This is a genomic window from Chitinophaga rupis, from assembly GCF_900109685.1.
Lineage (GTDB): Bacteria > Bacteroidota > Bacteroidia > Chitinophagales > Chitinophagaceae > Chitinophaga > Chitinophaga rupis.
The window spans coordinates 1-57,671 of record NZ_FOBB01000002.1 but is presented as its reverse complement, the minus strand read 5'-3'; the positions used below and the strand labels follow the sequence as shown (position 1 = coordinate 57,671).

Below are 57,671 nucleotides of genomic sequence, written 5' to 3'. Positions count from 1 at the left end.
ACCTGGATCCCCGCGTGCAAGAGATCATTCACCGCATACAGCCTTATGAAACCGTGGCCACAGTGGTGGAACAGGCCCGGCTGATAGGTTACACCTCTATTAACTTTGACCTGATATACGGGTTACCCCTGCAAACCGCTGCCGGCCTGGAAAACACCATCCGCCAGGTAATGCAGCTGCGCCCCGGCCGTATCTCCTTTTACAGCTATGCACATGTGCCCTGGGTAAAAGGCGTGGGCCAGCGCCTGTTCACCACCGCCGACCTGCCGGATGAAAAAACCAAACAGGGTTTATACGAGCTGGGTAAAAAGCTGTTTACCGGTTACGGTTATACGGAAATAGGCATGGATCATTTTGCATTGGAGGATGATGATTTACACCAGGCTTATAAAAAAGGACAGCTGCACCGCAACTTTATGGGCTATACCGTTACCCATACTTCCCTGCTGGTAGGGCTGGGCGCCAGCTCCATTGGCGATGGCTGGTACGCCTATGCGCAGAACGAAAAACATATAGCTACCTACCAGCAATTAGTAGGTAAAGGGCAATGGCCGGTAGTACGCGGGCATCTGCTGGATGAGGAAGACCTGTTACTGCGCCGCCATATCCAGGCGCTGATGTGCCGCTTTGAAACCGCCCGCAGCAAATCAGACCCGCAGAGCGATGCTATTATTGAAAGCCTGGAACGGCTGCAGGAGCTGGAAAAGGATGGGCTGGTAGAGATATTACCCGGGAAGGTGCTGGTTACTCCAAAAGGCAAGCCCTTTATCCGAAATATTTGTATGGCCTTTGACGCACGCCTGTGGCGTAAGCTGCCGGCCACGCAGCTGTTTAGCCAGGCTATTTAACGGGTACTGAAATTAGCACCATTTTAGCGCTTACAGGCTTCCTAACTTTACAACAACCAAATGTAAAGCGTATGGACCTCACGAAAGCACATGTATTGATCACCGGCGGCAGCGAAGGTATTGGGCTTGGATTAGCCGCCCGTTTCCTGGCTGCAGGCAGTAAGGTACTGATCACTGGCAGAAGCGCGGAAAAGGTGGAAAAAGCAGCGCAAGCCTACCCCGGATTACAAACCTGTGTAAATGATATTGGCCAGCCGGCGCAACGCGAAGCCCTGTCCCGGCACATACAGGCCGTTATGCCGGAGCTGAATATCCTGGTTAACAATGCCGGCATACAGCGCCGTATTGCGCTGGCAACAGATCATTCGCCCTGGGCAGAAAGGCAGGCCGAAATTGATATATTGTTCTCTGCCCCTGTACACCTCAATCATTTACTGTTACCCATCATACTGGCGCACAGCCAGCCTTCCCTGCTGGTAAACGTAACTTCCGGCGGCGCGTATATTCCACAGGCGTTTGCACCGGTATACAGCGCCTGTAAAGCAGCTTTACATCATTACACTATTACTTTGCGGCACGCACTGGCCGGCACCACCTGCCGGGTAGCAGAGCTGATACCGCCTGCAGTACAAACCACTCTTGCCGGCGCTGGCCATGGTGCGCCCCTGGATGATTTTTGTGATACCGTATTTCCAAAGCTGTCAGATGATTCCATCACTGAAGTAGGTTACGGGCCTACAGAAAACCTGCAGATCACGCTTAACGGCAAATCACAGGCTGATCTGTTTGCAGCCAGTGCGGTCCGTTTTCCGGTGGTTACTTATACAGCCCGGTAAATTGTTTTCAAATTGTTAATCCGATTGTAATACTAATATTTTTAGCATATTTTTACTAAAATTATTGGTGATTATGAAAGAGACGATAGGAATGCTGGCGCCCGCCAGCCTGATGATCCCATTCATTGATACAAATGCCGCATACCGCGAGCCGGCCTCCAACGATACCGAAAACCTGCTGGATCTTGGACAAATGCTGCAACCCCACCCCGGCAACAGCAGTATGCTGCAGATCAAAGGTGACAGCATGCAGGACGCCAACATGCCGCATGGCAGCTGGGCCGTGGTAGACCGTATCGCAAAACCTGCGTCCGGCTCCATTGTAGTAGCTATGCTGGATAATGAGCTAACCGTAAAACGGCTGGTAAAAGCGGGACGCAACTGGGTGCTGCACCCCGAAAATGCTTTTTATAAACCGGTGATCATCACAGAGGAAATGGATTTCCGGGTGTTAGGGGTCATAACACATGTAATAGTGGATCTGCGGAAATAACCGTCATCCCTCCTGTTTTGCCAGCGACTGCAGCCAGTAAATGTTTTCCTGCTTGCCTGCATTCAACAGGTTCCGGCAATAATCTGTATAAAAAGTATGCGCCTGTAAAAAGCGTAAGGTGCTTTGGTACCAGTATGGGAACTTCCTGCCGGTGCGCAGCTCCATTTCTTTTCTTACCAGCGCATCTGTTTTCTGGAACACCGGTGTGCCCAGGTGGTAGGTATCCGCATCGCAAATAACAGATTCCAGAAAATTGCAGGGATGAGATGGAAAACGGGTAGCCAAAATACAACCGGCTATAAACGGAATAGATGCACCCGGCAGGTGGTGCTGCTGAAAGTAGTCCTGCATCAGCTGCACTCCCCTGACCTCGTGGTCCTGTATGCCGCCCGTAAGGTGGCCTATATCATGGAACCAGGCCGCTGTTCTTATAATAAACAGCTCCTCTTCACCCAGGGCATAGGACTGGGCTATTTCCACCGCATGCTGCACAACGCTTTGAGTATGCAGCAGGTTATGATAAGGAAACTGTTCCTTAGCATGAAATTCAAAAAAACCGGTCACATACTGTCCGATATGAGATTCAGCTTCATTATAGTCCATGATACCAACCCGGGAGAATACAGCTAAATATCTCAAATGATTCTGTAGAGATTTTGGATACCGCTTTTTTGTACATTTTAAGCCGTCGTTATTTAACTGATCAATAACCTGGTACAGGATGCTTTATACACAGCAACCCTGTTAGTGCTCATTAGCCGTTTTAAACCTTTCCAGCCCCTCCTTCTTCCGCTTTTCTTCTTTCTCTTTTATTTCCTTTTCCTGCGCCTCTTTTTTCTTATCATCATCCTTACCGCCAAAGAGCCTTTTAAAGAAGCCTTTCTTTTCATCCTGCGGCACTTCCGATGCGGAGCTGATATCGATCTCATTATCCACACTGGGCAGCAGGGCTTCTATAAAAGCGTTCTTCAATACTTCCCACACCGCGCCCATAATATCCGTGTGTGAATCATGAAAGCGGCCTTCTACATTCACCTTAGTGGCTACCTGCTTTTTCTTCGGGTTCTTCAGCACATGCGCTGCGGCATCTATCACGGTTTCCTTGGCCTTCTGCAAAAAAGGATCGTGTTTGTCTTCCGTACCTTTTACCTGCAGCTCTTTGACGATGGGTTTTACATAACCTTTAAAATTACCGTTATCTGCGGCAAACTCTGAATACAGGGCCAGTGATCCTTTACTCACATCAAACTTACCATAGGCTTTAAAAAAATCATTCAGATCCACCAGGTTGGCGCTGGTCATTTGCGCGGTCAGGTCAAAGGTGGGTTCTTTGGCTAACCCATCCAGCTTCATATCCAGGGAAAGATCACCTCCATAGGCATTTGCCCTGGCTACTAAGCTGGAGGGCAGCTTTTCCTTTTTATCAGAAGTGTTCTTCAGGTTCCGGGCCAGTATATAAGTATTCTTCAGTGAAATGTCCACCTTAGGTGCGGAGGTGCTGTCCACATAATGAATGCTGCCGTTGTGCACTTCAAACCGGTTCACTTTCAGCGGCATAAAATCTTTCAGCACCTTGCGGAAGTCGTTGGTATCTTTAGCCACCTGCCCTATTTCCGCTTTATCTTTTGTAAAAACCAGCTTGGGCGAAAACAGCTCCAGCTCGCCCACAAGAGATCCTTCAAACAAGGCCCGCCATTCTACCGACAGGTCAATGGTTTGCGCTTTGAAAAATTCAGTTTGTTTCCGGGTAGCAGAATCCAGCTTGTTAATGTAAATGTTATTCAGCTGATAGGCGCCGCGGTACAGGGCAATGTCAATATCCTGCACATGCCCGTAATAACCATTCATATTTGCCAGGGTATTATTGGCATACCGCAGTACAATGTAAGGCAGCAATAAACGCAAAATGATCAGCAGCAGGATGATGCTGCCAATGATGATGTATTTCTTCTTTATGGGTCGTGCGCTCATAATAACCCGTTTAAGAAACCTTTACAAAACTCAAACCACTTTTGGTATCTTTATTTACTGCTTATTCTCCTGTCTGCTATAAATCTGCCATCAAACCATGAATGTGCTGAATAACGCTACCCCGGCCCAATTGGAGCAGGCCGTGGCAAATAATCACCGGGAACTGTTTGCCTTAAATGCCGTTGCACAGGGCGGTAAAGTATACGGTCATAATGGTCTTAGCTGGACCTATGCCGGGCCCGCTAACAGTTCTGTGGTGCTTTTCCCTGCTATGGATGCCGCCACTGCCGGTACGCAGCTGGATGAAATGATGGACCACTACCGTGCACAGCCGCCTAAGAACGCCGGTTGCTGGTCACTGGCGCCCGCGCAGCCGCTTAACCTGGGCGTACTGCTGCTGGCACGCGGTTTTCAGCCTGGCTGGCGCCCGCAATGGATGGCGCTTGACCTGGAAGCCATGCAAACGAAACATGCGCGGCCGGCCGGTTTGCAGGTGAAAGCAGATAATGTTACGCCCATCCATGATATTCAGCACCTGCCTTATGCCAATACCAACAGCCTTTCCCATGAGCTTAAACAACAGTACCCGGAGCTTGGGCAGCGTTTTATTGCTACGCTCAATGGGGCGATAGTAGCGCACAGTGAAGTATTTTTTACTACCGGCAGCAATGGCGTGGCCGGCATTTACAGTGTAGGCGTAGTGCCGCATGCAAGGGAAAAAGGCATTGGCAAAGCCGTAGTGCTGGCCGCCTGCTTGTATGCAAAGGAAAAGGGTTACCGTTATGCCGTATTAAACGGCACCGGGCGCCGTATGTATGAGCAGATAGGTTTTAAATGGATAGGCTTCGGAAATACCTGGTGGCTGCAAAACCAGCGCTACCGCACCAACCCGCCTACGCGGCAACAGGTAGCCCTGGCAGAAGCCGTAGGTAACGGTGATGTACCTACGTTAAATGAGCTGGTTAAAAAATTCAATACCGGCGATCTTAACACGCCCCTCAACAACGGCATGACGCTGATGCAGCTGGCCGTACATACCAAACGGATAGCTACTGCAGAATGGTTAATGGAACAGGGCGCAAACTGCACCGTATTAGATGCCTGGGACCTGGGCAAACGGGACCTGGCTGCTGCCATGTTAAAAGAAAAACCCGCCCTCGTAAACAACCAGCTGTACGGCGAGTGGGATGCCACGCTGCTGCATGTAGCAGCTGACCGTAATGATGTACCCCTGGCGCAGCTGGCGCTCAGCGCACACCCTAACCTCGAAATAAAAGATAAAGTATATGACGGTACGCCCCTGGGCTGGGCGGAACACCTGCAAAGAACGCAGATAGCGGAGCTGATCCGGAAAAGTGTAGCCTTTTAATAAAAAAACTGCCGGCAACACAAGGCCACCGGCAGTACCACTAAAAACTTTTCTTTATCCTTTAAATGTGTTTCAGCACTTCTTCGCCAATTGCGGCTGTGCCCAATATTTTATCTGCAGCTGTTTGTGCATCGGCAATATCACGGGTACGGAAGCCGGCTTTCAGCACTTTATCCACCGCGCTGATCACGGTTTCTGATTCTGCTTTCATGCCAAAAGAAATGTCCAGCAGCAGCGCAGCAGATAAGATAGAGGCTAAGGGATTAGCCACACCTTTACCGGTAATATCATGCGCAGAGCCATGAATAGGCTCGTACACACCGGTGCCATCCCCTATGGAAGCGGAGGCCAGCATGCCCATGGAGCCGGCTATCTGCGAGGCTTCATCCGTTAGTATATCTCCAAACAGGTTGGCAGTTACCACCACATCAAAACGGCGCGGATCTTTGATCAGCAGCATAGCGGTAGCGTCTACGAATTGGTGCTCCACTTCAACATCCGGATAGTCCAGCGCTACTTTCTGCACCACTTCACGCCACAGGCGGGAGGTTTCAATTACATTGGCCTTATCTACAGAACATAATTTCTTTCTGCGGGTACGGGCTGCGTCAAAAGCTTTGCGGGCTATGCGCTCTACTTCGTAGCGGCTGTATTCTGCAATATCAAAAGCCGTATCCCCATTATTCTTACGCCCTTTTTCACCAAAGTAAATATCGCCGGTCAGCTCACGGAAGAATAAAATATCCGCACCTTTTAAGATCTCCGGTTTAATGCTGGAAGCGCCCAGCAGCTCATCAAACAGCTTAATAGGCCGCAGGTTAGCGTACAGTCCCAGCTCCTTGCGCATTTTCAGCAAACCCTGTTCCGGCCTTACTTTGGCAGATGGGTCGTTATCATATTTCGGGTGGCCTACTGCGCCAAATAATACCGCATCTGACTTACGCATTTTTTCCAGTGATTCATCCGGTAAGGGATTACCGGTAGCTTCAATGGCTACGTGGCCTATCAGCGCTTCATCGTAGGTAAAGGTATGGCCGTATTTAGCGGCTATCTTGTCCAGTACCTTTTTACCAACGGCCGTAACTTCCTGTCCTATTCCGTCGCCCGGAACAATTAAAATATGCTTGCTTGCCATGCTTTTGTGGATTGTTATGAAGATTATATTAGGTTCAACATTTTTTGTGTTGCCTTAATGGCCGATACCGTTTGATCACTATCGAGCCCCCGGGTTTTAAATTCCTTATTATTATAACGCCAGGTAATAACGGTTTCACATAACGCATCACTTTTACCACCGGGCGGAATGCGCACTGCATAATCTGTTAACTGCGGCAGCTCCTGCTTAAGTTTTTTATATACTTTCTTCAGCGCATTCATGAATGCATCATACTGCCCGTCGCCCTGGGAGTGCTCTTCAAACAGCTCCCCTTTAATAGAGATCTTCAGGGATACAGAGGGATGCAGGTTCTTGGAATGGGTAAGCACATAGTTCTCTATGCGCACCTTTTCCTCAATGGCTTTGCTGTCCAGTATATCGGAAATAATATAAGGCAGGTCGGCCTGGGTTACCACTTCTTTTTTATCGCCCAGCTCAATAATGCGCTGGGTTACTTTTTTCAGATCCGGCTCACTCAGCTGAATGCCCAGCTGCTGCAGGTTGTTCTCTATATTGGCTTTACCGCTGGTTTTACCCAGGGCATAGCGGCGCTGCCGGCCAAAACGCTCCGGCATCAGGTCACTGAAGTAAAGCTTGTTCTTCTTATCTCCATCCGCATGTATGCCGGCTGTTTGGGTGAACACGTTCTCCCCTACTACCGGTTTATTGGCCGGTATACGGAAACCGGAAAAGGTTTCCACCAGCTTGCTTACAGTGTATAATGATTCTTCTTCCACTGCAGTTTTCACCTCCGGCAAAAAATCATGCAGCACAGCTATGGCGCTGGCCAGGGGCGCATTACCGGCCCGCTCGCCCATACCATTAATGGTAAGGTGCACGCCATGTGCGCCGGCTTTTACGCCTTCCAGCACATTCGCTGTACCCAGGTCGTAATCATTATGCATATGCACATCAAAGTGCAGCTTAGGATAGCGCTGCACAATAGCGGAGGTATATTCAAAAACTTCAGACGGGATCAGGATACCCAGGGTATCCGGCAGCATAATACGCTTAACGGGCTGCGTTTGTAAAAAGTCAAGGAACTGGAATACGTAGTCGCGGGAGTGGCGCATACCATTGCTCCAGTCTTCCAGGTATACATTACATTCCAGGCCTTTCTTTTTTGCCAGTGCTATTACCGCCGCTATTTCCGCAAAGTGCTGTTCAGGTTTCTTTTTCAGCTGGTGGGTTAAATGGTTCAGGGAACCTTTGGTAAGCAGGTTCATAACCTTGGCCCCTGCCTGCTGCATCCATTGCACGCTTACATCGCCATCCACAAATGTCAGCACCTCTACCCTGTTCAGAAAGCCGTTGGCCTTGGCCCATTTGGTAATGGCCTTTACGGCCGCAAACTCCCCTTCAGATACGCGGGCAGAAGCAATTTCAATACGGTCTACTTTTACTTCTGTTAACAATAACTGCGCAATAGTTAATTTTTCCGAAGGTGAAAAAGAAACGCCGCTGGTTTGCTCCCCATCCCGCAGGGTGGTATCCATTATTTCTACATAGCGTCCGGCAACTGGCATAATAAGTGGTGGAATGTTTTAGTACATGCTCTTGGCAGCGAAGGTCTCTATCTCGCTCTTCATGGCTTGCAGGTAATCAATATCATCATAACCGTTCTGCAGGTTATGCTTCTTATAGCTGTTAATGTCAAATTTTTCGCTTTCACCGGTAGCTGCAATAGTGATGGTCTGCTCCGGCAGGTTCACTTCCAGTTCCGCTTTGGGATCAGCTTCTATGGCGGTAAAGATCTTATCCAGGAAAACAGCGCTCACCTGTACGGGCAGTATGCCAATGTTCAGGGAGTTGTTCTTAAAAATATCTGCAAAAAAGCTGCTTACCACGCAGCGGAAACCATAATCGTAAATGGCCCATGCAGCGTGCTCACGGCTGCTGCCGCTGCCAAAGTTCTTACCGGCTACCAGTATCTTACCGCTGTAAATGGGATTGTTCAGTACAAAATCTTTCTTAGGCGTATTATCATTCTCATAACGCCAGTCGCGGAACAGGTTATCGCCAAATCCTTTACGCTCCGTAGCTTTCAGGAAACGTGCAGGGATGATCTGGTCAGTATCTACATTTTCAATGGGCATGGGCACCGCTGAACTCCGTAATACAGTGAATTTATCGTAAGCCATTTTTAGGTCGTATCTCTGTTAATTAATGTGTTGTTGATCGTTTATACGCGGGCGTTATTAATCCGCCATTAACACGCGGGGGTCTGTTACCACACCGGTTACCGCTGCTGCAGCTGCTACCAGGGGGCTAGCCAGCAGCGTTCTTGCGCCGGGGCCCTGCCTGCCTTCAAAGTTGCGGTTGCTGGTGCTCACGGCATATTTACCCGCCGGTATCTTATCATCATTCATGGCCAAACAGGCGGAACATCCCGGCTGGCGTAGCTGGAAACCTGCATCTGTTAAAATATCCAGAATGCCTTCTTCCTTGATCTGCTGCTCTACAATGTGTGAGCCGGGCACTATCCAGGCCGTTACATGATCTGCTTTTTTGCGTCCTTTTACAATAGAGGCAAAAGCGCGGAAGTCTTCTATACGGCCGTTGGTACAGCTGCCTATGAATACATAATCCACCTTTTTACCCAGCATGGATTCTTCTTCATGAAAGCCCATATAGTTCAGTGACTTTTCATAGCTGGCCTTGCCGCTGCCGCTGGCTGCGGAGGGGATATGCTGGGTAATACCCAATCCCATACCGGGGTTGGTGCCGTAGGTGATCATGGGCTCAATATCTGCAGCATCAAAGGTGTGCTCCTGGTCAAACGTGGCGCCGGCATCAGTTTTCAGCGTTTTCCAGTAAGCCAGGGCTTTATCCCATGCTTCGCCTTTAGGGGCTTTTTCACGGCCTTTGATATAGGCAAAAGTAGTTTCGTCCGGTGCTATAATACCGCCACGGGCGCCCATTTCAATGCTCATGTTACAAACCGTCATACGGCCTTCCATGCTCATTTGCTCAAACACATCACCTGCGTATTCCACAAAATAACCGGTAGCGCCGGCTGCGGTAAGCTTGGCAATAATATACAGCACCACATCTTTAGGCGTAACTCCTTTACCCAGCTTGCCATTTACGTTAATGCGCATTTTCTTGGGCTTGGGCTGCATAATACACTGGGAAGATAATACCATCTCCACCTCAGAGGTGCCAATACCAAAGGCAATAGCGCCAAATGCGCCGTGGGTAGAGGTATGCGAGTCGCCGCACACTATGGTCATACCCGGCAGGGTAATACCGTTTTCCGGGCCTACCACGTGCACAATGCCGTTCTTGGGATTACCCAGGCCCCAGTGGGAAATGCCGTATTTGGATGAGTTGGTTTCCAGCGCTTTTAACTGGTTGGCAGAAAGCGGGTCCTGCACCGGTAAATGCTGGTTAATAGTAGGTGTATTATGATCGGCGGTAGCAAAGGTTTTTTCGGGGAACATCACTTTCAGCCCCCGGCTCTCTAAACCCAGGAATGCTACCGGGCTGGTTACTTCATGAATAAAGTGGCGGTCAATAAAAAATACGTCCGGACCGTCTTCTATTTTTCTCACAACATGTGAATCCCATACTTTATCAAATACGGTAGTAGGTATTTGGCTCATTTTTTATAATTTAAAAAGTAACTGCAAAATTGTTAAAATATATCCAGATATTCTGCTTTTTAGTCAGATTTTTTCTAACAGGAAACGTTAAAAACCGGGGGCTACAGATGAACAAGGCTTTGACCGTACGGTGACGACCAAAGCCTTATAGTATTGATTATAAATATTTTACAATACAATCACGGCGCCATCCGCTCAGGCGGCGGGCTTACCGCACACCTCAGGCATCCACCGCATCGTACACAATTACCTTTTCCCAAAGGTGGCTACAGTTCTTAATAAATTCCAGGTGAATGGGATCGGTCTGGTAAGCAGCTTGCCCTGCCAGGTCGGCAAAGAACATCAGCTCAGATACGGCCCAGCTGTTATCCACCACATCCCTTTTTTCGGTGCTGGCTACCACCCCTACCCGCAGCTCTTTTACGGTTTTTATCTTAGCCAGGGTTTTAACGCCGGCCACCAGCTTATCACGGTCTTCCGTAGAACCAGGATTTTTAAGCCAGAAGAATACATGGTGTACCACGGGATATTTGGGTGCAGCAGCCTGCAATGGCGATGCTGTGGCGGCCGCCGTACCGGCTAAAATAGTGGCTGCCGTGCCCAGGAATTTACGTCTGTTGGAATTTTTCATGGTTAATCGTTAATCGGGTTGATGCCCTCAAAATAGTAAATATACTGCATAAAAAAAGGCGCCTTCCCGGTGGGAAAGCGCCCATATACATCTTTATTCCATCTTACTTACTGGTTGGCCTGCTGCTGCGCCTTTTTCTTTTTGGCGTGGTCCACAATGGCGCCTGTACCAGCGCCTACACCGGCACCAATTACGGTACCAATGGCAGCGCCTTTCAAGTGATCTTTATTTATAAGAGCGCCCGTGATAGCACCTGCACCAGCGCCTACTACGGCACCTTTAGCGGTATGACTCCACCCCTTTTTCTTAGTAGTGGTGGTGGCTGCCGGAGCGGCTGCAGTAGAATTATCAGCGGAGCTACTGTAGCTGCCGGATGATGCCTGGCTGCTGTGGCTTTTATGTTTTGCTTTTTCAGCTTTTTCAGCGTTTACGGAATCAATTACCTGCTGTTTTGCTACACTTACCGCATTCATTGAATCGATGGTTGCCTGTTTGGCATCCCCTATAGCGGCCGCCTTCTCGTCATTGCTCTGGCAGGATGCAAAGATCAATGCGGATGATGCGATGGCTATAACTAAGTTTCTCATGGCTTTAATTTTTAAACATATTAGGTCTGCCCTTCCAATAACGAAAACTGTGCCATTTGTTACTGCAGGAAATGGCCGGAGGCCATAAAGACCTCCGTACCATTTACTTATAGTTTAACAAATTTTTTCCTTACTATCTTTTTGCCATCCATGAACTCAATAATATAGGTACCGGCTGACAGGTTGCCAAGGTTTAAGGTACCGTTCGCTGACTTCATCTTAGTAACCTGTGAGTTGGCCACATTGATCACGCTTACCATCCCATCATTCTTCAGGCCGCCAATGGTCAGGTTACTGGTTACGGGGTTGGGATATACTTTAAACTGGTCGTTTGTTTCCGGCAGATGGCTTGCCTTGGCGGCCAGCGCTGCGCTGCTAAACTCAACCCAGTTAATGTTCCAGTCGCCGGTAACGGCATAAATACGCAGGGTTTGATCGCCGGCAGCCAGGGTTACCGTGGTGGTAACAGTGGTCCAGGCCTGCCAGCCGCCGGTGGCAGGTACGGTTACTGTAGCCAGGGTAGTTGTGCCGGAGCGCAGCTGTAATTGTTTGCCGCCATCCGGGCTGGCTACGCGTAAGTTTACGGTATAAGTGCCTGCCGTGGTTACTTTTACATTGTAATCCATCCAGTCATCCGTATTTATCCAGCCTACATTTTCACCGCCGCCGGTGTCTGCACAGCCTTCTGTTCCAACGTCCGACTTAGCATCAAAAGCTTCTGCTTCTATTTTACCGGGAATGGTTTTAGCTCCTGTTACCGGGTTTACGGTGATAGCTATTGGAGCGGATGTAGTGGTTAAACCGGCATTGTCCGTGGCTTTGGCCGTAAGGGAATAAGTGCCTGTGGGTGCGCCTATCCAGGTATACTGGTAAGGGCTGGTAGTATCTTCTCCCAGTTTAGTAGCGCCCTGGAAAAATTCCACTTTGCGCACATTGCCATCTGCATCGGCGGCTGTAGCCGCCATATCAATATCCGCATTATTAAAGAAGGTAGCGTTATTGGCCGGGGACGTAAGGCTTACAGTAGGCGCGCTGCCGGTACCTGTGCCGGCAAGGGCAAAGGTTAGGTAGTTAATGTTCAGATCAGCTGCATCCATGGTTACACGTAATACTTTTACGCCGGTGGTCAGGGCCGGTGTGTTCACGCTAATGGTTTGCCATGCCTGGAAACCGCCGGTCTTGGGCACGGCCAGGGTACCGCTGATGTTTACGCCATCCAGCTCTACGTGAAATGCTTTGGCATCGTAAGGCGTGGCTACACGGGCCATTAGAGTATATACGCCGGGTGTGGTTACATTCACGGTATATTCCAGCCACTCGCCGGTAGCTACATAACCTATGTTAAAACCGCCGCCGGTATCTGCACAGCCTTCCAGGTCCACCCCTTCGTTGGGGCGGTATCCGTTACCCTGGTTAGCAACAGAAGCATCGTGGTAGGCAATACCTTCGCCACCGGTATCATAATCCTCTATTTCAATTTTACCGGGTATAGCAGCCGGTACGCCTTTGTAGGGATTTTGTAAAGATGCGCTCACCTTGTAATTAGCCGTATAGGTGGTGTTCACAGCAGGCACGCGCAGGTTTTGCGTAACGGCACCGCCATGCGCCCAGGAAGTAAATTCATAAGCAGTATCGCCCAGGGTTTGCGGGCTAAGGGCCTGTATGGTAAAGTTGGAATTTACCACAAAGGTTTTAGTGGCCGGCGCAGTTACCTGCGAGCCTAATACCAGCTGTAACCCGGGTTTGCTGGAAGTAATGGTGAGGTTTACCTTATTGGGCTGAATATCTACAGAATCCACACCGGTACGGCCCTGCGAGTCGGTAACGGTTAAGAGTATACGGAACCAGATGTTGGGCGATGTTTCCCCGCCGTTATCCGCTGTAAAAGTGCCGGATGTAATGCCTGCCGGGATTACCGGACCGGGATGATAGTGCTCGCTGGTAGGATTGTCCTTATGATAAAAACGTACCTCCCATTTGTAGGCAGATGCGGGTAAGGTACCATCTTCCTGGTCCGTGGCGCTGCCGGAAAAGCTCACCTGGTCTAATACGCTCCAGGTAAGGCTGGCTGTTGGCGTTAAGATGTGCGGTACCGGGCGGGCATTAAACGGCTGTACGGTAAGTACAGCGGCCGTACTGGTATCTGCACCCAGGGTATTGGCCACCAGGCAGCGGTAGCTGCCTGCATCTGCTGCTGTGGTTTGCGCAATCGTATAGGTGTTGGCGGTAGCCCCGCTGATGTTCACCCCATTCTTTTGCCACTGGTAAGTGATGGGCGTAGCGCCGGATACGCTTACCGAGAAGCTCACCGGATCACCTGCTACCACCGTTTGGCTGGCAGGGTTGTTCACCACCTCCGGTTTCTGGTTGCTGTCAAACTCAATACGCCATAAGCTGCCGGTGCTGTTATATTTAATGTAGTAGATATTACCGTCAATGCCTACACTGGTTCCTAAGATGGAGCCAAAACCGCTGGGCGAAAATTCCTGTGCAGCGCCGCTGCCAGGGTTCACCGCATCTACGCTGCGGAACCACTGCGAGCACCAGTCAGAAAAATAAAAACGGTTGCGGTACTGCGTGGGATAGTTGGTGGCCGGCGGGTTAAAGAATACACCGGAGGTAATGGCGCAGCCCCAGTTATCATGCGGGTAGGCAAATACCGGTAATATGGTGCCGGCAGCCTGCTGCGGACCGGAACGGCCGTTCTGATCCCAGCCATAGTTATAATTTTTGGTAGCATCCGGTGCGGTAACATCATTGATCTCCTCATAATCACCGCCCACATTTACTACGAATATTTTACCGGAAAGCGGGTCCAGCGCCATTTTCCAGGGGTTGCGCATCCCAATGGCCCAAATACTCCGCTTCTGGCGGGAAGCCCCAGCCTCGTTATAATACGGGTTGCCCGGCGCAGGCTGTCCATCTTCCGTTAACCGCAGGATCTTACCGCGGTAGGTATCCAGCTTGGTAGCTTCTGCGGGAGAATTGCTTTCGCCAATGGCCACATACAGCAAACCATCTTTAAACAGGATGGCGCCACCGTTATGGAAGCCATTGATGATAGGATCAAACTCCATAATGCGTGTAGTGGAGGTTACCACGTTTGCAGTGTTGATCACCACTGCATCCAGGTAATGCACCGTCATAGCCGGGTTGGTGTAAAAAATGTAAAACTTGCCGTTCGTGGCAAACTGCGGGTGCAGGGTAATACCCAGCAAGCCCTGTTCTGAACCGGTGGTAGTGCTAACGGTATGCACCGTAGATACATTACCGTTCTGGAACACTTTTACATTACCGGAACGTTCTGCAATAAAGATGCGGCCATCCGGTGCGTGCACCATGGCAGTGGCTTCGTTAATGTTATCGCCGGTAAGCTTTTTCTGAATAAATCCTGCAGGCAGCTGGCTATAGCCATTGCCGGCAAAGCCGCCCAGGAACAGGGTAATGCCCAGGCATATTTTCAATAGGCGTGCACGCAAAAATTGCTGCATTTTTGGTAGGTTTCTCATCATGCAAGAGTGGTTTTTTTGAATGGATAAAGATTGTTGTTATGTTAATGGATAATGACGGGCGAAGTTTAACAGGTGATCAATAAGGTGTTCGGGCTATCACGGTAATGATAAATAATGCATACAGGGAATCTCTTTCACAGCGGTTTTAATGACATGGCTTATAACTAAATTATGCGGGGCCAAGTTAATGCTTTTTTTTCTTTAATTGCTTTAACCGCCCGTACTTAAACCAGTACACAGTATATGCTAATAGCGCGGCAATGTTGTACAGTTAAAGGTTTCAGGGAAATGGGTATAAAATGGGTAGAACAGGCGTATACCTGCAAACTATTTGCAAACCAGCTATTTATATGGCGGGAAGATAGCGGGGTGCTAACGTATACCGGCACACATTAGCACCTCGCTGTAACATTACGATTATTTGCCGCGTTTTATGGTTGGTTAACTTTTTACGTAGCAGCTGTTCACATCAAAAAGAGACACATCATCACTTTAATCCTTATCAATCCATTATTAGTATTTGATCATTAATTATACCTGAAATGAAAAAGCATCTTTTGTTATTAACCGTAGCCCTCTCCTGCGGGTTGTTCTCCTATGCACAGGTTTCTTTTGGCGTGAAAGCCGGTTTTAACGCGGCAAGTATGAGCGTCAAGCAAGGTTCCCCTTCTGTTACGGCTGATACTAAAATGGTTCCTGCATTTCACGCAGGTCTTATAGCGGACATTGCCCTGTCTGAAAACTTTTCCCTGCAACCCGGCCTGTTCTACAGCGCCAAAGGGACTAAGCTGGATGTTCCCGGCCCCACAGTTGGCCAGGAGAAAGTAACAGCAACCACTCACCTCAATTACCTGGAACTGCCGGTTAATTTCCTCTACAAGCATGAGCTGGGCCCCGGTAAAATATTTGCCGGTTTTGGACCTTACCTGGCCTATGGCATTAGCGGTAAAATAAAGGTCTCCTCCCAATACTTTGTAAACCGGGAGTATGATGTGAAATTTGAAAATAAACAGCAAAGCCCTGACTCTGCTTCGGTAGCTTATGTAAAACCCTTTGATGCCGGTGCAAACTTTATTGCCGGTTATGAGTTTAAAATGGGTTTAGTGTTCAGCGTAAATTACAGCCTGGGTTTAACCAATACCAGCCCGTATGATAATGAAACTGAAAAGAACCATTACCTGGGTATCAGTGTAGGCTACCTGCTGCATAAACGTAAATAGGAAGGCGGTTCCGTTGGATGCCGGCTGCCATGGATGGCTGAATACCCGCCTCCACGGCCGCCGGCCATTACCGTTGCCGCTAAACCGCCCGGAGCAGGACAGGATGCGGTAACCGGTACCGGCACTTACCGGATGGGTATATGGGTATAGGTTTTTCGGCAAAAACGTATATTTGCGCCCGTTAGCGGAGCTGTAACATTTTCAGCCCCTGCTCCGTTCTATGGAGCTGTAGCTTTTATTAAAACGGGACAAATTATCACTTTACCTATAATTGAATCTTTATCCAAATGAAAAAACATCTTTTATTACTGACCGCAGCCCTCTCCTGCGGATTGTTTTCCTATGCACAGGTCTCTTTTGGCGTAAAAGCCGGTTATAGCTTAGCTGGTATGAGCTCCAAGAACGCCATAACCGACAATACATCTGAGCAGGCTAACACCAAAACACTTTCCGCATTCCATGCAGGTATTATTGCCGACATTACCCTGGCAAAAAACTTTTCACTGCAACCCGGCCTGTTCTATAGCGCCAAAGGGGCTAAGGTGGATCAAACAATTTCGAACGGCCCCGCCGATGGACCGGAGAAAGTGGCCTCTACCGCCCGCCTCAATTACCTGGAGCTGCCGGTTAACTTCCTGTATAAGCGTGCGCTGGGCCCGGGTAAAATATTTGCCGGTTTTGGCCCTTACCTGGCCTATGGCGTTGGCGGTAAAATAAAAACCGACTATGAGCATTACGGACACATGGAAAGTGAGGTAAAATTTGAAAACAAAAAGGACGTTGATGCTAACATAGCTTATGTAAAACCTTTTGATGCCGGCGCCAATTTTATTGCCGGTTATGAGCTTAAAATGGGCCTGCTGTTCAGCGTAAATTACAGCCTGGGTTTAACCAATACCAGCCCATATGATAGTGAAACTGAAAAGAACCATTACCTGGGTATCAGTGTAGGTTACCTGCTGCATAAGCATAAATAAGAAAGGTAGTTTGGCCTTATATCGCTGACAAGACTATTTTAATAGCATTTTAAGCTGGGCGCATGGGGGTAAGATTTAAATTTGGCGTCTAGTACATAAGAAGAGTACCATTTAACCTAACAATATGTATTACATCACCAGGCGGCTGGCTCCATTGGAAACCAGCCGCCATAGATGGCAAAACACCGTCATCATCCCTGCTGCTATTGAACAATACTCCCAGGCGTATCGCCCCTATTTTTTAACACCCGGTATTCCCGGTGCTGTACATGTCTTCTCTTTTTACCAGCAATCGTCATGTAAAATTCTGTGAAATGCACATAGCAATGTCAGAACCTATAACTGTACTAAATCAGGCGCCCGGTGAACCGCATAACGATGTTCACAACCGGTTCGACCTTATTCTTCCGTGCTGTAATCCACCTGGCGCATGGACCTATCAGCTGATCGAAGATTTTCATTTGCTGCAACAACAGCTGCCGGACACCTTCATACAGCTGATACTGGTGAATGACGGTTCTGTAAGGAACTTCACCGCCACGCAGATCCAGGAGCTGAAAGATGCTATTCCGGATATCCGAATCATCAATCACCCGGTGAACCGGGGCAAAGGATATGCCCTGCGGCTGGGAGTAGCCCTGGCAGAAAATCCTTACCAGGTTTGCAGCGACTATGATCTGCCCTTTGGAGTGGAAGCCATTTGCCGCGCATACTATCAGCTGCTGCGTGGGAGCGATGTAGTTGCAGGTGTACGGGGCAGGCAGTATACCAACCTGCTGCCCATTCAGCGCAGGTTCATTACCCGTATTAACCGCCTGCTGAACCGGTATGTGCTGCGCCTGCCGGTAGATGATGCGCAGGCAGGCCTGAAAGCCTTTAACGGCAATGGACGAAGGGAATTTCTCTCCACCCGCATCAACGGATTTTTATATGATAGCGAGTTTGTACACCGCAGCGGTAAGAACCGGCAGCTGGCTATTGCCAAGATCAGCATCCGTTGCAGGAAAGACATCCGCTTTTCCGATTTCAAGCTAAAGACTCTGTTCAGGGAATGCTTAAATTTTGTAACCATCCTGTTGATCGATTAACATGCAGAAAAAGATCCTGATCAGTGTAGATGTAGAGGAATTTGATATTCCGGAGGAATATGGCCAGTCCCTGGAAATGGAGCAAAAGCTAGCAGTATCCCGCAACGGTCTGCTCAAAACACTGGAGCTGTTCGATACCCTGAACATACGCGCCACTTTTTTCGTTACCGCTTACTGGGCGCAGCAACATCCGGCGCTGCTGCAGCAGATCGCTGAAAAACATGAGATCGCGTCGCACGCATTTTATCATGACCGGTTTGAAGAAGCGGATCTGTTGCATTCACGGCTAACACTGGAAGCTATTTGCGGTAAGCCGGTAAAAGGCTTCCGTATGCCGCGCCTGCAGCCGGTAAGCCTGGCCGCATTACACAAAGCCGGGTATATATATGACGCCTCTTTAAACCCCACCTGGCTACCGGGCCGGTATAATAACTTACACCGCCCGCGGCAGGTTTTCCGGGAGGCGCAGTTATGGATTATGCCGGCATCTGTAACACCGGTATTACGCCTGCCTGTTTTCTGGTTAAGTGTTAAGAACCTGCCTTTATGGTTCAGCAAAGCCTGCATACGGCGCATTTTACGGAAAGGGGATCATTGCTCCTTTTACTTTCACCCCTGGGAGCTGGAAGACCTGCATACCTACCAGCTGCCCTGGTATGTGAAACGGGTATGCGGCCGGCAGCTGGAAAATAAGCTGGCCGCGCTTTTCACCTGGCTGCAAAAGGAAGGGGCATTTATTTCACACGCGGATTATTTGCCTGCCCCCACACACGTGGAGGATGCAAGCATGTAAAATATAAAAGAGGAATGCTATACGCTGCATTTCACTTTTAATTTTACTTTTTTACTTTTTACTTTTCTATAGCGTTATTTTGAATACCAGCCGGGAGCCTGTCCGTGATATGGTGAACGGGTGGTCCTCGATCTTAGGATCCGTTATACTGATATAATAGGCTTTACATTTATCGGTGGTCTTCTCTTCCATGGCAGTATAAGATAGTGTAGCACTGCCTGCATTGGCAATATCTATTTTGTATTTGAACGTACCTTCTTTCGTATCTGCAACAGCAAACACCAGCGCCCCATACATGGGTGAACCTGGCTGTTTTACGATCACGCCCCGTTTCAGATCTATTGGTTCCGGGGTAATTGTTATAGCAGCCGTATCAATACTTTTTGCCAAAAGAATATTCTCCCCCGTTTGTGCATCCAGGAATGTTAGCACCACCTGGGTCGGCATCCCTTCATTCAGCACGTCCTTGCAGGGATCAGGTTCTGATGATTTTTTACATCCGGATCCTAAACTTGCAATAAACAGGAACATTAGCGGCAGGTAATAAAATCTCCTGGTAAGGGAATGGGTCAACCATTTTTTTTTCATAAACGATCTTCTTTTTAATACAGTATAGGTTATTGAGTTAGCCTTACAGCAAAAAGCTTCCTGACGAATAAATCTACAAAAAAATTATGGACTAAATAATTACAATAAAAAACCCCCGCTGGTAAAAACCGGCAGGGGTCTCGTTGTCAATCAAAATCTAAAGTCAGTCAATTCTCTCTTCTATCAATCATAACTCCAGGAATAGTTGCGGGACAGGTTTTATATAGGATAGGAATACTTATTTGATCGCAAACTTACGCGTGATCTTATCACTCATCTCCCGCAGGTGGATCCTGGTCATATTATCCAGGGCCGGATTCAGCATATTCTTTTTGAACAGGGCCTGCTGCTTTTGCAGCTCATCCCTGAATATGCCCTGCAGGTCAGAGAACGTTGGGTGAAATGCGCCCATCATAACCGTGTATTGATCGTCCGGGGCAAAAGCCTGCTCCAGCATGCGGTTCAGGTAGGTTTGCTGCAGGTTGCGGCGGTACACATCCACATTCTTACCCTGGTACAGTTCAGTATAAATAGCCTTATCCATATCCGTTAAGAATTCCTGCACGCCATAGGCTTTTTTACCCTCTTCAATTTCTGCGGTCAGCAGGCGGCTTAAGCGGTGACGGCTTACCAGTGTGCTGATACCGGAGATCTGCAGCTCAGATAATTCCTGCGCAAAATTCACCTGGCATCTTTCAATCAGGCTTTTTTCGTTTAGCCACATAGGCGTGGTAAAGAATTCCTTTTTCAGGAATTCCATAGCCTCCAGCTGTTTGGCCCTCGGCACAATTTCCTCTACGGGCCCGGGTTCTGCCCCTACTTTAGGCGTGTGGTACGCGCCGCCAATGTACTTTATTACATGGCCGGTATAAGTTACATACTGGCTCCATACTACGCCTAACATACTCTTTACAGCGTCTGATTCTTCTTCGGGCGCAGTGGTCCATACGGCCAGCTGTGGCAGTATACGTTTCAGGTTCTTAATGCCGTACATGCCGGCTTTCATGGCATTATCGCCCAGGTCTTCGTTCTGGCTGCGCGGGTCTGCTGGTTCCATTTCATTTCCGAAGAATAAACGGTGATTCTTTCGCAGGCTATCGGTTACCATTTTGGTAAATGCCAGCTGCTCTTCCCAGGGCGACTTATATTCCGGGTGCCAGCGGTACCCCCATGCAATGGCCCACTTATCATAGTCGTTAATGCGGGGAAACAAGCCTGCTTCGCCGATGTTATCTTCCGGTTGCGCTACATAGTTAAAGCGGGCATAGTCCATAATGGAAGGCGTGTGGCCATATTTTTCCACCCAGCGTTTATTGCGCAGGCTATCTACCGGTACGGTGGAGGATGCGCCAAAGTTATGGCGCAGACCCAGCGTATGCCCTACTTCGTGGCTTGATACAAAGCGGATCAGCTGTCCCATCAGCTCATCATCAAACTCACGTTTGCGCGCGCGGGGATCCACGGCGGCGCACTGCACCAGGTACCAGTCATGTAATAATTTCATTACGTTGTGGTACCAGAAAATATGACTTTCAATGATCTCGCCGCTGCGTGGGTCAGCCACGCTGGGCCCCATGGCATTCATGATCTGCGAAGGGCGGTATATAATGGCGGAGTGGCTGGCATCGTCCAGGCTCCAGGTGCTGTCTTCCTGTTCTGTTGGGGCCATACGGGCATATACGGCATTCTTAAAACCAGCGCCTTCAAATGCGCTTTGCCAGTCGTTCACACCCTGTATCAGGTAAGGCACCCATTTTTTAGGCGTAGCAGGATCAATATAAAATACAATGGGTTTTACCGGTTCCACCAGCTCGCCCCTTTTGTATTTTTCAACGTCTGCCGGTTTAGGCTCCAGGCGCCAGCGTTTGGCATATATCACCTCTTTTACACCCTGCGGGTTGGCATCAAAATCACGGAAGCCGGTGGCAAAATAACCTACACGCTCATCCAGCAGGCGGCCCTGCATAGGCTTTTCAGGCAGCAGCACAAAAGAAGAGTTCAGCTCCATGGAGTAGTTAGGCCCGGAAGGATTAAGCCCTGCTGCATAAGTTTTCAGGGCGCGTATCTCCAGGTTGGTGGCATAGGTATGCACGTACTTAATATAGCTGCGGTCGTTCTGCTGCCCGCTTACGCCGGCCCGTTGCTTTATTTTATCATTATAGAAATACAGGATCTCGTTATCGCTGTTCAGCAGGTCGGTAACATCTATCACCAGCGCAGTGGAATCCGTATTAAAGGCGGCAATAGGAAAGGCATACGCAATCGGCTGTACGTTGTTCTTTTGCACGGCATTGAACATGGCCTTTGAGCTGTCGGAGGTGTATTCCGTGAACGACAGCCTTCTCATAAACAGCTTATTGGAAGGGCCTCTTTCAAAGCTGTAAATGGCCTCCCCTATTTCGTCGCCTGCCAGGCCCCAGGGCCCGTTACGCATGTCTACAGAGGCTTTGGCAATCCTGTTCACCGTCATAATATAGCGGCCGAACAGGGAAAAGGGTATCTCGAAATAATACTTATCCTCTTTGGTATGCACAGTAATAAAGCCCTTGCTGCTGCGCATGTCTTTGGTGATCACCTCCTCATACTTTTTAACAGGCTGCGGACCGCTTTTCTTTTTAAGAGAATCCGCATTATTCTTGTCAGTTGCAGGAACAGCTGTTGTGGTGTCTTTTTTATGCTTCTGGGCCATTGCCATGCTGCCAATGCTCATTACAGCGCATAACAGCAGAGCTGCAAAAGATCCGGTTCTTCGTTGCATCATAAAATCTATTAATGGTGATGTGTGTGAATTATCTTGGGTTAGGTGTTATTTCAGGATTCAGTTTTATGTATACGTTGGCTATCGGGAACACATAACGGTTGCTGTTAGGCGCCAGGGTATAGGTTTGCCCGCGGAAATTACTCCGGGTTACCGTGGTGGCAAAGTCTGCTTCCCGGTTCAAACGTTTCTGGTCAAACCAGCGGAAACCGCGGCCCATCAGCTCCCTGCTGCGTTCATTCACTACCTGGCGTAAAGCTGCTTTCGCGTCTGTAACACGCAGGTCCGTATAGTCGGCAGGTTTATAGCGGTGTTTGCGCAGCTCATTCAGCACATCCAGCGCAGGAGCCACATTACCGGCACGCGCTTCGGATTCTGCTTTGATCAGCATCATTTCCGGCACACAGGGGCCGGTATACACGCCCTGGCTGTTTATACGCGGGCGGTAATAACCGCGGCCAACAAAACCATTTCCGGGAAAGTTGGCCCCATCTGCCGTAAACAATGTGTAACGCAGGTCGGTATTAGGTAATAACGCCAGCAGGTCATCACTTAACGGAAAGGTGGGCAGCGTAAGGGTCATTGATTTTAGAAAAATGATCTCAGGATCCTGCAGCTTCAGTGGCAGCCCGGCGGCATTATCAGCATAATCTGCCAGGTTTAACAAGGTATGCTGCCTTGCCAGCGCACTATCCGCATACTTTCCTGCATCTGCATACAATCCCTGCTGCAGGCTGGCCCTGGCCAGTATGGCATATACTGCTGCGCGGGAAGGGATGGAAGAATAGGACGCTACATCTGCCAGCTCAGGCAACGCTGCCTGCAGATCATTCTTTACCAGGTCATACACTTCTTTAACAGATGCCCTTTTCAGGCTCCCGGTAAAATCGGGCACCGTTAATACCGGTACACCGGGATCGTTGGCTGCAGTAGCAGCATCATATTGTTTGGCATAAATATTTACCAGTGTGTAAAAAGCATATGCACGGTGTACTAACGCCTGTGCATATATGTTCCTTTTCTCTGTTTCCGTACCGCCATCGCTGTCCAGCACACCGGCGGTTACCAGGTTACAGTAATACACCTGTTTATAAAGCCCGTCCCAGTCCCCGTCGTTTACATCAATAAAGATCTCAGGCGCCCAGGTATAGGCTTTTACATCCAGGTCGCGCATATTTCTCTGGTAGTTGGTATCGCTGATATTCACTTCATCAGACGCCATCTCCGGGTAGTAGTATGTTCTTTCCATTACCTGCGAATAGTTCAGCAGGGCCTGGAAATCTTTTGTATAATGCAGGGTACGCGTGCCCACCTGGTCTATTTCCACGTATTTGCGGCAACCGGCTCCTGTTAATAATATAAAAAGAGCTGCCACACTTATATATATGATCCTGTTCATTATTGGCAAGTATTTAGAAAGTAACATTGACATTGAAAGAATAATTCCTCACCGGCGGCCAGCTGGTATAAGCTCCTGAGAACATGTAATCCGGGTCTATATGCTCTTTATTCTTACGCCAGATGATGCCCAGGTTGTTAGCGGAGGCCCGCACGCTCAGCGACTTCATTACCTTTATGCGGTTCAGCACTGCGTTGGGCAGCGTGTATCCCAGCGACACCATCTGCAGGCGTATATGATCTCCGTCAATCACATTCACAGACGACGTCATGTAACGTTGTATGCTGGTGCCATTGAAGTTCATAAGGCCCGGTACATTGGTAAAGGCTTCATCACCGGGTTTGCGCCAGCGGTTCACCAGGGTTTTGCTGGTAGTAAGGAAGCCGCTGGATTCACTGCCGGTAGGGTAATTACTGATATTGATGTCATTTTTCAGCACCTTGTATCCCATGTAATAAGAGAGCTGCATACCCAGTGAGAACTGCTTCCAGCGCAGGTTCTGCGAAAAGCCGCCAAACCAGGGTGCTGTAGTGCGCCCGGCATATAACAGATCTTCCGGCGTAAAATCCGTTGTTTCGGAAGAAGGAATGATCTTACCATTACGGTCATAGATCTGCGACTGTCCCTGGTTATCCAGGCCTGCCCAGCGGTACACAAACAGATTATCCGTAGGGTAACCGGTGGCAACAACCGGCGATCCTGAAGGCGATGTGGTTTTGTTCGGGAAACGGTTGTCCGTTACTTTATTAGTGCTGTAGGTAATATTAAAGCTGGCATTCCAGTTCCAGTCCCTGCTTCTCAGCACATCCCCGCTTACGCTGAATTCCACACCATGGCTGCGCATATCCGCCGCGTTGTAGGATAGGAAGTCCCAGCCATAGGTAGGATTAATAGGCAGGCTGGATAAGATGCCATAAGAATGTTTGTTATAGATATCCATGGTTACCATTAACCGGCCGGCAAACAGGGTTGCATCTGTTCCAAAGTTCAGGGTACGGGTAGTTTCCCAGCTCAGGTCGCGGTTTGCAGGCAGCCCCACGTAAGCGCCGGGTTGTGCCTGTGTAATGCCATCCGGAGCTACCAGGCTAATGATCGCAAATGGTGTGGCCGACATGGGAATGGTGCCACCTGTGCCCAATGAAGCGCGTACATCCAGGCCATTTACCCAGCGCACATTTTCCAGGAACGATTCCCGTTTCAGATCCCATTTCAAACCTGCTGACCATAATGGTTTGGCCCTGTTCCTGCGCTCCACGCCTACCAGGTTGTGATCATCAAACCGCAGGCTGCCAGAGGCAGTGTAACGGTAATTATAGGTATAGGAAGCATTTCCGTAATAGGAAAGGTAACGCGCCTTGTTCACTTGTATGTTGGATTGCTGCGCACCAATGGTAGCAGTGCTGCCATAAAATGTTTTATAAGGCGTGGTAGGGTTCACGGATACAGCGTTATAGGTATCTTCATCAAATCCAAAATGTCCCTGGCTGTAACCGCTGCCGGTGGATTGGCGGATCTCTGTACCGGCAATCATATTGAACTGGTGCTTTTCGTAAAAGCGTTTGTCAATGCTTAGCTGTCCCCGCAGTGAATAATCTTCCGTTGCCGTATGGCTGGTATACATAATGCCCCCCAACGGAACGCCGTAAACAGGCTTGCCATTGGTGAAGGAAGTGCCGGTGTTAATAAGGCTTTTCACTACATAAGAGTTCTGCTTTTGCAGGTTGCTCATGTCTACCAGGTTACGCTGGTACATACCAGAAAAGTCAAGCTCCAGCCAGTCTGTGATCTTACCCCTGATCTGGGAAGTGAGGCGGGTGGCCGTGGTTTTGTAAATGTTGCTGGATTGCAGCTCCTCAAACGGGCTGTAGGTCCAGGGGATCATGCCCAGTTTGGTGAGGCTATCCACCACATGCGGCATATAATCAATAGCACGGTTTATAGGTTTACCCTGCTCATCCACCAGCATATCATAAGGCCGCAGGCCCAGGTTACCAGGGCTCATGGCTGTTTGCGCAGCATTGTTCACCATACGGTCGCTATACACCTGGTTTAAACCGGTGGTAATGGTCAGGCGCCTGTTAAAGAAATCATTGGTAAGGTTGGCCAGTAATAAATAATTTTTGCTGCTGTTGTTCTTAAACACCGGCGAGTTAGCGGAGTAATTGCCGGAAATATAATAGCTGGTATTGCCTGCGCCGCCGGACAGCGACAAATTATATTGCTGTGTAACCGCCTGCTGCATCAGGTATTTGCGCAGCTGGCTACTATTGTTACGTTGTGAAAGCTCCTGCAGCTTTGCATCCAGCTGTGTGGAAGTAATATCCCCGCGTTGGGCCGCATACATGGCCAATGCTGCATCATCCACATTCGGATAGCGCCAATTCGTGGTAGGATCGGATTTAAAATATCCCTTCTCATACAGCTCTTTCTCAAAATCCACATACTGTGCGCTGTTCATCATATTGGCCTTGCTCATATCCGGTGTAGATGAAACACTGATAGTGGAGCTGGCCGTTACGCTGGTACGGCCTTTCACACCCTTTTTAGTTTCAATCACTATTACACCATTAGCTGCCCTGGAACCCCAGATAGACGCTGCTGCCGCATCTTTCAGAAAAGTGATGCTCTGGATATCGGCCGGGTTAAAAATGCTTAATATGGTAGCATTGCTGATGGGTATTCCACTGCGGGAGTTTGGGCTTACAGCACCTTCACCCAAAGGAGAACCGGGATAGTTAGCCAGGTTCTGCTCAATGGCAGGGAAACCATCAATAACGATCAGCGGCGTGCTTACATTTCTATCTTTACCAGTGGCAAAGTTATTGGCGCCCCTGATCTGTATGCGGTTATTGGCCAGGTCAAAATGTACGCCGGGCACTTTACCTTCCAGCCTTTCAGCCAGGTTAATGGAAGGGTTGGCATCAATTTCTTTTGCAGTGATAAGGGTGTAAGAGCCGGTGGATGTATAGCGGTTGATCTTCTGATAACCGGTGCTGGCAACGCTTACCTCCACCGGTCCCAGCTCAAACCTTTGTTTGTACATCACCAGGCGCAGGTCTACCGTTTCTCCTTTTACCTTTATTTTCTTTTCCAGTTTGGAATAGCTGATGTGGGTGATCACCAGCGTATAGTTGCCCGGCGGTACTTCACCAAAAGAAAAGCTGCCTGCCGCATCTGTTACAACATGCAGGCCCAGCGGCTGTAAGGTCAGGGATGCATTTTCAATCGGCTGGCTTTCCTCATCCAGCAAACGGCCGAAAATATACTGTGGCTTTTCCTGTGCGGCGCGGTCCAGCAGCTGGTTTATGACAGACTTTTTGCTGATCACAATGGTCCGGTCCTTAAAGGTGTAACTTAAAGGCAGGTCCTGCAAAGCCTCGTTCATAAAGCTTTTCAGCGGCTGTTCCTTTGCATTCAGCGTTACGCCCTGCAGCGTATCCACCATGCCCTGGTCATAAAAAACCACGTAGCCGGTTTGCTGTTTGATGGCCTTAAATACATTCACCAATGACTCATTCCTGCAGGTATAGGTAACGGTCTGCGAATAGCTGCTGGCGCTTACCTGCAAGCAGGCGGCCAGCAAGATGATGGTTGATAACTTCATAACACGCAGTGTTAGAGTACGTAACCGGCGGTTGTCCTTTAAATTGTCGTCCCCCGACAACCGGTTATTGCTGCCTACAGGCATGGCAATAACCTCCCGGTTACAAAAAGTCTTAAAATGCATACTTTTGTAAAGGTTTTTGGTTGATTATAATAATTGTGTCTTTCAGCAGACCTTATTCTAAACCGGCCAAACGCTCTGCCGTTCTACCTCCCCGTAGAACGGCTTCTTTTTGGCGCGGGTTTGCCCGTAGGTTAGCCGGGCAATACGATTAGCTTCTTTTCATTTTCTATTTTAAATTTCACATCCATTGTTTGCAGTATTTCCAGCACTTCAGACAGGGGCAGGCTGCGTTGTATTTCCCCGCCGAACTTGCGTACCGGCACTTTGCCGCTGAACACCACTTCTATATCATACCAGCGGGCCAGCTGCCGCATTACTTCCGGCAGTCCTTTGCCGCTGAAGTTAAAGCTGCCGTTCTTCCAGGCTATGGCCTGGTCGGTATCCGCATGGCTCAGCACCTGCAGGCTGCCACTGGCAGTGGTTTGCGCCTGCTGACCGGGTTGCAGCACCTGGCCTGCAGCGCCGGCTGTTACTTTAATGCTGCCTTGCAGCAGGGTGGTATTTACCGTGGCTTCATCCGTATAGGCGTTTATGTTAAAGCTGGTGCCCAGCACCTGTATGGCGGTATGGTTGGCTGTTACCATAAAAGGTTTGTTAGCCATTTGCGCTACTTCAAAGTACACTTCCCCGGTTACCGTTACACTACGTTCTGCACCGGTAAAGGCCGTGGGGTATGTAATGGACGATGCGGCATTCAGCCATACGCCCGTACCATCCGGCAGGGTTAAGCGGAACTGCCCGCCCCTGGGCGTTGTAAGGGTATTATAGCTTAACAGCGCGCCGCTGTTTGCGGCATTATACAGTAAGTGACCGCCCTGCTGGCTCACCGTAGCATTGCCCTGTTGAATGGTGCGGTTACCGGCGCTGTCCAGCATCACCCTGGAACCATCTGCCAGGGTAAGCACGGCTTTATTGCTGCCGGGCAAAATAACGGGTACTGCTGCCTGGCTTATTTCCTGCCGGGTGGCTAAGCGCTGCTGCCAGATAATAGCACCGGCCACCAGCAGCACTCCTATAACCGCTGCTGCGGCCCAGCCATAGCGGTACAGCGGTATTACCCGTTTTTGCGGAGCGCCTAAAATATTCAGTAATAAGGGCTGACCTGTTTCCTTGCTGAAACGCTCATCTGCTATAGACAGCGCTTCCCATTGCTGCTGCAGCAGTGCTGATAGCTGCGCCGGCGAGCCGGGATCGCTGGCCATTAACTCCATCAGTTCCGCTTCTTCTTCCGTGGTGATCCTGTCGTTGTAGTAAAGCTCAAATAAATGTTGAATACGTTCCCTGGATGTCATGGATCAGATTGGTGGTTTGTATATAGGACAAAACGGGAAGTGAAAAAGTAGATATAGGGCAGTAAAAAAATCTATAAAAATTTCCGGAGCAATAATAAAGGGATGGTAATCAGTGGGTGACGCTCTTTTATATAATCGCTGATGGCGGCTACGGCCAGCTGCATATATTTTTTAACGGTAGGCACGGTAAGCCCGGTTTGGGCGGCTATTTCGGCCTGGCGCAGGCGCTGCCGGCGGCTAAGCAGGTATACTTTTTTCTGCTGGGGTGGCAGGTGGTGAATGGCTTCATCTATCAGGGAATGCAGGGTATGCAGGTCATCCTCTTTTTCTGTTTCCGTGTATTCCTGCAGGTAAGCGGTACGGTTACTTCTTTCACGGGCCGTTTTCTGTAAAGCGTTCAGGGCCCGGTTCTTAGCCATTACCCACAGGTAGGGCCTGAAGGCAGCGATATTACCAAGGCTTTCCCTGGTCATCCAGATCTTGAAGAATACATCCTGCACAATTTCTTCCGTTTCAGGTAATGAGCGGGTGATGCGGAATACATGTGTAGACAGCAGCGGATAGTATTGGTTGAATAACAGGGTAAAGGCAGCTTCATCGCCTGCCGATACTTTTTTCAATAACACCTGCTCTTCCGCTAAAGGTGCCTCTTCTGCACTCAAAATTTACCTCCTGGATTTACTTTACTACCGGATAAAAATAGTAAAAATGAGAAACCATTACAATATTTAATACTTAGTAAGGTATTAAGGGCGATTTTAAAATTTTTTTTTGAAGGAAAAATTTCTACTTTTCAACTGTTGTTATTGAAACCCTTAAAGTCCGTAAGAATGTTTTTTACCCGTTATCGTACCCTGCTGCCCTGTACCTTAATGCTTATTTTTTCCACCGCAAAAGCACAATCCATACTGCCTGTTAACCTGGGCGAAGGTTCATTACAAGTAAAAATGTATATAGTTCCAAAAAGCGATAGCCTGCGCTTTGATGCGCATGGAAAGTTATACGAACATTATGTTTACTATGTAAAAAAAAACAAGGTTTTCAGAAAAGAATCCATTGAGGCGCCCATTACGTCAGTTGTACATAATGGAGGTAATTCAACAGAACTAACTATTAACCGTTCCAGGCCAGCTTGCGTATTTGATGTTATACGTAAACTTGCCTATACATTTGATTTGCAATATTTAAAACGCTATGTTACCATTGACTCCTTAAAAGATAAAGGTGATGAGATATTTTACAGGACCATGTTTACTGAAAAAAATGCTCATATAAAAATTACTGGAGTTAAGCTACATCCGCTTATTATGCAAGTTATCCGCAATGGTACGGATACCTGCTACTTTAAATATGCTAAAGAAAAATTACCTATGGTATCGCCCCTGGCCATCTTTGCTCCAGCATTTAAATACCCTATTGTGGCTGTAAATTTTTCTTTAAAAAATGCAAAGGGTCAAAATTCAGGTTCAAGAATGATCATTGCTATTTCGGAAGTAAAAGGTCAGCCGCTACAGGATTCCCTTTTCACTTTTTCTTCAACCGCCATTATACAAGACCATACACGCTCAAAATAATTTCCAACACTTAAATCTTAAATGATGAAAACATCTGTTTTATCCCTAACGGGAATGCTGGTATTTATTACTGCCTGCCAGAAAACCGAACAAGTAAAGCTTACATCCATTCAAAAAACGTCTAACCTACTGGTCCATCAAGAGACGACACTAGATTCGACTTCCCGCATCTTTGCAGTTGATCCAACTACTCCCTTTCCGATATCAGAAGAAACGGCGGCCCAAACCATTGAACACTCTCAGGACGGGACAGTTACCAATTACAAAATAACAGCCCACTTTAGCCAGATGGAATCAAAGGCCCTACCCAGTTTCTATACTGTTGAATTTGGTTTCGGCGGTACCGTACGTGGCGTGTGGTCCTCAACTTTAGAGTATACCGGATGGGATCAATTCACAACATGGACCTATGCACAAACACAGGGAACCGTAAGTACTGATGAAATTGTAACCACTATAGGCACTGCGACAGAAACAATAAGTGGGGGTGGCGTCACCGGCGTAACTAAATACCGCGCAGAAGTAAAAAGTTCACCTGCTGGTGCTAACATATTCTTGTCCAAAATCACTTTTAGCAGATACTAATATCTGCCAACATAAATGGACCTGTCTTTGAGATAGGTCCATTACATTATCACTATCATTAGCTGGTTAACGCCACACTAGCCAAAAATAACCTGCTATTTATCGTGCGTGGTCGGTAATCCACTACGCATCGAATTCGTGCTATTTACTCCGATCTTAAAGATTGTATAGGATTTACCAGCGCGGCTTTTATAGACTGGAAGCTGATAGTGAACAGGGCCACAGCTACTGCCAGCAGGCCGGATAGGGCAAATACCCACCACTCCACTGTGGTGCGGTAAGCAAAACCCTGCAGCCATTGGTACATGGTATACCATACCACCGGCACCGCTATAACAACCGCTATGAGCACCAGTTTTATAAGGTCTTTTGAAAGCAGCGTTACCACATTCAGCACAGAGGCGCCCATTACTTTGCGGATGCCTATTTCCTTGGTGCGCTGCACCGTGCTGTAAGCTACCAGGCCCAGTAAACCCAGGCAGGACACAAAAATGGCCAGTATGGAAAAATAGAAGAACAGGTTACCAAAACGTTCTTCGCCGCGGTATTGCTTGTCAAAAGAAGCATCCAGGAAGTTATAGGTGAAAGGGCGGCCCGGTATCAGCGCATTCCATTCTTTTTCAATAGCAGCCATGGTATTGGGCAGGCCATCCGCAGTTACATGTACGGAAAGCTGCCAGAAGTCGCCGGGCTCAATGCGCATGGTTAAAGGTTTTATTGCCTGCTGCAGGGAGCGTACATGGAAATCTTTTAACACCCCTATGATCTTTCCTTCCCGCCCCCATTGGCTAAAACGCCTGCCTATGGCCTGCTGCGGGGTACTGTATCCAAGCACTTTAGCAGTGGCTTCATTAATGACCATGGCCTGGGTAGAATCTGTAGGCATATCCAGCGAAAAAGCGCGGCCTGCTGCCAGCTTCAGTTTATATTGACGGATATAATCAAAGTCTACGAAATAAAGATCCATATTGGATTCCTGCATTTCGCTGTTCACATTCTCCAGCTTCGTATAGGCGCTGGCACTGCTGCCACCCGGTACAGCGCTGGAAAAAGTGGTGCCCTTTACCCCCTTCAGGTGGCTGATGGCATCCCGGAAAGCATATTGAGGCTTTTCTGTAAAAGTGCTGATCACCAGCATCTGGTCTTTTTGAAAACCAAGATCCTGGCTGCGCATATAGCTCATTTGCCGGTACACGATTATGGTAGCGGCTATTAAGGTCAGGGAAATGGTGAACTGTGTTATTACTAACCCTTTTCTAAGCAGCACACCTTTGCCCCCGGTAATGAACCGCCCCTTCAGCACCGTTACTGGTCTGAAAGCTGACAGTACCCATGCCGGGTAGCTACCTGCCAGCAAGCCAATACCCATTGCGCCCAGCCACAGGCACCCGATCGCAGGTAAGTTCTGGAACAGGCCTTTGCTCACCGTTTTACCGGCCAGCTGGTTAAATAAGGGTATCAGCATGGATGAGAGGATCAGGGTTAATAAAAAAGCGCCGAAACAAAGTATAATGGATTCCCCGATGAACTGCAGGGAAAGCTGGCGCCTCAGGGCGCCCACCACTTTGCGGATGCCCACTTCTTTTGCACGTTCCGCTGCACGGGCGGTAGTAAGGTTAATAAAGTTGAAACAGGCTATCAGCAGTATCAGCACCGCCACTACAGAAAAAATATACACGTTGCGTTCGCTGCCATCCACCCCGCTGTAGTCCTTGTTGCCAAAATGCAGATACACCTCTTTCAGCGGGTGTAAGGTAAGCGTGTAATACATTTTGTTCTTTGCCATCATTTCACCGATGTGGCGCTGAAAAAAGGCCGGCAGCTTTGCTTCCAGCGTTTGGGGATTGGTGTTCGGGTACAGCAGCAGGTAAGATGCGGGGTGATGATTCGTCCAGTTATTCGCATAATTCTTTGCATACACCTGTATAAGACTGGGCATCGATAACAGCATGCTTGCTTTTATCTGCGAGTTTTCCGGGAAGTCCTCCATTAAGCCGGTTACCGTAGCTGTTCTGCCGCCATCTTCTGTATCAAACATGAGTGTTTGTCCTACCGGATCCTCCTTCCCAAAATATTTTTTTGCCGTGGTTTGTGTAAGCACTACGCTGAAGGGTGCCTGCAAAGCCTTGTCTATATCCCCTTTCAGCAGCTTAAAATCAAACACACGGAAAAAGGTAGAATCCACTGCGCGTATATTACTCTCCTGGAATTTAAGGTTCCCTTTCCTTACCAGCACCTCCAGGTCGGCTACCCGCACATAAGATTCCACTTCCGGGAAATCATTTTTAATGGCTGGTACAACCGGGATGTTAGTGATCCCGCTGTGTATAACTTCTGTAGGCGTTTTCACATCCGTAGCCAGCCGGTAAATGCGGTCTGCCTTCGTGTGAAAGCTATCATAGCTTAATTCAAAATGAACGTACAGGAAAATGAGGAAGCAGGCCGTCATACCAACCGCAAGGCCGGTGATGTTTATGAAAGAGAATACTTTATGCTTCCACAGGTTGCGCAGGGCAATTTTCAGGTAATTCTTAAGCATGTGCAGACGCTTTAGCCGTTGGAACGCAACAAACCTGCCAATACACTGCATACGTTGCTGTAGCGTGTTTCCGGACCTTACCGGTTGCAAAGCTGTCCGCCTGCGGACGGGGCATTGTCCGTTTACGGACAAAAAAAGCCAGCACTTCGGGCACGTTAATTGCGGCCCCGTACCACCGTACTTGTTAAATATAAGCTGCTGATGATGAAGCGTATAGTTGTACTATTAATATTATTAACGCCTGGCCTCAGCGCCCGGGCACAGTTTAGCGATTCTACCCACTATTATGTAAAGTATGCCTCTACCGGCTCTATTAACCGTACTAACGACGGCAATTCTTATTTGCTGAACAATATGGCGGCTTTTAAGGTAAGCAAGAAGAAAGTGGTGCTGAATGCCGGCGCCAGCTATGTGTACGGGCAGCAGGATAAAGCACTGACCAATAATGATGTAACCGCAGCGCTAGACTTTAACCTGTACCAGCAAAACCACCGCTTTTTTTACTGGGGACTGGCCAGCTACGATAAAAGCTTTTCCCTGAAGATCAACGACCGTTTCCAGGGAGGCCTGGGCGCGGCCTATGATGTGATCAGCCGCCCCAATGCCACGCTTACATTAAGCGATGGGATCCTGTTCGAGAACAGCGACCTTTTCCTGAAAGATACCATCCCGGATGTATATCACACTTTCCGTAACTCTTTCCGGGTCACCTATAAATGGACCATTAAGAACATTATTGTGCTGGAAGGCGCCCAGTATTTCCAGCAATCCCTCCAGAACGGGGAGGATTTTATTATTAAAAGCAACAACTCTCTTTCCCTGAAGCTGCGTTCCTGGCTGGCTATAACTGCCGCCCTTAGCTATAACAAGCTAAATCGTACCGATCGGGAGAATCTGCTCATCAACTACGGTGTGACAATAGAGAAATATTTTTAACACGCGGTACAATCATTCAGATTTTTATTAATTTGTCCGCAGAACAAGGATGCCAACTATCTTATGAGTCGTCAACACCTATTTGGTATAATCAAACAAGTGGTAGATAAGTATTTTGATTTCATGGAGGAGATCCGCGGCAACCAGTACATAGCAGAAGAAGTACCGGATGCCATGGCAGATCACCGCCACCTCCCTGATGATGAAGAAATAACCTACTGGAAACCCCTTCCCAGCACTGTAACAGATACGCAGCTGTATTTGCTGGAAGAGTTCTTAGGCAGCCAGCTACCCCCCTCTTACAAAGCCTTTTTACAGTACCTGCATTTTATTGAGCTACCGCTGGGCCTGCCACGTATCTCCTTCTTCAAAAGCATTCCCGATGATTGGCTGGATAGCATGAAAGAATGGATCATTGGATACCCTGCAGAGCTGATGGATCATGGCTACCTGCCTATAGCTGATTACAGCGATTACGGTGTGGTATGTTTTGACAGCCATGGCACTACCCAGCCCGATGTGGATTACCCCCTGGTATGGCTGGATCATGAGGATAACTACACAAAGCCAAGACCCTTAGCTGCAAACTTTGTGGAGCTGTTTGAGAAGCTGGATGTGCAGCTGGATAAATGGATTGTGCGGAAACGGGCGGAGAGGGATAATTAATAATTAAGGAATGAATAATTACCCCTTCTCCACTACTTCTTCATAGATGCCCCTTTCTATGGTAATTCCGGTTTGCTCTAAAAATTGCGGCATATTAAAACCTATTCTTTTGTACTCTGCCTGCACTGCGGCTTTTGCGTTGTTGATCACCGTTTCATTTTCCCATACCGCTATGGTTACAAAGATTAAATTTCCTTTTTCATCCCTATGCTGATAAGCGGCATCGTGCATAAAGCCCGGTAGTTTCTTAATAAAATTGCGGTTGTAATTTACCCGTTGCATAAAGGCATCAATAGCGGGCTGCGGTACTATGAACCGGTCGATCAGTGTTTGTTGTGTCATAACTTTTTTGTTGTTTTCTTGTCCGGAAACCTGGGTGAATGCCAGTAGCAGCAATAAACACAGGCAGCTGAATTGTTTCATATTTTTAATGCAAAGCTATTGGGGAAATAAGAGGGTGGATTGTAAAAAATCATTGATTAATATCGTAAGATGAATATTGTAGCATATAACTCAACTTTCCGCGATGCCTGTATTGCTATTTTTGAGAGTAATATCCCTGCATTCTTTGCACCGGAAGAAAAGGCCTTATTTACAGACTGGCTGGATAACCATACGGCAACAGGTTATTACGTAGTAGAACAGGATGGCGGCATTCTTGCCTGTGGCGGGATTTTTTACTTCCCTGCGAAACAGGTAGCTGTACTTACCTGGGGCATGGTGCATGCGGATCATCACCGCCAGGGCATTGGCAAACTATTTACGCGCTATAGGCTGGAACTACTGCAGAAGCAGCATCCGGAGGCCCTTTGCAGGATTGAGACCAGCCAGCACACGAAAGCGTTTTATGAAGGCCTGGGGTTTGTGGCAAAGGAGGTTGTAAAAGACGGTTTTGGGAAGGGGCTGGATAAGTGGGAGATGGAGAAAACATTATAACCTTCATACATTTTAAGTAGAGCATTTGGATTGTTTCAGCAGAAATAATTAAAGAAATAACTTTATTTTCGAACATTTTTTTAAAGTTATATCTTTAATTATTAGTCACAGTTTAAAGTTATAGCTTTATAATATATACATTATTTAAAGTTATTACTTTAATTTAATTAAGATTTTAAAGGTAAAACCATATGAAATCTACGAATAACAAGCTTGTTATAAGACAGTTAGACAAGAAGTTGCAGGAATTGCAGCCTTTAAAAAAAATAATGACCACCTTTTCCAAAGGATGGTTGAACGCAATCCGGAGGAGTTTGAACATGTCCCAACGACAATTAGGCAATCGCTTGTCCATGACCCCGCAGGGCGTAATGGATATTGAGAAACGCGAAATAGAAGGTACAATAACGCTAAATACGCTGAAGCAATTTGCCGAAGCGTTGGATATGCAGTTGGTTTACGGCCTTATTCCCAAAGAAGGATCATTGGAAAAAATGATCGGGATTAAAGCACGCCAGATGGCAACCAAAATAGTTATGCGCACATCCACGACCATGAAACTGGAAGATCAAGAGAACTCCCAAGAGCGAATTGACCAGGCGATCAATGAATTAACAGAAGAAATTATACGAAATATACCGAGAAGCTTATGGGATTAGAACTTCAATACCAGGAAGGTCAAACTCCTCTCGATGAAGATGAAAAAGAAGATCTGTTGATCCCATCCATTACCACAAGAGGTGAATTAGATGAAGTAGAGCAGCGCAATATCGAAGAAGCGATTCTTTGGACGATCCGGCGGCGCAGGAAATTTACTCCTGAAGAAATCTTAAGCGTAGCGTTTATAAAAGAAGTGCATGTAAAAATGTTAGGCGGCGTATGGGCTTGGGCTGGTTCCTTTCGTAAGACCAACAAAAATATTGGTGTAGATAAACACCTTATCTCTACAGACCTCAAGATGCTGCTGGATGATTGTAAATTTTGGATCGAAAACAAAACCTTCAGTGAGGATGAAATCGCCTTACGTTTTAAGCATCGTATCGTATCTATCCATTGCTTCTCCAATGGTAACGGACGGCATTCCCGTCTTATGGCGGATATTATCATAGAAAAAATATTCGGCCGGCCGGTATTCACCTGGGGGGAAAAGGATCTGGTCCAACATAGTGAGGTTCGTACGCTGTATCTCAAAGCGTTGCGTGCAGCGGATAAAAGCAACTACGATCTATTGATTCAATTCGCACGTTCGTGATTTTTTTCACTCAATCAAAAAAATAGTTAATCCCTACAAAAGACAAGTGAAACTATTCTACGCACTTTATGCGGCGATTAGAACATATATTCTCCGCATAACACAGGCAACAACATACTTAGCGGCACATTATAAAAATGCCAGGATCAAAAATATATCCGCGCACCCCATTGCAACCTCCACGATAAATACCTATTTTAAAGCCTAATATTTGAAGCTAACACCGGCTCCCCTACTTGCATCCAGAAAAATGAACTATCAAACCATGACCATTCTAAAATTCACAAAGCACATCATTGCTGCTTCGCTCATGATACTGCCGCTTTTCTCAGCGGCGCAGCAAGGGGGGCAAAAACATATCAAACTATTAAAAGGTGAACGCTGGTATGGCGGAACGGTGGATGAAGGCAACCTGGCTCCTTATGAACCAGGGTATAAATTTGATCTTTCCGGGAATAATAACGGTAACCAGTCAGCGCCACTTTTGGTTTCTACTGCCGGAAGGTACATCTGGAGCAACCAGCCATTTAAATTCATGCTTTCGGAAAATGAGCTGCTGATCTCAGATAACTCCGACAGTGTAAATATTTATAACGCCGGCAAAACCCTGTCCGATGCCTTCACATCTGCCAGCAACAAACATTTCAAGGCCAGTGGACAAATGCCTGACAGCCTGCTGTTCACCCGCCCGCAATATAATACCTGGATAGAGCTCGTTTATAACCAGAACCAACCTGATATTCTTAAGTATGCCCATGCCATCATTGACAACGGTTTTCCGCCCGGTGTGCTGATGATCGATGATAACTGGGCCGACTATTACGGTAAATTCCAATTCAGGAAGGACCGGTTTCCTGATGCAAAACAAATGATCCTTGAATTACATCAGTTAGGCTTCAAGGTAATGATCTGGGTAAGTCCGTTCATATCACCGGATACTGAGATCTTCCGTGAACTAAACGATGACCGGTACCTGATCATGGATAGCAAAGGTAATAAAGCCCTGAGGTGGAAAGATGCCACCCAACCGGCGATCATCAGCTGGTGGAACGGCTATAGCGCATGCCTCGATTTCACCAATTCCGGCGCGCAGACCTGGTATAAAAAGCAGCTGGATAATATGAGCTCCCAATACGGGGTTGACGGTTTTAAATTCGACGCCGGAGATATTGAATTCTATACCGGGAATATACTCACCTATGAAAAAAAGAACGCCAATGAACAGTGCGAGCTATGGGGTGTATTTGGCACTTACTATAAGCTGAATGAATACCGCGCCATGTGGAAAAGAGGCGGCCAGCCCCTTGCCGAACGGCTCCGCGATAAAAAGCATAATTGGAACGATCTGAAAAAGCTGATCCCGAACATGATTGCGGCGGGCTTATTGGGCTACCAGTTCACCTGCCCTGATATGATCGGTGGTGGAGAATACGGTTCGTTTATTGGCCTTGCCAATTTTGACCAGGACCTGGTGGTACGTTCTGCTGAATGCAGCGCATTAATGCCCATGATGCAGTTTTCCGTTGCACCCTGGCGTATCCTGGACAAGGAGCACCTGGCAGCGGTAAAAAAGGCCGTAGCACTCCGGAAAAAATATACGCCCTACATTCTTCAAACAGTAAGCGCATCAGCTAAAAGCGGGGAACCGGTTGTCCGCTGTATGGAATATGTTTTTCCTAACCAGGGCCTTTCAGCTGTCAAAGACCAGTTTATGCTGGGGGATCGCCTGATGGTGGCCCCGGTGCTTGATAAAACATCCACCAGGACCGTATTATTTCCGAAAGGCAAATGGGTGGGGCAAGATGGGAAAGTATTTACCGGCCCATTAAAAGCAGTGATCCAGGCCCCCATCGGGGAGCTGCCCGCCTTTGACAGAATAGATTAACTGATCATGGCTCATTTGATTTTGCCAAAGAAATTAAGCCACCGGTAGCGCCCAGGTTCATGGAATCCAGTGCGGAGCTAGGCACAATTACCATAGATCCTTTTTCCTTCAAACCTTCAAATAACATATTCATTGCTCTCAGGTGCAGGGCAACAGGATTATTGATATACTGCTCACTTGCCTTCGCAAATTTTTCGGCGATCTCAGTTTCAGCAGTACCCAGGATCACCCTTGCCCGGCGCTCCCTTTCAGCCTGCGCTTCCTTACTCATGGCGTCTGCTAATGTTTGTGGAATAATAATGTCTTTTATCCCTACATTCTGGCAGGTGATGCCCCATGAATTGGTATGCTCATCCAGGATCCTTTGCAGCACTTCCGCCACCTTATCCCTTTCCTGCAGTAATTCCGCTAATTCATGCTTCCCGATCGTATCCCTTAACCCCGTTTGGGCGATATATGAAATTGCTACTTCATAGTCCTGCACTTCCAGCGCTGCCTTTTCCACATCCCAAACAGTCCAGTATACTACGGCATCCACATTTACCGGCACGGTATCTTTGGTAAGCGTTTGTTCCGCTTTAAAGTCAGTAACCCTAACCCGCTGGTCAATATAGTTATCTACTTTATCAACGATGGGAATAATAAAAAAGATACCGGGTCCTTTCAAACCCACGTATTTACCCATTCTCAGGATAATAGCTTTCTCCCACTGATCTGCTATGTGTATGGAACTGGCAATGAATAAAGAAATAAGCAGGGACAAAACCAGGAACGGAATATTCAGGAACCCTAAATAATAAAGGCCAACGGAGGCTCCTGCCAACACAAAAAAGACTACCCTCGAAATGGGGTTCAACCCTAATTTTATATTCTTTTTTGTTCTCATTATATTGTTATTTTTTTAATTGTTTAATGATGTCGTCTATTGAAAAGCCATAGCTGAATGCAATAGCAGTAAACTCATTACAGATCTCCTTTAGCTTATTTTTCCTCTCCTTATCCGGGATTTGAATTTTCATTTCACTGATGAAGGTACCGGTTCCCTGCTGGGTTTCTAAAACACGCTGAATTTCCAGCTCCTTATACGCTTTGGCAATGGTATTCAGGTTTACCTTTAAATCCACGGCCAATGCACGCACCGTTGGCAGCTGCTCTCCTGCTTTCAGGTTCCCGGCTGCAATACCAAACTTGATCTGATCGATAATTTGCCGGTAGAACGGGGTACCTGTCTTTGGGTCTAGTTTAAAGTCAATCATACCAATGTCTTATTGTACTATACATATAGTACAAATATACAAGTAATTTTGGATCTGCAAAATCTTGTTGGGGAAATAGGTTATTTAGTATGGAGTTTGGGACGGGGAACGCTATGCGTTATTGGAACAGCTCGTATTTGACATAAATGATTGCTGTCACAAACATAAAGATGGTTATTACTGCAACTTCCATCTTCCTGTTCCTTCTTTTTATTTTGTGGTAAAATAAAATTGTTAAAGGAGATAAGATCAGACCCGTCAACATACCATAGATCCCTGTCCAATCAGGATGGATGCTAATAATTCCATCAATCCAGATAGTAAAGAAACAATAATCCATAAACAATAGCGCTCCAAGAAGGAGGTATAACAACGTTGTAGACACTGTTTCATATTTCGTAAAAAATGAAATCAAGGTCAATGCCCCAAATAATAGCATAAATATTTGAGGCTTATTCTTTAAATCAGTTTGTATATAGGCTGATCCAATTAAAAGTCCGGCGAAACCAAGCCCTAGTAGTATATTTGAAATATTATTCCTCATAAATGCTCCTGAGATTTCAATATACAAATATTGTTAATATAATTAACTTCTTAACCGGACAATATGCTAAAAATTCGTATAACCGGAAAGGTTACCAGAAAGAGCTACCCTCTTCCATGCTATTCTAAAACATCGTAGATTTAATCTCTTTAAAATCACTACGATCTTGAAAGCTAATATTACCTTGCTGAAATCCTTGTTGTTAAATGATTACCCCTCCGGTTCCGCTATTAACTATTATGATGGCCACCTGTATGTTATTGGCGATGATGCCAATAAGCTGCTGATACTGGATAGTAATTACAATGAAGTAAATACGGTGCCGTTCTTTCACTACGAAGAAAAACGGATCCCCAAAGCAAAGAAAACCGACCTGGAAACAGCAGTAATACTGGATGTTGATGGTCAAAAGCACCTGTTGGCATTAGGCTCTGCAGCCACAAAAGAAAGGAAAATGGGCGTATTGCTGCGTCTCCCCTTCACGGAGAACAAACCTTCTTATATTTCATATGCTTCCTTTATAAAACGCCTGCAACAGATCCCTGGAATAAACATCGAAGGCGCTGCCCTGGCAGGCAGCCATTTCATACTCAGCAACCGTGGTAATGAAAGCAATCCTGTCAATCATCTTATTATCACTACACCTGATTTTTTGGAACGGCAGGAAGATGCTGCCATCCGTATTTCAAAGCTCGTTGTTCCTTTTTCGTTACCTGGATTTGCCGGCGTTTCCGAGCTGTGCTACATTGAGCAGGAAGATGTATTGCTGATCATTCTCTCAAGCGAAGCTACCGGCAATACTTATGACGATGGCGCTATAGGAGATAGTTACTTCGGCTGGGTACAGCAGATCAGTCAAAAGCTGGATGGCCGGGATGTGTTGCTGGATGGCATTGTTAACCTCTCTGAAGCAGATCCTGCATTCAAAGGTGAAAAGGTAGAAGGGGTTTGCTTGTCGGCTGTTACGGATAAAGAGTGGCACCTCCACCTGGTAGCTGATAACGATCAGGGAGCAAGCACACTATTCAATATTAAAGTGGTAATGGAAGACTAATCTCTTTACTCTAATAAAAAACAACGGACAGGTATACACCTGCCCGTTGCTGCTAAAGGAAAAGGGGGGACTGCTTTATGTTAATTATTAAGGTTGGGATTATTCTGCTCTTCAGCCTGTGGTATAACAAAAATGTAGTAAGGGCTGTTAGGTACAAAAGCAGTACCGTCTGCAAACTTGAGCGCAGTGTGGTACTTGGCCGCCACCTGCTTGCTGGTACCATCCGGCGTTACTACCGTTACCTTTATATCATCGCCACTGGCATCTACATAAGGCTTACGCACAACAGCCAGCTGGTTGCGGATAATATCGGATAAACCGAACCCTTCTCCCCACAGCTCTTTCCTTCTTTCAACCAATATTTCTTTCACCAGGCTGGCCTGCGTAGCGCCTGTTCCATCAAAAGCGCGGGCGCCTCTTGCAGTACGCAGCTGGTTCAGCGCATTAATGCCTTCTGTAAGGTTGCCTGCGCGTGCATAACCTTCCGCTTTGATCAGGATGGCTTCTGCGCTTCTCATCAGCACCAGGTCTGCGGTCTGGTCTCCCCTGAACTTAAACTTTTTATACTGCAGGTATCCTTCCCGGGCAACGGCAGAACCGTCCCACGAAAAAAGCGTTTTACGTATATCACCAGCCTCAAACAGCTCCCCAAAGAAAGGATCGGCCATGAAGCTATAGTAGTAGGAAGATGCAGAGGATACATCCAGGAAATGGAAGCTGTAGCTGCCATCGCTCTGGCTGGGAATTTCAGGATGCCCCCAGATCCATTCTGAATTGTTTACATCATTGAAACCCTTGCTGTACTCAGCGGGCGCCATCAATGGATAATCCCTTTGCGCCTCATCTGCCGCAGCTGCGGCCTGCACCCATCTGCCGGTATTCAGGTAAGCACGCGCCAGCAAACCGTTCACCACATCTGCATTGATCTTGTATTTGGCCGGGCGGTCATAACCGGTTAGCAGCGTTTTTGCCTGCTGCAGATCGGAAAAGATCAGCTCATAGATCTCTTTCAGGGAAGCCTTGGGATTGCCCACTGTAGCACCGGTAGTGGGTTCCGTATAAATAGGCGCTGTTTTAGTCAGGGAATCTTTCAGGTAAGAGAACTGGTAGAATGAGGCAATGGTCAGGTAAATATGCGCCCTTAATGCCAGCGCCTGCCCTTTGGCCACGCTCTTTGCGGTAGCATCGCCATCCACCTTATCTGCATTGGCAATGATAATATTGCTGTTGTTGATGATCTTGTACAGCTGGCCCCAGATAGCGCTTACACGTGGCTGCGTTTTATCGTTCAGCTGCGTGAAACGGTAGGCTGCAGGGAAACCGTATTTGGTGGTGATGAGCGCTGCGTCATCTCCCATGGCGTCGCTGGTAAGCGCAATGGTCTTGAATCCCGGGTTGCTGAAGGTACCCCCGTAAAAATCATCCATCATGGCCGCCCAGGTGCCTTCTGAAATAGTATTAAGGTTGTCAATATTCTTCAGTACAATATCTTCTGAAACCGCATTGGAAGGAGCGGTATCCAGCTGCTTGTTGCAGGCCGACAAACCAATGATCAGCGCTGCGGCATATGTATAAAATCTGCTTGCTTTCATTTTCATTCAGTATTAAACGTTACACATTAGAGCCCTACCTGTATGCCCAGTGAAAATGTTTTCATGGCAGGATACTGGTAGTAGGTAGTGCCATCTATAGCCTGTTCCGGATCCATGCCCTGGTGGCCGTAAAAAGTGAGCAGGTTCTCACCCAGCGCATATACTTTCGCGCTGCTGATGCCTATTCTTGACAGCAGCTGTTTAGGCAGTGAATATCCCAGCGATACTGTTTTCAGGCGCGCATAGGTGGCGCTGTACAGGAAGCGGGTTGAAGTAGAGGTCCATTTCAGGTCATCAGTAGTAAGCTTAGGCACATCTGTATTGGTGTGCTCTGGTGTCCAGCGCTCCAACAGCTCTGTGGACCAGTTGCGGCCAGGGCTGGTGCCACCGGTCAGCAGCGATACATAATCCAGATCCAGCACCTTACCACCTATGCTGTAAGCTAACAGGAACGACAGCTCAACATTTTTATAATTAAGCGTATTGGTGAAGCCACCGGTAACATCCGGCAAAGCGGAACCTGCATAATACTGGGTAGCGGAACCATAGTCGCTGGTGGTTACTCTTTTACCATCTGCACCGTCCTTGTACCAGAGCGGATTACCGGTCTTCGCATCCACACCGGCCCATTCACGCAGGTAAAATTCATAGATGGAAGAGCCCACCATTAGCTTTTTGGTACCGCTGACAATCTCTTTCTGCGGCAGCTCTGTGATCTTGTTCTTGTTATGAGCTACATTCAGGCCTACAGTCCATTTGAGATCGCGGGTGCTCACTGGTATCACATTCAGCTCCAGCTCCACACCGGTATTGCGCAGGGCGCCGATGTTGGCGCTGATAGAGCCAAAGCCGGTGGACGGCGCCATAGGTTTTGCATACAGCAGATCCTTGCTGGTTCTGTTATAATAGTTGATGGCACCATACAGGCGGTTATCAAACAACCCGAAATCCAGGCCAATGTTCAGGTTAAGATTGCTTTCCCATTTCAGGCCCGGGGTGGCCAGCCTGGAAGTGATCACGCCACCGTTGCCCAGGTTGTTCTGGATATCAAAAAGCGCCAGGTAAGCATAATACGTCACGTTACCATTAGTGGTCAGGTTATCATTACCGGAAGCGCCATAGCTGCTCTTTAGTGTAAGGGCATTCAGCCAGCTCGCAGAGCGGAGGAACGCCTCTTCTGCAATACGCCACGATGCGCCGGCAGACCAGAAGGTACCCCAGCGTGAGTCCGGCGAGAAACGGGAGGAACCATCTCTTCTCACCGATGCGGTGAAATAATATTTATTCAGATAATTATACTGGCCCTGGCCAAAGAAGCTCAGCTTCGCATAGTTGTCTGAAAAACCGGTAAAATCATTTAGCTGCGAGGCAGCTACGGGCTCATACAGGTCCGGTAATACAAACTTTTGCCTGTTGCCGCTTTGGGTGCTGTAATTGTAATAATAGTATTCATGCCCGGCCAGCAGGTTCAGGTGATGCCCGCCTGACAGGTCTGCATCATAGGTGAGTATGTTATTCCAGGTATAACTCAGCTCCCTGTTATTGGATTTGCTGATAGCGCCGCCTATCTCTGCATCGCCACCCACAGTAGGGTTGGTATAAAACAGTGAGTTGCCGTTCACATAGTCAATGTTATAGCTGGTCTTAAAGTGCAGCGCTTTGGTAAGCGATGCTTCCAGGAATGTTCTGGCGGATACATTTTCATTGCTGTTCCTGTTCTTATCCAGCGGTAAGGAACCTATCAGGTTTTCCCGTGCAAGGGCTGCAGAGGGGCGGTAAGCGCCGTAATCAAACTGCTTTTGTCCGCTGGCATCCAGCTTGTAAGAGCCATCAGGGTTGCGCTGGTAAATGGGATAGAAGTTGGGAACCGTTCTGCCAAACAGCACTACGTTATCTGTACGCGAATCGGATGACGCAGGATAGTCCTGTGCAGAGCTGGAGCCACTCAGGTTCACACCTGCTTTTAGCCAGGGTTTAGCCTGTAACGTGAGATTGCTTCTGAAGTTATAACGTTTAAAGCCGGAGCCTATATAAGCGCCTTCATTGTTCACATAGCCGCCGCTAACATAATAAGTAGACTTATCGCTGCCGCCGCTGAAGCTAAGCTGTGCCTGTGTATATTTCCCTGATTGCTGGATGCCTTTTTCCCAATCATCGTTCCACAAAGGCCGCGCTCCTGCTACTATCTTTCCGTCTGTGCCTACCGGCTGCAGGTAGTTGGGGCCATATGGATTAATACCCAGGTCAGCTACTACACGCGCACTGGCGGTTGCTGCTGCCTGCGTAGGTGATTGCCCGTTAGTGAGCTGTTTATTACGCAGCGCTTCCCAGTAAAGCTCAAAATACTGGCCGGTGCTGATCTTATCATAATCTTTTACCGCGCGACTGCTCCATCCCTGGTTAAAGGTGATGTTCACTGCGGGCTCTCCTTTTTTGCCTTGTTTGGTGGTAATGATGATCACTCCATTGGCGGCCCGTGAGCCATACAGGTTGGCGGCAGTAGCATCTTTCAATACGCTGATAGATGCAATGTCTGCTGCATTAAGCGCATTAATGTCGCCCTCATACGGAGCGCCATCCACCACAAACAGCGGCGCGCTGGAGGCGTTGATAGAGCCCACGCCACGTATACGTATGGTGGAGCTGTTGCCCGGCTGCCCGTTAGATGAGGTAGTTTGCAGGCCGGTTACCAGTCCCTGTAAAGCATTGGTAACATTGGGCGTAAGCCGGTTATTGATCTTGTCTGAGCTTACAGTAGATACGGCTCCCGGATACCCTGAGCGTTTTACATTGGTATAAGCCACGGCCACTACTTCATCCAGCGTAGTATTGGCGGGCTTCAGAAGAATGACGACGTTTGCATCCTCTTCACGTACTTCTGCTTCCACTGTTTCCCTGCCAATGAAGGAAACGGAAAGCACGGCTTTACCGCCAGGAATGTTCAGCTGAAAACGACCATCCTGGCCGGTAGTGGTACCCAGCGTGGTGCGGTTGATCTTTACGGTCACTCCGGGCAATGGCTGCTTGTTTTCCGCAGCGAGCACCTGCCCCCGTATTTGTTTTTGTTGCGCAAAAAGCACTGTGCTGAACAGCAGCGCAAGCACGAGTGTTACATTTTTTTTGAACATGCGTGTTTAGATTATGAGAATGGAGGAATATATTGCCTTCAGGGCAATAGCATATATATACCAGGCGCCGGGAAAAGCAGCTGGCAATGGTTGACGTATTATCTGCGTGAATTAAGTGTTGCTACAATAACAGCTTATGCTTACAAACAAGGGTTTTGAATAGAATAAAGCTGGTAAAAGTAAAGTTGATCTTCTCATGGTTTCCTGATGCTTGTTGTCATTATTCCGATCTATCAGATAATACTGAAATAGGTATCTGGCACCGCAAAAATAGAATAAATAATTAGTCTACCAAAATAGTAGGATAATCTTTTCAGACAATTTCAATCATCTTATCTTGACGTGTCAGGGCAGTCCTTATGCTAAAAATAATAAACGTCCCTGTCACTCGTCCGCAGGCTCTTTACGGGTTCATTAAGGCCGCCATTATCTGCTTTAGCATATTTGCATCCTTAATTTTTTCTGCAGCTTTATTGTTTGAAAACAACATAGTTACAATAAAACTTTGAACTACAGGAAGATCTGCTCCAACAAAAGAATTAACCATTCATATTTTCCCATAAACTTAAAAAACAACTATTTTCTCCGTAACTTGCCGCCTTGTTAACCATACCTTCGTTGTAAAAATCCATCAGTCAAAATTAATTACGAACCCTAGTTGCCTGTTCGAATGACAAAGCCCTGTACCCTATTGTTATTGTTCTTATTTGTTAGTTTGCCAACCTTTGCCCAGTATGCTGACTCCGGCGCCGGTGTTCTGAAGAACGCAGTATGGTGGTTTAACTGGAACGGTTTTACCCTGAGCAATGGCGCCAGCAAAACATTCACTACTACCGATGGTTTGAACGTCACAATCACTTTTTCCAATGTATCAGGTCCAACGCCAACTCCTGCTACAATGAATACCTGGTCCGGCGCAGTGCTGCACTTTCTATATGATTTCACTGATCCCAATATCAGGCCGGCCCTATTAAGTTCCTCTACAACACAGAGCGTTGCTTTTACAATGGCAATAACAGCCACCCGTAACGGCATACCTGCCCCCTTTACTTTATGCGCGGCGGATGCGGAAGCCAGCCTTAAACCGGTGGAAAATACAGCAATGGTCACCTCTGGCAGCAACTGGAATATCGTGGAGTTCTTTCGCAATTCATCCCAGAACAGCAACCCGTTAACAGGTTGCGGCACCCAAACAATAATCATTACTGATACACACGACCCTACCGCGTTGCCCGGTGGCCTGCCAATCGGGCAAAATCCGCTCATGGCCACCAACGCTCCTATTTCCGGCACCTTACAGGTAGAAGTGCATATGGACAGGACAGCCCAGGGTGGTATGGCGGTAGCCTTTGGTATATTTGCTCCCGTGGACCGTGGTGACCTTCCCTCCAGCTATGGCTTGGCACAACATCGCTGGGTATACGCTTCTAACGATCAATGCAATTATAATCCTCCTTTTCCGTCCATCAGCCAGTCTGCTGCCCTCAAGCTGGGTAACCTTCCGGGGGATGCAGACCCTACCAGCAGCCTGGATGATAATGCTACTGGCTTTGATGAAGATGCGCTTACTACCTTCCCTGATTATACCGGCAGCGGCAATTACAGTTTAGACCTGCCCGTTACTAACACAACCGGTGTCAATGCATATGTTTCCGGCTGGTTCGACTATGACCGTAGCGGCACCTTTGAACCGGGTGAGCGGGTAATAGTAACCGTACCGCCCCTGGCTACGACGGCCCACCTTGATTGGACAGGGCTTCCTGCTAAATTCACTCATGGCGCAGTACGGGATTTTGGTTTCCGTTTCCGCATCTCCTCCGACCAGACAGCTATATCATCTGCCTCCAGCGTAGCCACAGATGGAGAGGTAGAAGATTACCTGGCCCATCTCAACGTCCCCTGCGATATTGTTTCCTTTCCAGCTGCTACCGTGAATGTTTGTGAAGGCGCTTCCGTACAGCTGAATGCCACACCGGGATTATTAAACTATAACTGGACGCCTGCTACCGGGCTTTCCAGGACAGATCTGGCAGATCCTATGGCTACCCCCGCAGCCAATACTACCTATACGGTGGTGGCCACAACGGACGACGGCTGCCAGGGCAGCACTACCATTACATTGAACGTAGCCCCCCTTCCTGTTATCACCAAAAACGCAGATGCCAGCATTTGCGCTGGCGCCAATGCGCAACTGTCAGCATCCTCCAGCGCAGCCAATACCACATTCAGCTGGACGCCAGCTACTGGCCTGGATAACCCGGCAATCGCCAACCCAATAGCCGCCCCACAGGTGACCACCACTTATACCCTTACGGCTACCAGCAACGGATGCGCCGTTCAGGAGAACGTGATAGTATCAGTGAGGCCTAAACGTATATCTGAAGTGAAGCCTGGCATTAAGGATATCTGTAAAGGAACATCCCTTATGCTGGAAGCCTCCGGTGGCGATATCTACCAATGGCGGGGCCCTGATAATGCTCCCCTGGGCGCCAATGCACAGCTCCAGGTATCCCCCGGGCAAACAACTATCTATACCGTCAATATCACAGATAATGATTGCGGTGGTACCGTTACCCTGCAAGTACCCGTTACCGTTAGTGAGCTGAATGCCACTGTGACAAAGTCCAACGATATTAATTGCTCTACCGGCTCCGCCATGCTGACAGCAAGCGGCGGCACCCAATATCAATGGGAACCAGGCCCTGGCCTTGCCAATCTTACGGAGCCCCGGCAGGTGGTAACACCGCAGCAAACCACCACTTATCACCTTACCATGACCGATGGCGCTTGTTCCCGGAAAGACTCTGTTACCGTAACAGTAGATCTCACTACCGCCATCAGCACATACCCTATACCAACAGCGTTTACTCCTAATCGTGATGGGAAGAATGATTGCTTTGGATTGAAGTATTGGGGACCGGTCATTTCCCTGGAGTTTAACATTTACAGCCGTTGGGGCGTACAGGTCTTCTCAACCCATAATCCGCAGGATTGCTGGGATGGCAGCTATAAAGGCCAGCCGCTGCCAACAGGGGGCTATGTATACTGGATAAAGGCAAAAACCCTCTGCGGGGAAGTAGAAAGAAGAGGTGCTGTAACGTTGTTGAAGTAAAAAGGTGTTATTGCAGCAGCTAAAGGAGATAAGTAAGCGCCAAAAAAATATTGATTTTTTATATTATATAAGTTGAAGACCACAAGCATCAACTCTGCAAATCAAACATTTCATGTTACATTTGCATACTTAAGCACCATTTTACTCTGCAAATCGAACATTTTATGTTATAATTGCATGGTTCATGCCGGTTTTACTCTGCAGATCTTACATTCGCCCTCGACACCCACCCCGGTGCACTCCCTATCTGCCTCCGTAAAAGCATATTCAACTGCGCCGCATGATGCTGCACATGCCGCATGTTATACAATAATATTTCCAGCACTGCATAATTCATGTCGCCGCCATCCTCTATCCATCGCTCTCCCAATTGTTCTTGCGTTAAGCCTGTAATTACCTGACGGCATTTTTCACGGTTTAATTGCAGGTAGCCCAGTAATTCTTTTTTACTGTAAATGCGGTCAGGCATGATATCATCTAATGCGTCAGGGTCTATTTCATCTTCAGATGCTGCAAGCGTAAAGGGTAATGCTGCAGGCTGGTTCTTGTGTGGAATGGTGAGATAATAATCCAGGAACACCAAGGTATGATACGCAATGTAAAAAAACTTCCTGTTGTTATCCCAATGATCTTCGGGGTATGAGGTTATCGCATTTTCGAGCATGTCTATGCTTGCTCCGAATTGCGTCCACAAGCTTTCTTTTATGGTATTAAGCATGTTGCCGGGTTGTAGTAACCAAGTTAAGGAATATTTTATTCTTCCCCCTACTCCTTCCTGATCCTGTCCCTTTCATCCTTTGCACCACCCTCCTTCCTGGCAGCGCTCTTTAACCCACTCCCGCCGAAAGAACGCGCATACGTTAACCTGAAAACCGGCCGCACCGTAGATTCTGTATGAATAAATACATTGTTTACAATATCAAACGCTTCCCTGGTCAGCGCACCGTACTGCGTATGAATACTAAAGCTGCGCAGCACATCTGTTACGGACAGCTGCAGGCTGCCGGCATTATTATTCAGCTCCTTTTTAACACCGGCGTTTATTGCGCCAAAGCCATCCACCTTTACAGAACCGTTGTAAGAACGGGCATTATACCAGCCGGATAGTTCAGCAGAAAATCGCTTAGGCAGCTGAAAGGTTTCACTGAAGTTAAAAGAATGACCCAGGTAGGTTTGCTTCACCGGTTGCAGGGTATGCACCACTTTGTAATTATACAATGCACCGGTTAAGCTATAGCTCATGTTCCACCAGTCATTCACCTTTACCGGTACATTCGCCTGGAAGGTGATGCTGTTCAGGTAAGTCATGTTCTGCGGGGAAATATATAACAGGTTGGCCGCCGCGGTTTGGCTGATCTGGTACCGGATAATGGGATCCTTATCCCGGCTGAACAGCAGGGAAAAAGTATAGCCTTTATTGTTATAACCCAGCTTTATATTATGTGTAATGGTAGGCCGCAGAAAAGGATTACCGGTGTACACGGCAGTGGGATCACTGTAGATCACGTAAGAAGCAAGATCGTTGTAGGAAGGACGGCTGATCCTTTTGCTGTAAGCCAGCTGCAGCTCCGCATCCTCACCTAACTTGCGGGAAAGGGAAATATTGGGGAACAGCACGCCCAGCTTACGGTTCAGGGTACTTTCGCCGGTTTGCGGATTATCCATACGGGTATGGGCATACTCATAACGTAAACCGGCAACCAGGCTGGTGGCAGGGTTTAGCTGTACATTCACGGAGGTATACGCTGCGCCAATACTTTCCTTCATTAAAATATCATTCAGGGTTTCAGAGCGGTTCACCCATTTATCATTGATCAGGCTTTCAATGCGCGATGTGCTGGTGCTGCGTGTATACGTTCCTTTTATACCGGCTTCCAGCTTAACAGCAGCATTCAGCTGCCTGGAATAATCTGCCTTGGCTACTCCTACCTGGATGGTAGTATTGGCGAAACCGCGCTGCAGGGGCGCAAAAAGACTATCATTGCCCCCGGCTTGTGAACCATGTTTGTTTACAAACTGGCTGAATACTTCTGAAGGATTGTTATTATTAAAGTACAGGTAATCCACATCCAGGTTCAGCTGCTCACCTGCCCGTAATTTCTTTTCCAGGTAAATGGATGATAGAAGGTTTTGCCAGCGATTGTGGCCATTCACAATGCCATTGTATTGCAACAGGGAATCCGGCAGCACATTGTAACCTGCATTGGTAATGGTAGTAGAGCCGGAGCGGCTGCTGTTATAGGCCACATTAGCGCCAAGAGTGGTTTTATCATTCAGCTGGTGATCTATACCTGCAGTAACATCGTGGTTGTGCTGAACCTGGTGGGTGGTATCCCAGGCTATCACCTCCATACGCCCACCCAGCACCGGCATATTCTGCGCGCTGGTAATAAACAGATCTGAGTAGGTTTTGTTCATGGAGTAGGTATAGGACCCATACAGGTTGGTACGTTTAGTATTATGCGCCAGGTTCATGCCGGCTGTACCTTTTTGCCGCCAGCCGTACCCGCCGGTAATGGAAAAAGCGCCATGCGTGCCCTGCTGCCGGTCTTTCCTCAGCACAATGTTGATCATACCGGCACTGCCATCAGCGTCATAACGGGAGCCAGGGGTGGTAAGCAGCTCTATTTTCTCAATGTTATCTGCGCTCATACTGTTCAACAGGCTCACTACCTGGTCCATAGACATGCGTACCAGCTTCCCGTTGATCATTACCATCACCCCGCTTTTGCCATTCAGCATAATGCCGTTGTTGCGGTAATCGATCATTACCCCCGGCGAGCGTTCCAGCACGTTCAGCGCAGAGCTGCCTTTGGTTAACAGGCTGTTTTGCACATTCACTACCATACCATCTGTACGGGGCTGAAATAAGGGTTTCTCTGCCCGTACCACTACCTCTCCCAGCTGGTGGGTATCTTCTGTCAACGCCAGGGTACCTGCATCTTTTTGTGGTTGTGCAGCGGTTAGTATAAACGGGGCTGACGTAAAAACCTGGTAACCCACATTACTATAACGCAGCAGATATTGCCCCGGTGTTATGGGTTCTATGCGGTAAGCGCCCTTTTCGTCCGTTAAAGCGGCTTTTACCAGCGAGGTATCGCTGCTTTTTAACAGCAGCACATTGGCAAAGGGAATGGGCTGTCCGGCAGCTGTAGTAAGCCGGCCGGATACCTGCCCGAAGGCAGCCGGTATAAAACCGCACAGTAATAAGCACAGGTGTAAGATCTTCATATTGCAGGCTGTTTTAAATGTTCCCCAAAGAAATGCGCACCTGCACACTAAAAAAAACCGGAATGACCACCCGCTGCCACTAATTGATGAAGCGCATCAAAAGCCCGTAAAAGGGCCTGTAAGGGTACCGCACAGGCAAGGGATGCCTTTCATATACCACCGGTTGCAGCTGGTCAATTATTTAAGCCTGTTTACATAGTACTGCTTTCAAACTGGCAGAAAGTCCTGTATCTTTAAAAGAAGCATTTGTCCTTAAACTTTTATACAATGCAAGCTGCCCATCCTCACTGGTTTATCCGGTATAAGTTATACCACCTGCCGTTCTGGCTCCTGTACAATTACATTTGGTGGGTAGTAGCTATCGGCAATCCTTTTAAAGCAGCAGATGCCATCCTGCACAGCACCTATGCTATTAAGTTCAGCTTTTACATTGTGTTCCAGGCTTTGGCAGTGTATTTCAACCTGTATTTTCTGATACCCCGTTACCTGGAAAAAGGCCGGTTCACCGTTTACCTCAGCTACCTGCTATTAACGGTGATCTGCGCCACGGCGCTCATTATACCGGGCTATTACTTAACCGCTTTTGCAGCAGGCCAAACGGTTGGGGATTATTATAAATCAGACGGTAACTGCATTTACCAGTTCATTGGTGCGGCCTTACCCTCTACCCTGGCCAGCATGACCTTAGGCATGAGCATTAAGCTGGCCCGTAACTGGCTGCAAACACAAAGAAGGCAACAGCTGCTTGAAAAAGAAAAGCTGGAAACAGAGCTTAACTTTTTAAAGTACCAGTTTAACCCGCATTTCCTGTTCAATTCCATTAACTCCATCTTTTTCCTGATCCATAAAAACCCGCACATGGCATCAGCCTCACTGGCTAAATTCTCTGACCTGCTGCGGTATCAGCTGTATGAGTGTAACGATAAACAAATACCCCTCAGCAGCGAGATCGCTTACCTGGAAAATTTTATTGAGCTGGAAAAGCTGCGGCAGAATGATAACCTGCAGGTGACCTTTAACATACAGCAGCAAAGCACAGCTCACCTGATGATAGCGCCCTTTATACTCATGACCTTTGTGGAGAATGCGTTTAAACACGTATCCAAACATGCGGACACGCCCAACTGGATCAACATGCAAATGCATATGAACGAACAGCAGCTGGATTTTATAGTAACCAACAGCACCTCTGACAATGCCTCTAAAGATGTGGTGCACTATGGCGGCATTGGATTAAAAAATGTGCAGCGCCGGCTGGACCTGTTGTATCCTGGCCAGTACCAGCTGGAGATACAAAGCAGCGATACACGGTTTAGCGTGCACTTTCACCTGGATGTATCCACACAGCAGCAAACACAATCTGTACCGGCATTAGCCTTCAACTATAAATAGTATGATAAACTGTGTAATTATTGACGATGAGCCCCTGGCCCGGGAAGGTATGGCCAACTATGTGCGGGAAATTGATTTTCTGCAGCTGACCGGCACCTGCGAAAACCCGGTGGAGCTGATGAAGCTACTGGACAAACATCACGTAGACCTGGTATTCCTGGACATACAAATGCCCAAGATGAATGGAATTGATTTCCTGAAGATCGTGCAAAAGCCACCCATGGTTATTATTACCACCGCCTTTCCCACCTATGCGCTGGAAGGTTTCCAGCTGAATGTGCTCGACTATCTTTTAAAACCCATCACCTTTGACCGCTTTTTTAAATCAGCTAATAAAGCCAAGGAATACCATCAGCTTATTACCAATGCCAGCATGCCGTCCCCTCAAACAACAACAGAGGGCGCCGATCACTTTTTCATTAAATGTGGCAGCAAATACGAAAAGATCTACTTTGATGATATTTTGTATGTGGAGGGCATGCAGAACTACGTAACCATTTACACACGCAAAGGCAAGTACGTAACCCTGTTATACCTGAAACACCTGGAAGAGAACTTAGACCGCAGCTCCTTTATCCGTGTGCATAAGAGCTACATTGTATCCATCCGGAAGATAGAAGGTATTGAGGGGAATGAGATCTTCATACAATCGCACAAAATTCCCATTAGCCGCAATTACCGGGAACAGGTGATTGAGCAGGTAGTGACGAATAAGTTGTGGGATAAGATTAAGTTTTCCTGAGTGAACCTGTCCTTAGCTAATTCACGATTCATGAATCACGAATCGTGAACAACCATTCATCATTACATTAAACGAAGCCCCCGCAAGCAATAACAATGACCTCTGGAAGCACTTACTCTTTTTCTTTAGTGCGCCGGGGATGTATGGGCTTTTGCAAACATCACCAAAGGCAGCTATATTTCAAGGCCTTTGTACTTTTCCCTGGTAACCTATCTTGTTATATTCATACTGCTGTACCGGAAAAAATCAAATGATCTGTCTTCCCTGGCCGGTCATGGCAGGATGCTGCTTTTTAAGTAACAACTGTGTACAAAGAACACAAACTTTACATTGCAAAGAAATTATCCCAGACTGAACAAATCCAGTATTTCTATGTTAACAATAGCGATCAATCATAAATCAGCTTAAAATATCCATTAAGGACAGGAACAAATATTCCTTTCCAGAATAAAGCACTCCTCCTCTTGTCTGCAATGACAATAGCAGCACAGCAACCACTCAGAAAACAGCCCCACGGGGAGGTAACAAAGAGAGGCGGTATCCGAAAAGCCTTAAAAAGAGTAGGAAGACAAAATAACCGAAAATTAGTTTTATGTCTGTAGATTCCAAATTCTATTACCGTTTGAGCACCATGTTCAGAGGCCCTGAAATGGACCTTGATATCTTTAACGGTGGCCCGGAGAACAACATGCCGCACTTAGCTCCAAGAGCTGATTATTCCGGTCAATACTGGTCTATTCAGCCTTCCGATCAACAGGGTTACTTCCGGCTCAGCACCATGTTCAGGGGCCCTGAAATGTGCCTGGATGTTTATAATGGCGGGCCGTTAAATAATATGCTGCACCTGGCTCCCATGGCCAATTACTCTGGTCAGTACTGGAAGATCACACCACATCCGGATAATCCTGAATATTTTATTCTTTCTACTATGTTCCGTGGTCCGGAATTACAATTAGATATCTTTAACGGCGGCACTTATAATGATCAGCCTCACCTTGCGCCGGCTGCTAATTACAGCGGACAATACTGGTTACTCACAAAAACTGATAAACAGGTTCCCCAGGTAAAAGCTGGTAAAGCAGTACCCGCCTGAACATAAATTCTATTTGGCTTTAAGTGATCACACTTAAAGCCAAATAGATAACTATGATCGTTTAATTATCCCACTGCTGCAATAACCGCACAGCCTCTGCCCTTCACCTCTTCAATCTCACTGGCCGTTAAAGGTTTGCCCATTTCAAGCCCTATAAATAACAGGAAGGTAGCTGTTGTATCCCAGCCCTCCGGAAGTTCTAAAGGCAGCTCTATCCGTTGCGCGTTAAATGTTTGCTGATTGCCATGCCACTCTGTAGCAGTAGAAAAAACAGCCGGTAATGGTTTTGGGTTAATCTCCGTATAATCCCTCCCGTTATGCTTTATATCGGTAATGGCGCCCATACCTAATACAAAACGGTATAGCGGCGGGTTTGGTGGCAACAGCAGGTTTACGCCCGGCGTTAGCTCCGGCAGCTGTACTACACCTTTGCCGGTGGCGCGGTCAATGGAACAAATGGGCATTTGCCTTACCACACTCTCAAAAGGGTTTTTCAGGTTCAAACGAAAACCCTGCAGCAAGGCCGCATGCTGTGAAAATAAAAGCCCCCGCCGGCCTCTTTCACTTACGGTATCCCGCGGCTGCATTCTTTTTCTCAATAAGGAACTTAATGTAGATGTGAAATTGTAGTCTGCCATGTTATCTACACAGCGCATCATTCGCTTGATACGGCCCGCAGTGGATGCGCAAATGCCAAACTCCGAATTATTTTCCCGCGTACGTTCAAACCTGGGACTAGTAGCGATCTGCTCCTTTGTAGCGCCACCCTTACGGCGCAGGATGATCTTGTCTGAACCTTTAATAGTATAAGCGGAGATATTGCCCACGCTTCCGGTAAATTGGATGCCGTCTTTCAGGATTCCCATAGGATAAAAGTTTATGATTTTGGTGTATGAAATAAATTACGGCGGCAATGATAAGTAATATCAAACCCTTCAACAACATATTTATAACACGTATATAAGCTGTATTGATTCAGAATTGACTTTACATGTTGGGGGTTAATTAAGGATTAATTAAATTACTAACATGAAAGGAAAATCATTAGGACCACCTCCTATCTACGCCGAGACCTTGAAAATCAGCGTTGCCCGGGAATATCTATCGACAGATCAAAGCTATGGGGAGTTGGCAAAGAAGTACGGCCTTAAAAACAGAGAGGTCGTTAGGAGTATGGTGTCCTGGTACGAAAGGCATTACAGCCAGGATCAGCTGCCAGTAGTTAAAAATGCTCCAGCAGTTGGCTCACCGGACCTAAAAGCAGGAGCCTCCAATACAGATAAGGAAAAACAATTAAAGGAAGC

Annotated in this window: 47 protein-coding genes (1 of these 47 running past the window's edge); 22 read left to right on the top strand and 25 right to left on the bottom strand. The window is 47.6% G+C overall.

Annotated features, from left to right (window positions below; genetic code table 11):
* The 3 genes from hemN to BMZ54_RS07485 form a co-directional block, all read left to right on the top strand.
* Positions 1–848 carry the 3' portion of an oxygen-independent coproporphyrinogen III oxidase gene (gene hemN / locus BMZ54_RS07495; protein ID WP_089908610.1) on the top strand. The gene continues 511 nt to the left of window position 1, outside the view, so 848 of the gene's 1,359 nt are visible here — the last part of the coding sequence; its start codon lies off the left edge, out of view; its stop codon occupies positions 846–848.
* Positions 849–919: 71 nt separating this feature from the next.
* Positions 920–1,684 carry an SDR family oxidoreductase gene (locus BMZ54_RS07490; RefSeq protein ID WP_089908607.1) on the top strand — a complete coding sequence of 255 codons (765 nt, stop codon included), beginning with the start codon at positions 920–922 and terminating at the stop codon, positions 1,682–1,684.
* 73 nt (positions 1,685–1,757) lie between these two features.
* Positions 1,758–2,177 (top strand): LexA family protein, encoded by a 420-nt coding sequence (locus BMZ54_RS07485; RefSeq protein WP_089908604.1) that lies wholly within the window; start codon positions 1,758–1,760, stop codon positions 2,175–2,177.
* Positions 2,178–2,180: 3 nt separating this feature from the next.
* Here BMZ54_RS07485 and BMZ54_RS07480 read toward each other — a convergent pair whose 3' ends face one another.
* Entirely contained in the window at positions 2,181–2,816 is a 636-nt protein-coding gene (locus BMZ54_RS07480; RefSeq protein WP_089908601.1) for an HD domain-containing protein, read from the bottom strand.
* Between the two features lie 105 nt (positions 2,817–2,921).
* A complete protein-coding gene (locus tag BMZ54_RS07475) occupies positions 2,922–4,148 on the bottom strand; it encodes a DUF748 domain-containing protein (protein ID WP_089908599.1) in 1,227 nt (408 codons plus the stop codon).
* Between the two features lie 97 nt (positions 4,149–4,245).
* Between BMZ54_RS07475 and BMZ54_RS07470 the strand changes: the two genes are divergently transcribed.
* The gene (locus BMZ54_RS07470) at positions 4,246–5,517 is read left to right on the top strand and encodes a GNAT family N-acetyltransferase (protein ID WP_089908597.1); all 1,272 of its coding nucleotides are present in this window, start codon (positions 4,246–4,248) and stop codon (positions 5,515–5,517) included.
* A gap of 61 nt (positions 5,518–5,578) precedes the next feature.
* Here the strand turns inward: BMZ54_RS07470 and leuB are convergent, their stop codons facing one another.
* From leuB to BMZ54_RS07435, 7 genes are all read right to left on the bottom strand, one after another.
* Complete coding sequence (leuB, locus tag BMZ54_RS07465; protein ID WP_089908593.1) at positions 5,579–6,652, bottom strand: 3-isopropylmalate dehydrogenase; 1,074 nt, start codon at positions 6,650–6,652, stop codon at positions 5,579–5,581.
* A 23-nt stretch (positions 6,653–6,675) separates the two neighbouring features.
* Positions 6,676–8,199, bottom strand: coding sequence for an alpha-isopropylmalate synthase regulatory domain-containing protein (locus BMZ54_RS07460; RefSeq protein WP_089908590.1), 1,524 nt, complete (start codon positions 8,197–8,199; stop codon positions 6,676–6,678).
* Between the two features lie 18 nt (positions 8,200–8,217).
* Positions 8,218–8,814 carry a 3-isopropylmalate dehydratase small subunit gene (gene leuD, locus BMZ54_RS07455; RefSeq protein ID WP_089908588.1) on the bottom strand — a complete coding sequence of 199 codons (597 nt, stop codon included), beginning with the start codon at positions 8,812–8,814 and terminating at the stop codon, positions 8,218–8,220.
* A 57-nt stretch (positions 8,815–8,871) separates the two neighbouring features.
* Positions 8,872–10,278, bottom strand: coding sequence for a 3-isopropylmalate dehydratase large subunit (leuC, locus tag BMZ54_RS07450; protein ID WP_089908587.1), 1,407 nt, complete (start codon positions 10,276–10,278; stop codon positions 8,872–8,874).
* Between the two features lie 220 nt (positions 10,279–10,498).
* The gene (locus BMZ54_RS07445) at positions 10,499–10,909 is read right to left on the bottom strand and encodes a Dabb family protein (protein WP_089908586.1); all 411 of its coding nucleotides are present in this window, start codon (positions 10,907–10,909) and stop codon (positions 10,499–10,501) included.
* Positions 10,910–11,016: 107 nt separating this feature from the next.
* Entirely contained in the window at positions 11,017–11,496 is a 480-nt protein-coding gene (locus tag BMZ54_RS07440; RefSeq protein WP_089908583.1) for a glycine zipper 2TM domain-containing protein, read from the bottom strand.
* A gap of 107 nt (positions 11,497–11,603) precedes the next feature.
* On the bottom strand, positions 11,604–15,008 hold the full coding sequence (locus tag BMZ54_RS07435; RefSeq protein WP_089908580.1) for a carbohydrate-binding protein: 3,405 nt from the start codon (positions 15,006–15,008) through the stop codon (positions 11,604–11,606).
* Positions 15,009–15,550: 542 nt separating this feature from the next.
* Here BMZ54_RS07435 and BMZ54_RS07430 point away from each other — a divergent pair.
* The 4 genes from BMZ54_RS07430 to BMZ54_RS07415 all read left to right on the top strand — a co-directional run bounded on the left by BMZ54_RS07430 (position 15,551) and on the right by BMZ54_RS07415 (position 19,086).
* Positions 15,551–16,228 (top strand): porin family protein, encoded by a 678-nt coding sequence (locus tag BMZ54_RS07430; protein WP_089908577.1) that lies wholly within the window; start codon positions 15,551–15,553, stop codon positions 16,226–16,228.
* 287 nt (positions 16,229–16,515) lie between these two features.
* Complete coding sequence (locus BMZ54_RS07425; RefSeq protein ID WP_089908574.1) at positions 16,516–17,205, top strand: porin family protein; 690 nt, start codon at positions 16,516–16,518, stop codon at positions 17,203–17,205.
* A gap of 326 nt (positions 17,206–17,531) precedes the next feature.
* Positions 17,532–18,293, top strand: coding sequence for a glycosyltransferase (locus BMZ54_RS07420; RefSeq protein WP_162277492.1), 762 nt, complete (start codon positions 17,532–17,534; stop codon positions 18,291–18,293).
* A 1-nt stretch (position 18,294) separates the two neighbouring features.
* Positions 18,295–19,086, top strand: a complete 792-nt coding sequence (locus BMZ54_RS07415) for a polysaccharide deacetylase family protein (RefSeq protein WP_089908566.1) — start codon at positions 18,295–18,297, stop codon at positions 19,084–19,086.
* A 66-nt stretch (positions 19,087–19,152) separates the two neighbouring features.
* Here BMZ54_RS07415 and BMZ54_RS07410 read toward each other — a convergent pair whose 3' ends face one another.
* The 6 genes from BMZ54_RS07410 to BMZ54_RS07385 form a co-directional block, all read right to left on the bottom strand.
* Positions 19,153–19,674 carry a hypothetical protein gene (locus BMZ54_RS07410; RefSeq protein WP_089908562.1) on the bottom strand — a complete coding sequence of 174 codons (522 nt, stop codon included), beginning with the start codon at positions 19,672–19,674 and terminating at the stop codon, positions 19,153–19,155.
* 238 nt (positions 19,675–19,912) lie between these two features.
* On the bottom strand, positions 19,913–22,435 hold the full coding sequence (locus BMZ54_RS07405) for a zinc-dependent metalloprotease (RefSeq protein WP_202909175.1): 2,523 nt from the start codon (positions 22,433–22,435) through the stop codon (positions 19,913–19,915).
* 28 nt (positions 22,436–22,463) lie between these two features.
* Entirely contained in the window at positions 22,464–23,831 is a 1,368-nt protein-coding gene (locus BMZ54_RS07400) for a RagB/SusD family nutrient uptake outer membrane protein (RefSeq protein WP_089908559.1), read from the bottom strand.
* Between the two features lie 13 nt (positions 23,832–23,844).
* Positions 23,845–27,435 carry a SusC/RagA family TonB-linked outer membrane protein gene (locus BMZ54_RS07395; protein ID WP_162277491.1) on the bottom strand — a complete coding sequence of 1,197 codons (3,591 nt, stop codon included), beginning with the start codon at positions 27,433–27,435 and terminating at the stop codon, positions 23,845–23,847.
* 254 nt (positions 27,436–27,689) lie between these two features.
* Positions 27,690–28,850 (bottom strand): FecR family protein, encoded by a 1,161-nt coding sequence (locus BMZ54_RS07390; RefSeq protein WP_089908553.1) that lies wholly within the window; start codon positions 28,848–28,850, stop codon positions 27,690–27,692.
* 71 nt (positions 28,851–28,921) lie between these two features.
* Positions 28,922–29,512, bottom strand: coding sequence for an RNA polymerase sigma factor (locus tag BMZ54_RS07385; RefSeq protein WP_162277490.1), 591 nt, complete (start codon positions 29,510–29,512; stop codon positions 28,922–28,924).
* A gap of 168 nt (positions 29,513–29,680) precedes the next feature.
* Between BMZ54_RS07385 and BMZ54_RS07380 the strand changes: the two genes are divergently transcribed.
* On the top strand, positions 29,681–30,424 hold the full coding sequence (locus BMZ54_RS07380) for a hypothetical protein (protein ID WP_089908547.1): 744 nt from the start codon (positions 29,681–29,683) through the stop codon (positions 30,422–30,424).
* Positions 30,425–30,448: 24 nt separating this feature from the next.
* Positions 30,449–31,009 carry a hypothetical protein gene (locus BMZ54_RS07375; RefSeq protein WP_143080932.1) on the top strand — a complete coding sequence of 187 codons (561 nt, stop codon included), beginning with the start codon at positions 30,449–30,451 and terminating at the stop codon, positions 31,007–31,009.
* A 145-nt stretch (positions 31,010–31,154) separates the two neighbouring features.
* On the opposite strand, the gene BMZ54_RS07370 is transcribed toward BMZ54_RS07375, so the two are convergent.
* Positions 31,155–33,548 carry an ABC transporter permease gene (locus BMZ54_RS07370; RefSeq protein WP_089908541.1) on the bottom strand — a complete coding sequence of 798 codons (2,394 nt, stop codon included), beginning with the start codon at positions 33,546–33,548 and terminating at the stop codon, positions 31,155–31,157.
* A 201-nt stretch (positions 33,549–33,749) separates the two neighbouring features.
* On the opposite strand from BMZ54_RS07370, the gene BMZ54_RS07365 reads away from it, so the two are divergent.
* Positions 33,750–34,484: a DUF481 domain-containing protein gene (locus BMZ54_RS07365; protein WP_238386525.1), complete on the top strand. Its 735-nt coding sequence runs from the start codon at positions 33,750–33,752 to the stop codon at positions 34,482–34,484.
* Between the two features lie 63 nt (positions 34,485–34,547).
* A complete protein-coding gene (locus BMZ54_RS07360) occupies positions 34,548–35,150 on the top strand; it encodes an SMI1/KNR4 family protein (protein ID WP_143080931.1) in 603 nt (200 codons plus the stop codon).
* Positions 35,151–35,168: 18 nt separating this feature from the next.
* On the opposite strand, the gene BMZ54_RS07355 is transcribed toward BMZ54_RS07360, so the two are convergent.
* The gene (locus BMZ54_RS07355) at positions 35,169–35,492 is read right to left on the bottom strand and encodes a hypothetical protein (protein ID WP_089911775.1); all 324 of its coding nucleotides are present in this window, start codon (positions 35,490–35,492) and stop codon (positions 35,169–35,171) included.
* A 150-nt stretch (positions 35,493–35,642) separates the two neighbouring features.
* On the opposite strand from BMZ54_RS07355, the gene BMZ54_RS07350 reads away from it, so the two are divergent.
* From BMZ54_RS07350 to BMZ54_RS07335, 4 genes are all read left to right on the top strand, one after another.
* Positions 35,643–36,086: a GNAT family N-acetyltransferase gene (locus tag BMZ54_RS07350; RefSeq protein ID WP_089908536.1), complete on the top strand. Its 444-nt coding sequence runs from the start codon at positions 35,643–35,645 to the stop codon at positions 36,084–36,086.
* Between the two features lie 191 nt (positions 36,087–36,277).
* Complete coding sequence (locus BMZ54_RS07345) at positions 36,278–36,745, top strand: mobile mystery protein A (RefSeq protein ID WP_089908534.1); 468 nt, start codon at positions 36,278–36,280, stop codon at positions 36,743–36,745.
* Positions 36,736–37,338: a mobile mystery protein B gene (locus BMZ54_RS07340; protein ID WP_089908531.1), complete on the top strand. Its 603-nt coding sequence runs from the start codon at positions 36,736–36,738 to the stop codon at positions 37,336–37,338. The genes BMZ54_RS07345 and BMZ54_RS07340 overlap by 10 nt, the downstream gene beginning before the upstream one ends.
* A 265-nt stretch (positions 37,339–37,603) precedes the next feature.
* Positions 37,604–39,223 (top strand): glycoside hydrolase family 31 protein, encoded by a 1,620-nt coding sequence (locus tag BMZ54_RS07335; protein ID WP_089908528.1) that lies wholly within the window; start codon positions 37,604–37,606, stop codon positions 39,221–39,223.
* Positions 39,224–39,227: 4 nt separating this feature from the next.
* On the opposite strand, the gene BMZ54_RS07330 is transcribed toward BMZ54_RS07335, so the two are convergent.
* The 3 genes from BMZ54_RS07330 to BMZ54_RS07320 all read right to left on the bottom strand — a co-directional run bounded on the left by BMZ54_RS07330 (position 39,228) and on the right by BMZ54_RS07320 (position 41,023).
* Complete coding sequence (locus tag BMZ54_RS07330) at positions 39,228–40,109, bottom strand: slipin family protein (protein ID WP_089908523.1); 882 nt, start codon at positions 40,107–40,109, stop codon at positions 39,228–39,230.
* A gap of 7 nt (positions 40,110–40,116) precedes the next feature.
* A complete protein-coding gene (locus BMZ54_RS07325; RefSeq protein WP_089908518.1) occupies positions 40,117–40,479 on the bottom strand; it encodes a GntR family transcriptional regulator in 363 nt (120 codons plus the stop codon).
* A 118-nt stretch (positions 40,480–40,597) separates the two neighbouring features.
* The gene (locus BMZ54_RS07320) at positions 40,598–41,023 is read right to left on the bottom strand and encodes a hypothetical protein (protein WP_089908514.1); all 426 of its coding nucleotides are present in this window, start codon (positions 41,021–41,023) and stop codon (positions 40,598–40,600) included.
* 166 nt (positions 41,024–41,189) lie between these two features.
* Between BMZ54_RS07320 and BMZ54_RS07315 the strand changes: the two genes are divergently transcribed.
* Positions 41,190–42,077, top strand: a complete 888-nt coding sequence (locus BMZ54_RS07315; RefSeq protein WP_089908512.1) for a DUF6929 family protein — start codon at positions 41,190–41,192, stop codon at positions 42,075–42,077.
* Positions 42,078–42,157: 80 nt separating this feature from the next.
* Here the strand turns inward: BMZ54_RS07315 and BMZ54_RS07310 are convergent, their stop codons facing one another.
* The gene (locus BMZ54_RS07310) at positions 42,158–43,669 is read right to left on the bottom strand and encodes a RagB/SusD family nutrient uptake outer membrane protein (protein WP_089911772.1); all 1,512 of its coding nucleotides are present in this window, start codon (positions 43,667–43,669) and stop codon (positions 42,158–42,160) included.
* 26 nt (positions 43,670–43,695) lie between these two features.
* Complete coding sequence (locus BMZ54_RS07305) at positions 43,696–46,797, bottom strand: SusC/RagA family TonB-linked outer membrane protein (RefSeq protein ID WP_089908509.1); 3,102 nt, start codon at positions 46,795–46,797, stop codon at positions 43,696–43,698.
* A 715-nt stretch (positions 46,798–47,512) separates the two neighbouring features.
* Between BMZ54_RS07305 and BMZ54_RS07300 the strand changes: the two genes are divergently transcribed.
* On the top strand, positions 47,513–49,909 hold the full coding sequence (locus tag BMZ54_RS07300) for a CshA/CshB family fibrillar adhesin-related protein (RefSeq protein WP_162277489.1): 2,397 nt from the start codon (positions 47,513–47,515) through the stop codon (positions 49,907–49,909).
* 193 nt (positions 49,910–50,102) lie between these two features.
* On the opposite strand, the gene BMZ54_RS07295 is transcribed toward BMZ54_RS07300, so the two are convergent.
* Positions 50,103–50,627, bottom strand: coding sequence for a DinB family protein (locus BMZ54_RS07295; protein WP_089908503.1), 525 nt, complete (start codon positions 50,625–50,627; stop codon positions 50,103–50,105).
* A gap of 47 nt (positions 50,628–50,674) precedes the next feature.
* Positions 50,675–53,140, bottom strand: coding sequence for a TonB-dependent receptor domain-containing protein (locus BMZ54_RS07290; protein WP_089908499.1), 2,466 nt, complete (start codon positions 53,138–53,140; stop codon positions 50,675–50,677).
* 267 nt (positions 53,141–53,407) lie between these two features.
* Between BMZ54_RS07290 and BMZ54_RS07280 the strand changes: the two genes are divergently transcribed.
* The 3 genes from BMZ54_RS07280 to BMZ54_RS07270 all read left to right on the top strand — a co-directional run bounded on the left by BMZ54_RS07280 (position 53,408) and on the right by BMZ54_RS07270 (position 56,367).
* Positions 53,408–54,532 (top strand): sensor histidine kinase, encoded by a 1,125-nt coding sequence (locus tag BMZ54_RS07280; protein ID WP_089908492.1) that lies wholly within the window; start codon positions 53,408–53,410, stop codon positions 54,530–54,532.
* Between the two features lies 1 nt (position 54,533).
* A complete protein-coding gene (locus BMZ54_RS07275) occupies positions 54,534–55,274 on the top strand; it encodes a LytR/AlgR family response regulator transcription factor (RefSeq protein WP_089908489.1) in 741 nt (246 codons plus the stop codon).
* A gap of 592 nt (positions 55,275–55,866) precedes the next feature.
* Positions 55,867–56,367 (top strand): RICIN domain-containing protein, encoded by a 501-nt coding sequence (locus tag BMZ54_RS07270; protein ID WP_089908486.1) that lies wholly within the window; start codon positions 55,867–55,869, stop codon positions 56,365–56,367.
* A 65-nt stretch (positions 56,368–56,432) separates the two neighbouring features.
* On the opposite strand, the gene BMZ54_RS07265 is transcribed toward BMZ54_RS07270, so the two are convergent.
* A complete protein-coding gene (locus BMZ54_RS07265; RefSeq protein ID WP_089908483.1) occupies positions 56,433–57,233 on the bottom strand; it encodes a hypothetical protein in 801 nt (266 codons plus the stop codon).
* Between the two features lie 163 nt (positions 57,234–57,396).
* Between BMZ54_RS07265 and BMZ54_RS07260 the strand changes: the two genes are divergently transcribed.
* Positions 57,397–57,671: transposase (locus BMZ54_RS07260; RefSeq protein ID WP_143080930.1), on the top strand; the 275-nt coding region annotated here is incomplete at its 3' end.

Coding starts and splice junctions, on each gene's coding strand:
- BMZ54_RS07360 (WP_143080931.1), top strand. CDS start 34,548: ATGAGTCGTCAACACCTATTTGGTATAATCAAACAAGTGGTAGATAAG.
- BMZ54_RS07290 (WP_089908499.1), bottom strand. CDS start 53,140: ATGAAGATCTTACACCTGTGCTTATTACTGTGCGGTTTTATACCGGCT.
- BMZ54_RS07340 (WP_089908531.1), top strand. CDS start 36,736: ATGGGATTAGAACTTCAATACCAGGAAGGTCAAACTCCTCTCGATGAA.
- BMZ54_RS07400 (WP_089908559.1), bottom strand. CDS start 23,831: ATGAACAGGATCATATATATAAGTGTGGCAGCTCTTTTTATATTATTA.
- BMZ54_RS07320 (WP_089908514.1), bottom strand. CDS start 41,023: ATGAGGAATAATATTTCAAATATACTACTAGGGCTTGGTTTCGCCGGA.
- BMZ54_RS07365 (WP_238386525.1), top strand. CDS start 33,750: ATGATGAAGCGTATAGTTGTACTATTAATATTATTAACGCCTGGCCTC.
- BMZ54_RS07345 (WP_089908534.1), top strand. CDS start 36,278: ATGAAATCTACGAATAACAAGCTTGTTATAAGACAGTTAGACAAGAAG.
- BMZ54_RS07355 (WP_089911775.1), bottom strand. CDS start 35,492: ATGACACAACAAACACTGATCGACCGGTTCATAGTACCGCAGCCCGCT.
- BMZ54_RS07380 (WP_089908547.1), top strand. CDS start 29,681: ATGTTTTTTACCCGTTATCGTACCCTGCTGCCCTGTACCTTAATGCTT.
- BMZ54_RS07390 (WP_089908553.1), bottom strand. CDS start 28,850: ATGACATCCAGGGAACGTATTCAACATTTATTTGAGCTTTACTACAAC.
- BMZ54_RS07335 (WP_089908528.1), top strand. CDS start 37,604: ATGACCATTCTAAAATTCACAAAGCACATCATTGCTGCTTCGCTCATG.
- BMZ54_RS07475 (WP_089908599.1), bottom strand. CDS start 4,148: ATGAGCGCACGACCCATAAAGAAGAAATACATCATCATTGGCAGCATC.
- BMZ54_RS07430 (WP_089908577.1), top strand. CDS start 15,551: ATGAAAAAGCATCTTTTGTTATTAACCGTAGCCCTCTCCTGCGGGTTG.
- BMZ54_RS07280 (WP_089908492.1), top strand. CDS start 53,408: ATGCAAGCTGCCCATCCTCACTGGTTTATCCGGTATAAGTTATACCAC.
- BMZ54_RS07410 (WP_089908562.1), bottom strand. CDS start 19,674: ATGAAAAAAAAATGGTTGACCCATTCCCTTACCAGGAGATTTTATTAC.
- BMZ54_RS07350 (WP_089908536.1), top strand. CDS start 35,643: ATGAATATTGTAGCATATAACTCAACTTTCCGCGATGCCTGTATTGCT.
- BMZ54_RS07370 (WP_089908541.1), bottom strand. CDS start 33,548: ATGCTTAAGAATTACCTGAAAATTGCCCTGCGCAACCTGTGGAAGCAT.
- BMZ54_RS07435 (WP_089908580.1), bottom strand. CDS start 15,008: ATGATGAGAAACCTACCAAAAATGCAGCAATTTTTGCGTGCACGCCTA.
- BMZ54_RS07375 (WP_143080932.1), top strand. CDS start 30,449: ATGAAAACATCTGTTTTATCCCTAACGGGAATGCTGGTATTTATTACT.
- BMZ54_RS07310 (WP_089911772.1), bottom strand. CDS start 43,669: ATGAAAGCAAGCAGATTTTATACATATGCCGCAGCGCTGATCATTGGT.
- BMZ54_RS07305 (WP_089908509.1), bottom strand. CDS start 46,797: ATGTTCAAAAAAAATGTAACACTCGTGCTTGCGCTGCTGTTCAGCACA.
- BMZ54_RS07460 (WP_089908590.1), bottom strand. CDS start 8,199: ATGCCAGTTGCCGGACGCTATGTAGAAATAATGGATACCACCCTGCGG.
- BMZ54_RS07295 (WP_089908503.1), bottom strand. CDS start 50,627: ATGCTTAATACCATAAAAGAAAGCTTGTGGACGCAATTCGGAGCAAGC.
- BMZ54_RS07275 (WP_089908489.1), top strand. CDS start 54,534: ATGATAAACTGTGTAATTATTGACGATGAGCCCCTGGCCCGGGAAGGT.
- BMZ54_RS07470 (WP_089908597.1), top strand. CDS start 4,246: ATGAATGTGCTGAATAACGCTACCCCGGCCCAATTGGAGCAGGCCGTG.
- BMZ54_RS07485 (WP_089908604.1), top strand. CDS start 1,758: ATGAAAGAGACGATAGGAATGCTGGCGCCCGCCAGCCTGATGATCCCA.
- BMZ54_RS07445 (WP_089908586.1), bottom strand. CDS start 10,909: ATGAAAAATTCCAACAGACGTAAATTCCTGGGCACGGCAGCCACTATT.
- BMZ54_RS07330 (WP_089908523.1), bottom strand. CDS start 40,109: ATGAGAACAAAAAAGAATATAAAATTAGGGTTGAACCCCATTTCGAGG.
- leuD (WP_089908588.1), bottom strand. CDS start 8,814: ATGGCTTACGATAAATTCACTGTATTACGGAGTTCAGCGGTGCCCATG.
- BMZ54_RS07425 (WP_089908574.1), top strand. CDS start 16,516: ATGAAAAAACATCTTTTATTACTGACCGCAGCCCTCTCCTGCGGATTG.
- BMZ54_RS07405 (WP_202909175.1), bottom strand. CDS start 22,435: ATGATGCAACGAAGAACCGGATCTTTTGCAGCTCTGCTGTTATGCGCT.
- BMZ54_RS07490 (WP_089908607.1), top strand. CDS start 920: ATGGACCTCACGAAAGCACATGTATTGATCACCGGCGGCAGCGAAGGT.
- BMZ54_RS07415 (WP_089908566.1), top strand. CDS start 18,295: ATGCAGAAAAAGATCCTGATCAGTGTAGATGTAGAGGAATTTGATATT.
- BMZ54_RS07420 (WP_162277492.1), top strand. CDS start 17,532: ATGTCAGAACCTATAACTGTACTAAATCAGGCGCCCGGTGAACCGCAT.
- leuB (WP_089908593.1), bottom strand. CDS start 6,652: ATGGCAAGCAAGCATATTTTAATTGTTCCGGGCGACGGAATAGGACAG.
- BMZ54_RS07440 (WP_089908583.1), bottom strand. CDS start 11,496: ATGAGAAACTTAGTTATAGCCATCGCATCATCCGCATTGATCTTTGCA.
- leuC (WP_089908587.1), bottom strand. CDS start 10,278: ATGAGCCAAATACCTACTACCGTATTTGATAAAGTATGGGATTCACAT.
- BMZ54_RS07270 (WP_089908486.1), top strand. CDS start 55,867: ATGTCTGTAGATTCCAAATTCTATTACCGTTTGAGCACCATGTTCAGA.
- BMZ54_RS07265 (WP_089908483.1), bottom strand. CDS start 57,233: ATGGGAATCCTGAAAGACGGCATCCAATTTACCGGAAGCGTGGGCAAT.
- BMZ54_RS07395 (WP_162277491.1), bottom strand. CDS start 27,435: ATGAAGTTATCAACCATCATCTTGCTGGCCGCCTGCTTGCAGGTAAGC.
- BMZ54_RS07325 (WP_089908518.1), bottom strand. CDS start 40,479: ATGATTGACTTTAAACTAGACCCAAAGACAGGTACCCCGTTCTACCGG.